This is a genomic window from Pedobacter sp. Leaf176, assembly GCF_001424305.1.
Classification (GTDB): Bacteria; Bacteroidota; Bacteroidia; order Sphingobacteriales; family Sphingobacteriaceae; genus Pedobacter.
The window spans coordinates 461,371-519,041 of record NZ_LMPD01000006.1 but is presented as its reverse complement, the minus strand read 5'-3'; the positions used below and the strand labels follow the sequence as shown (position 1 = coordinate 519,041).

At 39.1% G+C, this 57,671-nt stretch carries 41 protein-coding genes and 1 tRNA gene (2 of these 42 only partly in view); 27 read left to right on the top strand and 15 right to left on the bottom strand.

Features of this window, described 5'->3' with window-relative positions; translation table 11 throughout:
* The 16 genes from ASF92_RS18230 to ligD all read left to right on the top strand — a co-directional run.
* Positions 1-637, top strand: partial view of a TonB-dependent receptor gene (locus ASF92_RS18230; protein WP_056096646.1) — the final stretch only. The gene continues 2,462 nt to the left of window position 1, outside the view; 637 of the gene's 3,099 nt are visible here — the last part of the coding sequence; its start codon lies beyond the left edge, outside the window; the stop codon is at positions 635-637.
* Between the two features lie 10 nt (positions 638-647).
* The gene (locus ASF92_RS18225) at positions 648-2,369 is read left to right on the top strand and encodes a RagB/SusD family nutrient uptake outer membrane protein (protein WP_056096642.1); all 1,722 of its coding nucleotides are present in this window, start codon (positions 648-650) and stop codon (positions 2,367-2,369) included.
* 100 nt (positions 2,370-2,469) lie between these two features.
* On the top strand, positions 2,470-4,299 hold the full coding sequence (locus ASF92_RS18220; protein WP_056096639.1) for a glycoside hydrolase family 2 protein: 1,830 nt from the start codon (positions 2,470-2,472) through the stop codon (positions 4,297-4,299).
* A 1-nt stretch (position 4,300) separates the two neighbouring features.
* Entirely contained in the window at positions 4,301-5,386 is a 1,086-nt protein-coding gene (locus ASF92_RS18215) for an endo-1,4-beta-xylanase (RefSeq protein WP_056096636.1), read from the top strand.
* Between the two features lie 7 nt (positions 5,387-5,393).
* Positions 5,394-7,616: a glycoside hydrolase family 3 N-terminal domain-containing protein gene (locus tag ASF92_RS18210; protein WP_056097152.1), complete on the top strand. Its 2,223-nt coding sequence runs from the start codon at positions 5,394-5,396 to the stop codon at positions 7,614-7,616.
* Positions 7,617-7,660: 44 nt separating this feature from the next.
* Positions 7,661-10,315, top strand: coding sequence for a glycoside hydrolase family 2 TIM barrel-domain containing protein (locus ASF92_RS18205; protein WP_231729861.1), 2,655 nt, complete (start codon positions 7,661-7,663; stop codon positions 10,313-10,315).
* 14 nt (positions 10,316-10,329) lie between these two features.
* Entirely contained in the window at positions 10,330-11,505 is a 1,176-nt protein-coding gene (locus ASF92_RS18200) for a DUF5009 domain-containing protein (protein ID WP_056096631.1), read from the top strand.
* A 6-nt stretch (positions 11,506-11,511) separates the two neighbouring features.
* A complete protein-coding gene (locus ASF92_RS18195; RefSeq protein WP_056096628.1) occupies positions 11,512-13,980 on the top strand; it encodes a glycoside hydrolase family 2 TIM barrel-domain containing protein in 2,469 nt (822 codons plus the stop codon).
* A gap of 1 nt (position 13,981) precedes the next feature.
* Positions 13,982-15,169 carry an alginate lyase family protein gene (locus ASF92_RS18190; RefSeq protein ID WP_082489612.1) on the top strand — a complete coding sequence of 396 codons (1,188 nt, stop codon included), beginning with the start codon at positions 13,982-13,984 and terminating at the stop codon, positions 15,167-15,169.
* 1 nt (position 15,170) lies between these two features.
* Positions 15,171-16,346 carry a glycoside hydrolase family 88 protein gene (locus ASF92_RS18185; protein WP_056096625.1) on the top strand — a complete coding sequence of 392 codons (1,176 nt, stop codon included), beginning with the start codon at positions 15,171-15,173 and terminating at the stop codon, positions 16,344-16,346.
* Between the two features lie 4 nt (positions 16,347-16,350).
* Positions 16,351-17,472, top strand: a complete 1,122-nt coding sequence (locus tag ASF92_RS18180; RefSeq protein WP_056096620.1) for a glycoside hydrolase family 18 protein — start codon at positions 16,351-16,353, stop codon at positions 17,470-17,472.
* Between the two features lie 62 nt (positions 17,473-17,534).
* Positions 17,535-19,013 (top strand): glycoside hydrolase family 30 beta sandwich domain-containing protein, encoded by a 1,479-nt coding sequence (locus ASF92_RS18175; RefSeq protein WP_056096616.1) that lies wholly within the window; start codon positions 17,535-17,537, stop codon positions 19,011-19,013.
* Positions 19,014-19,020: 7 nt separating this feature from the next.
* Positions 19,021-19,842, top strand: coding sequence for an SDR family oxidoreductase (locus ASF92_RS18170; RefSeq protein WP_056096614.1), 822 nt, complete (start codon positions 19,021-19,023; stop codon positions 19,840-19,842).
* A 3-nt stretch (positions 19,843-19,845) separates the two neighbouring features.
* Positions 19,846-21,021: a mannonate dehydratase gene (gene uxuA, locus ASF92_RS18165; protein ID WP_056096611.1), complete on the top strand. Its 1,176-nt coding sequence runs from the start codon at positions 19,846-19,848 to the stop codon at positions 21,019-21,021.
* Positions 21,022-21,260: 239 nt separating this feature from the next.
* Positions 21,261-21,494: a hypothetical protein gene (locus ASF92_RS18160; protein ID WP_056096608.1), complete on the top strand. Its 234-nt coding sequence runs from the start codon at positions 21,261-21,263 to the stop codon at positions 21,492-21,494.
* 222 nt (positions 21,495-21,716) lie between these two features.
* Positions 21,717-24,428, top strand: coding sequence for a DNA ligase D (gene ligD, locus ASF92_RS18155; protein WP_056096605.1), 2,712 nt, complete (start codon positions 21,717-21,719; stop codon positions 24,426-24,428).
* A 55-nt stretch (positions 24,429-24,483) separates the two neighbouring features.
* Here the strand turns inward: ligD and ASF92_RS18150 are convergent, their stop codons facing one another.
* Positions 24,484-25,071, bottom strand: a complete 588-nt coding sequence (locus tag ASF92_RS18150; RefSeq protein WP_056096603.1) for a DUF4142 domain-containing protein — start codon at positions 25,069-25,071, stop codon at positions 24,484-24,486.
* 153 nt (positions 25,072-25,224) lie between these two features.
* Here ASF92_RS18150 and ASF92_RS18145 point away from each other — a divergent pair, with 153 nt between their 5' ends.
* Positions 25,225-26,061, top strand: a complete 837-nt coding sequence (locus ASF92_RS18145; protein ID WP_056096600.1) for an aldo/keto reductase — start codon at positions 25,225-25,227, stop codon at positions 26,059-26,061.
* A gap of 317 nt (positions 26,062-26,378) precedes the next feature.
* On the opposite strand, the gene ASF92_RS18140 is transcribed toward ASF92_RS18145, so the two are convergent.
* The 3 genes from ASF92_RS18140 to ASF92_RS18130 are packed head-to-tail and all read right to left on the bottom strand — an operon-like array spanning position 26,379 to position 30,260.
* Complete coding sequence (locus tag ASF92_RS18140; protein ID WP_056096598.1) at positions 26,379-27,116, bottom strand: MIP/aquaporin family protein; 738 nt, start codon at positions 27,114-27,116, stop codon at positions 26,379-26,381.
* A 39-nt stretch (positions 27,117-27,155) separates the two neighbouring features.
* Positions 27,156-28,646: a glycerol kinase GlpK gene (gene glpK / locus ASF92_RS18135; RefSeq protein WP_056096595.1), complete on the bottom strand. Its 1,491-nt coding sequence runs from the start codon at positions 28,644-28,646 to the stop codon at positions 27,156-27,158.
* Positions 28,647-28,667: 21 nt separating this feature from the next.
* Entirely contained in the window at positions 28,668-30,260 is a 1,593-nt protein-coding gene (locus ASF92_RS18130; protein ID WP_056096592.1) for a glycerol-3-phosphate dehydrogenase/oxidase, read from the bottom strand.
* Positions 30,261-30,410: 150 nt separating this feature from the next.
* Between ASF92_RS18130 and ASF92_RS18125 the strand changes: the two genes are divergently transcribed.
* Entirely contained in the window at positions 30,411-31,175 is a 765-nt protein-coding gene (locus tag ASF92_RS18125; protein ID WP_056096588.1) for a DeoR/GlpR family DNA-binding transcription regulator, read from the top strand.
* A gap of 36 nt (positions 31,176-31,211) precedes the next feature.
* Positions 31,212-31,604: a response regulator transcription factor gene (locus ASF92_RS18120; RefSeq protein ID WP_056096585.1), complete on the top strand. Its 393-nt coding sequence runs from the start codon at positions 31,212-31,214 to the stop codon at positions 31,602-31,604.
* 64 nt (positions 31,605-31,668) lie between these two features.
* Here ASF92_RS18120 and ASF92_RS18115 read toward each other — a convergent pair whose 3' ends face one another.
* The 5 genes from ASF92_RS18115 to pta all read right to left on the bottom strand — a co-directional run bounded on the left by ASF92_RS18115 (position 31,669) and on the right by pta (position 39,140).
* Entirely contained in the window at positions 31,669-32,001 is a 333-nt protein-coding gene (locus tag ASF92_RS18115) for a hypothetical protein (protein WP_056096582.1), read from the bottom strand.
* Between the two features lie 138 nt (positions 32,002-32,139).
* Entirely contained in the window at positions 32,140-34,743 is a 2,604-nt protein-coding gene (locus ASF92_RS18110; protein ID WP_056096580.1) for a c-type cytochrome, read from the bottom strand.
* Positions 34,744-34,876: 133 nt separating this feature from the next.
* Complete coding sequence (locus ASF92_RS18105; protein WP_056096577.1) at positions 34,877-35,743, bottom strand: esterase family protein; 867 nt, start codon at positions 35,741-35,743, stop codon at positions 34,877-34,879.
* 96 nt (positions 35,744-35,839) lie between these two features.
* Positions 35,840-37,048: an acetate/propionate family kinase gene (locus tag ASF92_RS18100; RefSeq protein WP_056096574.1), complete on the bottom strand. Its 1,209-nt coding sequence runs from the start codon at positions 37,046-37,048 to the stop codon at positions 35,840-35,842.
* 1 nt (position 37,049) lies between these two features.
* A complete protein-coding gene (pta, locus tag ASF92_RS18095; protein ID WP_056096572.1) occupies positions 37,050-39,140 on the bottom strand; it encodes a phosphate acetyltransferase in 2,091 nt (696 codons plus the stop codon).
* A gap of 476 nt (positions 39,141-39,616) precedes the next feature.
* Here pta and ASF92_RS18090 point away from each other — a divergent pair, with 476 nt between their 5' ends.
* Positions 39,617-40,105 carry a hypothetical protein gene (locus ASF92_RS18090; protein WP_157263970.1) on the top strand — a complete coding sequence of 163 codons (489 nt, stop codon included), beginning with the start codon at positions 39,617-39,619 and terminating at the stop codon, positions 40,103-40,105.
* A gap of 554 nt (positions 40,106-40,659) precedes the next feature.
* On the opposite strand, the gene ASF92_RS18085 is transcribed toward ASF92_RS18090, so the two are convergent.
* Positions 40,660-41,823, bottom strand: coding sequence for a glycoside hydrolase family 172 protein (locus ASF92_RS18085; RefSeq protein ID WP_056096565.1), 1,164 nt, complete (start codon positions 41,821-41,823; stop codon positions 40,660-40,662).
* A 515-nt stretch (positions 41,824-42,338) separates the two neighbouring features.
* On the opposite strand from ASF92_RS18085, the gene ASF92_RS18080 reads away from it, so the two are divergent.
* Both ASF92_RS18080 and ASF92_RS18075 read left to right on the top strand, forming a co-directional pair.
* Entirely contained in the window at positions 42,339-43,157 is an 819-nt protein-coding gene (locus ASF92_RS18080; protein ID WP_157263968.1) for a hypothetical protein, read from the top strand.
* 433 nt (positions 43,158-43,590) lie between these two features.
* Positions 43,591-44,529 carry a pentapeptide repeat-containing protein gene (locus tag ASF92_RS18075; RefSeq protein WP_056096558.1) on the top strand — a complete coding sequence of 313 codons (939 nt, stop codon included), beginning with the start codon at positions 43,591-43,593 and terminating at the stop codon, positions 44,527-44,529.
* Between the two features lie 235 nt (positions 44,530-44,764).
* Here ASF92_RS18075 and ASF92_RS18070 read toward each other — a convergent pair.
* Positions 44,765-44,838 (bottom strand) — tRNA-Arg (locus ASF92_RS18070).
* A 362-nt stretch (positions 44,839-45,200) separates the two neighbouring features.
* Between ASF92_RS18070 and ASF92_RS18065 the strand changes: the two genes are divergently transcribed.
* The 3 genes from ASF92_RS18065 (at position 45,201) to ASF92_RS18055 (ending at position 48,654) form a co-directional block, all read left to right on the top strand.
* Positions 45,201-47,669, top strand: a complete 2,469-nt coding sequence (locus ASF92_RS18065) for a TonB-dependent receptor (protein ID WP_082489611.1) — start codon at positions 45,201-45,203, stop codon at positions 47,667-47,669.
* Between the two features lie 203 nt (positions 47,670-47,872).
* Positions 47,873-48,310, top strand: coding sequence for a PaaI family thioesterase (locus tag ASF92_RS18060; RefSeq protein ID WP_056096556.1), 438 nt, complete (start codon positions 47,873-47,875; stop codon positions 48,308-48,310).
* A 101-nt stretch (positions 48,311-48,411) separates the two neighbouring features.
* Positions 48,412-48,654, top strand: coding sequence for a hypothetical protein (locus ASF92_RS18055; RefSeq protein ID WP_056096553.1), 243 nt, complete (start codon positions 48,412-48,414; stop codon positions 48,652-48,654).
* Positions 48,655-48,775: 121 nt separating this feature from the next.
* Here ASF92_RS18055 and ASF92_RS18050 read toward each other — a convergent pair whose 3' ends face one another.
* The 3 genes from ASF92_RS18050 to ASF92_RS18040 form a co-directional block, all read right to left on the bottom strand.
* On the bottom strand, positions 48,776-50,047 hold the full coding sequence (locus ASF92_RS18050) for a nucleoside recognition domain-containing protein (RefSeq protein WP_056096551.1): 1,272 nt from the start codon (positions 50,045-50,047) through the stop codon (positions 48,776-48,778).
* Positions 50,048-50,168: 121 nt separating this feature from the next.
* On the bottom strand, positions 50,169-53,027 hold the full coding sequence (locus ASF92_RS18045; RefSeq protein ID WP_056096548.1) for a prolyl oligopeptidase family serine peptidase: 2,859 nt from the start codon (positions 53,025-53,027) through the stop codon (positions 50,169-50,171).
* Positions 53,028-53,187: 160 nt separating this feature from the next.
* On the bottom strand, positions 53,188-55,458 hold the full coding sequence (locus tag ASF92_RS18040; RefSeq protein ID WP_056096545.1) for a glycosyltransferase family 4 protein: 2,271 nt from the start codon (positions 55,456-55,458) through the stop codon (positions 53,188-53,190).
* A gap of 133 nt (positions 55,459-55,591) precedes the next feature.
* On the opposite strand from ASF92_RS18040, the gene ASF92_RS18035 reads away from it, so the two are divergent.
* On the top strand, positions 55,592-56,362 hold the full coding sequence (locus ASF92_RS18035) for a Ku protein (RefSeq protein ID WP_056096542.1): 771 nt from the start codon (positions 55,592-55,594) through the stop codon (positions 56,360-56,362).
* Positions 56,363-56,415: 53 nt separating this feature from the next.
* Here the strand turns inward: ASF92_RS18035 and ASF92_RS18030 are convergent, their stop codons facing one another.
* Positions 56,416-57,534 (bottom strand): alpha/beta hydrolase fold domain-containing protein, encoded by a 1,119-nt coding sequence (locus ASF92_RS18030; RefSeq protein ID WP_056096539.1) that lies wholly within the window; start codon positions 57,532-57,534, stop codon positions 56,416-56,418.
* Between the two features lie 133 nt (positions 57,535-57,667).
* Between ASF92_RS18030 and ASF92_RS18025 the strand changes: the two genes are divergently transcribed.
* Positions 57,668-57,671, top strand: partial view of an STAS/SEC14 domain-containing protein gene (locus tag ASF92_RS18025; protein ID WP_056096537.1) — the start only. It continues 365 nt past the right edge of the window; only the first 4 of its 369 coding nucleotides appear in the window; it begins with the start codon at positions 57,668-57,670; its stop codon lies off the right edge, out of view.

Below are 57,671 nucleotides of genomic sequence, written 5' to 3'. Positions count from 1 at the left end.
GGCGCAGATAAACGCTTCTCCGGTTCAACAATTATCACGGGAAGTAAAACCTGGAGACATTAAATATATTGATCAGAATGGTGATGGCGTGATTAACGATTTAGACCGGGTTAGAACGGATTTCAACTTTGTTCCTAAAGCTTACTTTGGATTTGGGGCATCTGTTGCAGTGAAAAATTTTGATTTAAACTTCTTGTTTCAAGGTACTAACGGTCGTTCAATTACTATTCAGCAATTGGTGAATGGTGGTACAGCGAATAACGGATATTTAAACCAATTCAGTGTCGATAGATGGACACCGGACAACCCGAATGCGGCCTACCCACGTTTATTATTAACCGATCGTGGTAACAATACGGCAAACTCTGATTTCTGGATTCGCTCCGGCGATTACATCCGTTTAAAAAATGTTGAGTTAGGTTATTCATTATCTCCGTCATTTATTAAAAGATTGAAGATATCGCAGCTTCGTTTTTATGTTAGCGGCTTAAATCTTCTAACTTTTGATAGGTTAGGCGATTTGAATATCGACCCTGAGTTACCTGAATCAGGATATGCATCTACAGTTGGTTCGACAAATAGTGCATCCTATCCATATATGAAAATTTATTCATTCGGATTGAACTTGAAATTTTAAAGATAAGACAATGAAAAAAAATATATTTTATTTAATCCTGGCTTTTGTAACCATGCAGGTAGCCGGATGTAAAAAAGATGGCTTTCTTCAAGATGGATCTTTTAGTGGCGGAAACGACATTACACAGGCACAACTTTGGGCCAATCCGGATTATGCCAGAAACTTTTTAAACAATGCCTATTCTGTTTTATCAGATCGGTATAGCGTTGATAATGCAGGTGCCTTATTTGCTTCAGGTACTGATGAGGCTGTAAATTCGAACCAGAATTCATCCATTACCACTTTGACAAACGGAACCTGGAGTGCAGCGAAACCTTTTGATGAGGTTTGGGCGGATATGTACACTGGCATCCGAAAAACTAACGCATTTTTAGAAAATGTTGATGGAAGTGCTGTTATTCCATTGGATGAAGTAGTACCGGCCAATGTTGCAGCCAACCAAACTTATGCCGCTCAGGTAGAACGCTTGAAAGGACAAGCTTACTTTTTACGGGCATTTTTTCAATTTGAATTATTAAAGCGTTATGGCAGTTTTCCTATTGTTACCCGCACATTAACTGTTAACGATAACCTTGATCTGCCACGCAACACGTTTCAGCAATGTGTCGACCAAATTTCGAAAGACTGTGAAGATGCAATTAGCCGCCTACCTTTATCGCCAACAGAATGGAGAGCGGCAGACCGTGGCCGTGCAACGCAAACTGCGGCAATGGCATTGAAAGCCCGGATGTTTTTATATGCGGCAAGCCCACAATACAACACCAATAACGATTTAACAAAATGGCAGGCTGCTGCCGATGCTGCAAAACGCTTAATGGATACCGGAAAGCACAGCATCTACACGTCATATCCGAATATATGGTTGTGGAATAACGGTGCTTTCAATGCGGAAACAATTTTCGCTACTTCAACCCTGAATACAAATAGTATCGAAGTGAATAATGCGCCGATAAGTTATGATGCTGCAAACGGCCGTACAAACCCGACACAAGAAATGGTTGATGCATTTGAAATGCGATCAACCGGTAGAATGATAACTGATGCGGCTTCTGGTTATTTAGCAACAAATCCATACGCAAACCGCGACCCACGTTTAAACTTTGCCATTATGTATAATGGTTCTACCTTTAAAAGTAAAACTGTTGATACTTATGTTGGCGGGAAAGATGGCTTGAACCTTAATGTTAATGCAACGAAAACAGGTTATTATATGCGTAAATATTTGAGTGAGGCAGCAGCATGGGGTCCAACTAGTACAACAGTTCGTCGCCCCTGGATATTTTTTAGATATGCCGAAATTCTATTAAATTATGCTGAAGCTTTAAACGAAGCACAAGGAGCCGCTGCCCAGACTGAAATTTTAAGGGTGCTTAATTTGATTAGAAACAGAACCGGTGTTCAAATGCCGCCATTGCAAACGACAAACGCTGCTGGAAATGGCTACGTTGCACCAAATCAAATTGAGTTAAGAAAACGGATTCGCAACGAGCGCAGAGTAGAATTATGTTTTGAAGAACATCGCTTTTACGATGTTCGACGCTGGAAAGAAGGTGAGCTAACATTTAACAAACCCGTAACCGGGATGAGGATTGTTCAAACAGCACCAACAACCTTTACTTACACACCGTTTACTGTAGAAAACAGGGTTTTTACAGCCAGGAATTATTTATATCCTATTTCGCAAAATGAATTAAACAAAGCGCCGAATTTAGGTCAGAATCCTGGTTATTAATCTTAATCCGGTGACAAAATTAAACGGACGGTTAAAACGCCGTCCGTTAAATAATTGTTAGTTTTGAAATAGCAATTATTTATCATTAAACATTTACATCATGCTGAAATCAACCTTTAAAGTACTTCTAGTTTCTTTATCGCTTCTTACTTCAATCAGTTACGCACAAGTTCGTTCTATACAAAACATTCAGGGCCGAAAAATTCAAAGCCTGAACGGCAAATGGAATTACATTATCGATCCGTATGAAAATGGTTACTATGATTACAGACACGATCCTTTCGATAAATCAAAATCCGGAACCGGCGGCTACTTTGATGATAAAGTTCAGAAAGATAAATCAGAATTAATTGAATACAATTTTGATTATTCGCCACAAATGAATGTTCCGGGTGATTGGAATTCCCAATCAGAAAAGCTCGAACTTTATGAAGGCAATATCTGGTTGCGCAGAAAATTTGATGCAAAACCTGAAAAGGGAAAAAAATACTATGTTTATTTTGGTGCAGTAAATTACGAAGCACATGTTTATTTAAACGGGAAAAAATTAGGTATTCATAAAGGTGGTTTCACACCTTTCCAATTTGATGTTACCAATCTGATTAAAGCGGGAGACAATTCACTAATTTTAAAAGTTGACAACATCAGAAAGCAGGATGAAATACCAACGGTTAACACCGATTGGTGGAATTACGGCGGCATCACACGCGACGTTTTTCTTGCGGAATTTCCGGAGCATTTTATCAGTGATTATAAACTTCAACTGGTTAAAGGGAATAACAATCTGTTAAACTTTTCAGTTAAACTTTCGGATGCAACAGCAAATCAGGAGGTAACTTTAACCATTCCTGAATTAAAACTTGAAAAGAAATATAAAACAGATGCAGAGGGTAAAATCAATGATGAGTTCACCTGGAATAATCTAAGCCTCTGGTCACCGGAAAATCCAAAACTATATGGTGTAACCATCAAAACGGATAAAGAAGACATCAATGATAAAATCGGTTTCAGAACCATCCAGGTAAACGGCGACAGCATTTTGTTGAATGGAAAATCCGTTTTCTTAAGGGGAATTTCCATTCACGATGAAAATCCGCTTTTAGCGGGACGACTACGTTCTGAAGGTGACATGCGCATGATGTTGCAGTGGGCCAAAGATATGAATTGTAATTATGTTCGCCTGGCACACTATCCGCATAATGAAGAAATGATTCGCCTTGCAGATGAAATGGGTTTATTGGTTTGGGCAGAAGTTCCGGTTTACTGGACCATCAGCTGGACAAACCCTGCAACCTATGCCAATGCAAAACAGCAACTTACCGATTTAATCGTTCGCGATAAAAACAGGGCAAGTGTAATCGTTTGGTCAATCGGGAATGAAACACCACTTAGTGATGCCCGGTTAAGCTTTATGAGCAACCTGGCTGAAACCGCCCGCTCTTTAGATGATACCCGCCTAGTTGCTGCAGCTTTAGAAGTTCATCGTGAAGGCAGTTCAATTATTTTAAACGATCCACTGGGTGAAAAGATCGATTTAGTAAGCTTTAACGAATATGCCGGCTGGTATTGGGGTGGAACTCCCTCAGAAATTACCAAATACAGTTTCAATATAAAATACAATAAACCTGTCGTAATCACAGAGTTTGGAGGCGATGCTTTGGGTGGTTTCCATGCCGATGAAAATACCCGTTGGAGCGAAGAATATCAGGAAGCTTTGTACAAAAACCAGATTACCATGCTAAGTAAAATAACTGCTTTGCGTGGTATGACGCCATGGATTTTAACGGACTTCCGATCACCAAGAAGGCAACATCCGATTTATCAGAATTTCTGGAACCGCAAAGGTTTAATAAGCGAAACAGGTAAGAAAAAGAAAGCTTTCTATGTTCTTAAAGACTATTACGAACAGATGCAGCTGAAATATAAATAATATGATGGGATTGACGAAAATTAGTGTGCTTTCGAAACTGATAATACCAATGGCCTTATTAGGTATCTCCTGCGAAAAGCAGAACAATAATGGTATTGAAGAAGCTCCGGTTATTTCAACCGTAGAAACGACTTTGCAGAAAGAAATGCCTTTTAAAATGGGTGCTGCAGTTAACGTATCGCTTTTGAAAAACAACACGAATTATCGCAATCTCGTAGTTAAAGAATTTAACAGTATAACGGCCGAGAATGCCATGAAGTTCGCTTCCGTTCATCCATCAAAAGATACTTATACCTGGAGCGAAGCTGATTACCTTGTGGATTTCGCAATTACTAACGGGAAACGTATTCACGGACATACATTAAACTGGTATAAATCGCTTCCCGATTGGGTTACTAAATTCCAGGGCACAACAGCCGAATGGGAGAACTTATTGAAAACTCATATTCAAACTGTGGTAAGCCATTTTAAAGGAAAGGTAGTTTCGTGGGATGTCGTTAACGAAGCCATAAATGAAGATGGAACTTTTAGAAACAGCATCTGGGTTCAGAAACTGGGCGTAGATTATATTGGTCGTGCTTTTCAATATGCACATGAGGCCGACCCGGGTGCTTTACTTTTTTATAATGATTACGGTCATGAATTCGGGCCGACAAAACGCACGGCAATTATCAATCTGGTTAATAATTTAAAAGGCCAAGGCATTCCCATCAATGGGATCGGCTTACAAATGCACACCAGGGTTACTCAAACGGATTCGAATTTAGCAGCAGCAATTTCAACGGCTGCGGCAACAGGTTTATTGGTTCATATTTCTGAAATTGATATCGCGCTAAATCCCGATAATAATCAATCGCTCACTTATACAACTGATTTAGGAGTGCAACAAGCGGCAAAATATAAAGCAGTTGTGAAAGCTTATAATGCCATTCCGAAAGCACAACAATTTGGCATTACGCAGTGGAATGTAACGGATGGTGATAGCTGGATTCCTTCAAATTACAGTCGCCCGGACTGGCCATTGCCATTCGATGCACAATATCGACGTAAACCGGCATATCAGGGAATTTTAGATGGGGTTAAATAAAAATACAATGAAAAAGCATTTATCATCAGCCTTAATTATTGCATTATCTTTTTCTACTGCTTTTGCGCAGAATAAGAAAATTGAAAAGAAAGTTGATTCGGTTTTAAAACTGATGACTTTAGATGAAAAAATTGGTCAGTTGAATCAATATACAGGCGACAGGGATGCAACCGGTCCGATTACGAACAATCCGAACAAACTTAAAGACATCAGGGATGGTAAACTGGGATCGATGCTTAACGTAAGAGGCGCAAAAGAAACCAGGGCTGTTCAGGAAGTTGCCATGCAGTCTAGAATGAAAATTCCATTGATTTTTGGTCTGGATGTCATACACGGCTACCGTGTTACTTTTCCTATTCCTTTAGCCGAAGCGGCAAGTTGGGATTTACCTGCAATGGAGAATGCAGCCAGAGTTGCTGCAAGGGAAACGGCGGCCTCAGGTATTCACTGGACTTTTGCACCGATGGTTGATATCGCCCGCGACCCACGTTGGGGCAGGGTAATGGAAGGCGCGGGGGAAGATACTTTCCTGGGTTCGCAAATTGCGCGAGCACGCGTCAAAGGTTTTCAAGGGAAGGGATTAGGTAATTTAGATGCGATTATGGCCTGTGCAAAACATTTTGCTGCTTATGGCGCAGCCATTGCTGGTCGTGATTACAATACGGTTGATATGAGTGAACACAGCCTTTGGGAAACCTATTTGCCACCATTCAAAGCAGCTGTAGACGCGGGTGCGGCAACTTTCATGAATTCATTCAACACGCTTAACGGAATTCCGGCTACGGGAAGCAGCTACTTACAACGCGATATTTTAAAAGGCAAATGGAAATATACGGGTTTTGTGGTGAGTGATTGGGGTTCGATTGGTGAAATGGTTGCCCATGGTTATGCAAAAGATAAATCAGAAGCAGCTGAACTGGCCATTAAAGCTGGTAGTGATATGGATATGGAAAGCAGAAGTTATCTGCCTTCGCTGGCAAAATTGGTAGCAGATAAAAAGGTGGATATGGCATTGATTGATGATGCCGTGAAGAGAATTCTACGCAAGAAATTTGAGTTGGGGTTATTTGACGATCCCTATCGTTTTAGCAACGAGGCCCGTCAGGAGAAGGAACTGAATTCTGCTGAAAACAGAGCGGCCTCTTTAAAAATGGCGGAGAAAAGTATGGTGCTCTTGAAAAATGAAAAGCAAACCTTACCGCTATCAAAGGATTTAAAGAAAATTGCTGTTATCGGTCCACTCGCTAAATCTGAAAAAGATATGCAGGGCTTTTGGTCTGTCGCATGGGAAAACGATAAGCTCATTTCACTTTATGAAGGATTGAAAAATAAGGTCGGAAACAAAACAGAGTTGTTATATGCTAAAGGTTGCGGCATTTCAGATTCTTCGAAAACAGGTTTTGCTGAAGCCGTAGCGATTGCCAAACAGTCCGACGTGGTAATTATTGCTGCGGGCGAAGCTTTTGATATGAGTGGCGAGGCTAAAAGCAAAACCAATATCCGCATTCCGGGTGTTCAGGAAGATTTAATTAAAGCCATTCAGGCAACTGGGAAACCCATTGTTGTTCTGCTCATGGCCGGTAGGCCATTAATATTTAACTGGACGGCAGATAACGTTCCTGCAATTATGTACACCTGGTGGCTCGGTAGCGAAGCCGGAAATGCTATGGCAAATGTATTGTTTGGTGATTACAATCCGGCAGGTAAATTACCTATGACTTTCCCCAGGGATGAAGGCCAGATTCCGCTTTACTACAATTACCTTAGCACAGGCCGTCCGTCTAAAAGCGATAAAGACAGAAATTACAAATCGGCTTATCTCGACTTGCCAAATAGCCCCAAATTTGCATTTGGCTATGGTTTAAGCTACACAACTTTTGAATATAGTAGCCTTAATCTTAATAAAACTCAAATGACGATGACCGATAAAATAGCTGTAAATTTTACGCTTAAAAATACCGGTAAATACGATGGGGAAGAAGTGGTTCAACTCTATTTGCAGGATAAATTTGCATCTGTTGTTCGTCCCGTTAAGGAATTGAAGGACTTTCAAAAAGTCATGTTAAAGGCTGGCGAGAACAAACAAATCACTTTTGTAATTGATAAAGAAAAGCTGTCTTTTTATAACCGGCAACTAAATTGGGGTGCCGAAGCAGGTAATTTCAAACTGATGATCGGAACGGCTTCAGATAACATCAAACTCGAAAAGGATTTTACGCTAACTAATTAAATAAAGAACAATCTGAGCAGTCAAAATTTTATAATATCAAATCCGTGATAAAAACTAACCATCCCAAATCATTAAAACAATTACATCTTTTGCTTGTTTCAGCAATGCTTTTTACTTTCAGTTTATCGGTCGAGGCTCAAAATAACATCAGTCTGAACGATGGTTGGGAATTTCAGAAAGACAACGGAGCAAAGGAAAAAGTAAATCTGCCACATACGTGGAATGCGTTTGATGTTTTGGACGATGAACCAGGTTATTATCGCGGATTAGGTATCTATAAGAAAAAATTAAATCTGGATGCGGCTGCAAAAGGAAAGCAAATTTACCTCGTTTTCAATGGTATAGCGCAGGAATCCGAAGTTTTAGTTAATGGAAAACCTGCAGCCAGACACATTGGGAGTTACACTAAATTCATCGTTCCGATTTCCAAATTTTTAAATTATACAAACGATTTAATTGAAGTAAGAGCAAATAATCGTTTTAATGAAGATATCCCGCCACTAACAGCCGATTTTACCTTTTTTGGCGGCATATACCGAAACGTTAGTTTATTAATTACAGAACCAATTCATTTTTCTAAAAATGACAATGCTAGTTCTGGTGTGTACATTACCACGCCCGATGTTTCGGCCGAAAAGGCGAGCGTTCAGATAAGGAGTTTAATAGACAATTCATCTACATCAGCAAAAAAAATACAAATTCATAGTACTTTAATTAATGCTAATGGTAAGGCAGTTGCATCTCAAATCTCTTTTGTTAATGTAGTTTCGGGAGAGCTAAAAACTATAAATCAGAACTTTAATTCAATTAAACATCCCAAACTTTGGTCGCCTGAAAGCCCATATTTATATCGTGTGATTTCGAGGATTATCGACGTCAAAACGAAGACAGTTTTAGATGAAGTATCTAATCCTTTAGGTTTTAGGTGGTTTAAATTCGATGCTGAAAGAGGATTTTTTCTTAATGGTAAACCACTTAAAATTATTGGGGCGAGCCGCCACCAGGATTATGAGCATTTAGGAAATGCGGTACCCGACGCCTTGCAAATTAGAGATATCGAACTACTTAAAGAAATGGGCGGCAACTTTTTAAGGGTTGCACATTATCCGCAGGATCCAATGATATTGGAGGCCTGCGATAGGTTGGGGATCCTGGCTTCAGTCGAAATACCTGTAGTGAACACCATTACCGAATCCGAAGCTTTTACGAACAACTGCCTGAACATGCAAAGGGAAATGATAAGGCAGAACTTCAATCACCCCAGTATTGTCGCCTGGGCCTATATGAATGAGGTTTTGTTGCGGCCTAAGTTTTCGAACGATAAACCACGCCAGCAAATTTATTATGACCACATCCGGGAGTTGGCCCAGAAATTGGATGATTTAACCAGAAAGGAAGATCCTTCAAGGTATACATTGTTGGTTAACCATGGCGCCTGGGACCTTTATAATAAAGTTGGCTTAACTAAAATTCCGATGATAGTTGGTTGGAACTTATATTCCGGCTGGTATTCCGGAATGCCAGCAGATTTTGCTAAATTTTTAGATCGCCATCATAAAGAGTTGCCCAATACGCCTTTTATGGTGACAGAGTATGGTGCCGATGCCGATCCCCGGATTCGTTCTTTCCAACCGGTTCGTTTCGATAAAAGTGTGGAGTATGCTGTTAAATTCCACCAGACTTATTTGAATGCCATGCTCGAAAGGCCTTTCGTTGCTGGTGGAATGGCCTGGAACTTGGCCGATTTTAATTCGGAAACACGTGAGGAAACCATGCCGCACATCAACAATAAGGGATTATTAACGATTGGCAGGCAGCCAAAAGATACATACTACCTGTACAAGGCCTATCTTTCCGATAAGCCCTATTTAAAAATTACCTCAGTTCAGTGGAAACACAGAGTTGGAATAGCCGATTCTTCTACTTCGGTTAGTACACAGAATATTCAGGTTGCTACAAATCAAAAGTCGGCGGAATTATTTCTTAATGGAAAAAGTATGGGAACTAAAGTTGCTGTCGACCACATATGCGATTGGAAAGTGCCTTTCGAAGATGGTACAAACCAATTAAAAGTTCTTTCAGGAGCGCTTATTGATAATGCAGACATCAATTTCCAGGTTGAGCCATTTAAGTTCTCAGATAAGATTCCATTCAACAATATGAACATTCTTTTAGGCTCCAAAAGATATTACATCGATGAAAAGCAGCAACAGTTATGGATTCCGGACCAAGCTTACAAACCGGGCGCCTGGGGCTGGATAGGAGGAGAACCCTACAAAGGAACAAACAACAGAATTCTATACGGAAGTGATAAAAATATCCTTGAAACGGATAACGACCCAGTTTATCAAACCCAGCAAGTTGGCATCCAACAATTTAAATTCGATGTGCCCGATGGTGAGTATGAGCTAACCTTACATTTTGCAGAATTGGTCGGTGGCGATGCAAAGGAAGCTTTGGCTTATAATTTAGATAATAACCACAAAAAGGAAGTTGTAGAACAGCGCATTTTTAATGTATCGATTAATGGCCAGCCATTTATGCAAAAGCTAAACCTCGCTGCAGATTTTGGCTATACAAAAGCGGTGCAAAAGAAAACAAGATTAACGATTACAAATGGAAAAGGCATATCAATCGGTTTTATGCCAATTGAAGGAAAACCCATTTTAAATGCTATTCAATTAAGAAAAATTTATTAAGTATATTTTTAAAAATGAGTCAGTTATCATCACGTATATTATCAATCGATGTATTAAGAGCAATAACCATGTTCCTGATGATTTTTGTTAACGACGTGGCTGGCGTTTCGAATATTCCACACTGGATTGAACATACCCCGGCAGATGTGGATGGAATGGGCTTTTCTGATGTAATTTTTCCTGCTTTTTTGTTTATAGTAGGACTATCATTGCCCTTTGCTATTGATACCAGGTTAGACAAAGGAAAATCTTTTGCTAGTATTTCTAGTTACATATTACTCCGTTCTCTTGCTTTAATCTTAATGGGCTTTTTTCATGTCAATCTTGAGAATTATAATTCAGCAGAGGCTTTTTTGCCATATCCAGTTTACACGATTATACTCACTGTTTCATTTTTCTTGATTTGGCTGGATTATCCTGATACCCTTTCTAAGGGGAAGAAAAAGATTTTGATACTATCTGGTATCATCATATTAGCGTTTCTTGCATTGCTTTATAAAGGCGGCACTCCTGAGCATCGTGAACCATTAAAACCACATTGGTGGGGTATTCTAGGAATCATTGGCTGGGCTTATTTAATTACCGCATTTGTCTACCTGGTTTTAAAAGGGAAGTTTAGTTTACTGGTCCTTGTGTTTTTGTTTTTTTCTGCTATGAATGTATCTGCACACATGGGTTTGCTGAAATTACAAATCCCGTTCGTTGGCAGTGGATCAGCCATAACACTTATGCTAGGCGGTGTTTTAATATCTTCATTATATAAGCTCCTTGTTGCGAGGGGGAAAGACAGATACTTCTGGATAATATTAAATTTATCCGGTGCATTCTCAATCATTTTCGGGTCACTCATCCGGCCGTTGACTGGAGGGATTTCTAAAATCTATGCAACCCCCGCCTGGGTTTTCATTTGCATGGGTATAACCACCCTTGTGTTCGAATTACTCGTTTACCTTATCGATTCTAAACAGAAAAAAGATCTGTTTAAATTGATTAAACCTGCTGGTACAAGCACGCTTACCTGCTACCTGATTCCATATCTGCTGTATTCAATTTTTAGTTTGATTCATTTCCGGTTTCCTCATTTGTTGAATACAGGAATCGGTGGCATATTCCGATCTTTTTTTATCGCCTTCTTAGTTATCGGTATTGTATCTTTTTTAGAGAAAAAGAAGTTGCGTTTAAATATTTAATTCTCAATGATTATGTTTAAGAATAATAAATATATAATTCTAATAATATTACTGTTTATCAGTTTCTTAGCTAATGCACAGCGAAGTGTTAGGTTAAATAATAACTGGGAGTTTTTAAAGCATGATTTGGGTGGTATATGGGAAGCTGTACGCCCTGTGGGTGTCGGCAATCCGGAAGCCGTTCCGCTATGGCAGCAAGTAAATTTGCCACATTGTGTAAATGCAGAAGAGGCGGTGGATCCGGATGTAAATTATTACCAGGGGCCTGCCTGGTACCGCACACAACTCGCCGTTTCTAACCCTTACCAAAAAGGAAGAACTATTTTGCATTTTGAAGGCGCCGGACAAAAAACAGAGGTTTATGTGTATACAACAAAAGTGGGTACGCATCTGGGCGGCTACGATGAATGGACGGTAGACATTACCGATGCGGTTGAAGCATTTAAAAAAACTGATGTATTCAACAAACAGTTCAAAGGAAAAGTGCCGGTTTCAATCCGTACAGATAACTCCAGGGATTTAGAAATGATACCGTCGGATTTATCTGATTTCAATGTTTATGGAGGGATTTACCGTTACCTTAACTTGGTTTATGTGCCAGTGCTTTCTGTTGACAAAGTGTTCGCTAAAGCATCGGTTGATTCCTTAGGAAGACAGGGTGAATTAAATGTAAGGACGAGGTTTTATAATCCACTAAGTATCAGAGATGCAACTGTTCAATTGAAACTGATTGATCCCACAGGTAAAATCGTTTCCAAATCAGAAAAGAAGCTAAGCGCGCTTTCCGGTGATTTAGATTTATGGAAATTCAGTTTAAAAAAGCCATTGCTATGGACAACTGATCATCCGGTTCAATACACTTTAAAATATGAAGTTAATTTCGCAGATGGCAATTTTAAAGGCGAAGAAAAGATTGGTTTCCGAAACATCAACTTTGTTGAAAAGGGGCCTTTTAAATTAAATGGAAAGCGATTGCTGCTCCGAGGAACGCACCGGCACGAAGACCATGCCGGAGTTGCCGCCGCGATGACTGAAGACCTTATCCGCAAGGAAATGATAATGATGAAGAACATGGGCGTAAATTTTATCCGTCTTGGTCACTATCAACAATCAAGAATTGTACTTAATCTTTGTGATAGTCTGGGTATTCTGGTCTGGGAAGAAATTCCATGGTGCCGTGGAGGCCTTGGAGGTGACGTTTATAAAAATCAAGCCAGAGCCATGCTCAAAAATATGATTGAGCAGCACTATAATCATCCTTCTATAATTATCTGGGGATTAGGCAATGAAAATGACTGGCCAGGAGATTTTCCTGAATTTGATAAAGAAAAAATCAGGACGTTTATGAAGGAACTCAATAATATCTCTCATAAACTCGATGCTTCTCGTTATACAGCCATCAGGCGATGCGATTTTTGTAGCGACATTGTCGATGTTTATTCGCCTTCCATCTGGGCTGGATGGTACCGTGGCGCCTATACGGACTACAAACAGGTATCGGAAGATGAATTTAAAAAGGTTAAACGCTTTTTACATGTTGAATGGGGCGGTGATAGTCATGCATTACGCCACTCAGAAAATCCGGATAAAGCTTTAAGTAAAATTAAAACTGGCGGTAGCGCCGATGAAAGAGCGGGGGATGCTTCGCTGTATGGTGGCGCAGCAAGAATATCCAAGGATGGCGACTGGAGTGAATCCTATATTACAAACCTTATCGACTGGCATTTAAAAGAGCAGGAGATTATGCCATGGCTGAGTGGTACCGCATACTGGCCCTTCAAAGATTTTTCAACACCCGTACGTCCGGATAACCCTGTGCCTTATATGAATCAGAAGGGCGTAGTGGAACGCGATTTTACCAAAAAGGAAGCTTATTATGTCTTTCAATCTTATTGGACAGAGCAGCCCATGGTTCATATTTATGGACATAGCTGGCCGGTTCGCTGGGGCGATGAAGGGGAAGAAAAAATGGTTAAAGTGTATTCTAATTGCACGGAAGCCGAAATATTTTTAAACGGTAAATCATTTGGTTTAAAGAAACGAAATAGTCAGGATTATCCCTCAGCTGGTTTGCGCTGGAATCTGCCTTTTGTTAAAGGTGAAAATACGATCAAGGTTATTGCCAGAAAAGGCAAGACATTGGTTACTGACGAAGTAAAGTTCGTTTATCAAACTGAAAAATGGACCAAGCCTTCAAAAATGGAGTTAAAAAAAATAGCGCAACAAGGCGATGTGGCGACGGTCGAAGTAAAGCTCTTCGATAATAATGGTGTGCAATGTCTTGATGCGATAAACTGGATAAACTTTGGTTTAACCGGTGATGGAAAATTAATCGACAATCTGGGGACCTCATCGGGTTCAAGGAAAGTTCAGGCTTATAATGGAAGAGCAATAATTAACATTAATTTAAATAAAGGCAAAAGTGTGGTTTCTGTTAAATCAGATGGATTGCCTAGCGTCTTTACAGAATTATAATATGAAAAAAATAACATCATTTGCTTTGATTACTTTACTTTACTTAACAGCTACTGCATTTAAAGATTTTAAATCTATATTAAGAATCCTAGATGCGAAGAAACAAGTGGCTATAGTATTAAAGAAACAGATTTTAATTGACGCAGCCTGGGCAATGAAGCAAAAACCAATCACGGTTACAGCTTCTTTTTCACCCAGGAGTGCAGGCGGAAAACATGATTTCTTCTCAGAAGCAGATTATTTCTGGCCGGATCCAAAAAATCCTGACGGCCCATATATCAATAGGGATGGTTTAACTAACCCAGATAACTTCCTGGATCACAGGAAAGCTATGGTTCGTTTCAGTAAAATTATAGGTAGCCTGGCTTCTGCATACAAAATTACTGGCGATGAAAAATATGTAAAACAAGCCATAGTTCATTTTAAGGCCTGGTTTATTAATCCGGAAACCCTGATGAACCCAAATTTACTTTTTGCGCAAGCTGTTAAAGGCAAGTTTACCGGTCGTAATTACGGTATTATTGATACCATACACCTAATGGAAGTTGCACAGGGTGCTTTGGTTATGGAGGGTGCAAAATCATTTGACAAAAAGACAGTGGAAGGCGTTAAGAAATGGTTTGCAGATTATATTTTATGGCTTAATACCTCAAAACCGGGCATACAGGAGAAGACAGTGAAAAACAACCATGCCACCTGCTGGGCTATGCAGGTGGCATCATTTGCTAAACTTTGCGATGATAACAACATGCTTGACTCTATCAAGAATAATTTAAAAACGAATTTATTGCCAAACCAAATGGCTACAGATGGAAGCTTTCCCTTAGAAATGGCCCGCACAAAACCCTATGGCTATTCTATTTTTAATCTGGATGCGATGACGATGCTATGTCAGATTTTGTCTTCGCCGAAAGATAACCTTTGGAATTTTGAAACACCTGATGGTAAATCAATCAGAAAAGGAATTAATTATCTTTACCCCTATATCGCGGATAAGAGCAAATGGCCTTTAAAACCAGATGTAATGTATTGGGAAAACTGGCCGGTTGCACAGCCGTTTTTGGTATTTGGTGCCAACGCTTATCAGCAACAAAACTGGTTTGAAACCTGGAAAAAATTAGATCACAATCCTCAGGTAGAAGAGGTTATAAGAAATCTGCCGATCCGCAATCCTTTAATCTGGTTATAATATGAAACTAAAAATTCAAATAATACTGTTATTCTCTTTGATAATCAGTACAGTAAATGCGCAAAAGACTAACGTTAAAAAGGCATTTGAGTCAGCAGCAATACAAACAGAAATCCTTATCAAAAACGTAGATTCCTCGCGAAAAGTAAAACCAAATCTGGTATCGCCGAGGACAGTAGAAAAAGGTCAGTTTAAGATGGTTGTTTCCAGAGATTGGACAAGTGGCTTTTTTCCGGCCGAACTATGGTATTTTTATCAATATACCAAAGATAAAAAATGGCTCAATCTGGCGAAAAAATATACTGAAGACATTAAAAAGGAACAATTTAACCGTGGTACCCACGATTTAGGTTTCATGATATACTGTCCTTTCGGAAACGGTTATAAACTTACGAAAGATACCGCTTATCGTGCGGTTATTATCCAGGCTGCTAAATCGCTTTCTACAAGATTTAATAAAACAGCAGGTGTAATCAAATCCTGGGATCATAACGGCGATAAATGGAAATATCCGGTGATTATTGATAACATGATGAATCTGGAACTACTTTTTGAAGCCACAAAATTCACAGGCGATTCATCATTTTACAAAATTGCAGTTACTCATGCTGATAACACAATTAAAAACCACTTCCGGCCTGACTTTAGCTCATATCATGTAATTGATTATGATACAACGACAAATGGACATGTTTTGCAAAAACTTACCGCCCAGGGCTATGCCAATGAATCTGCCTGGGCCCGCGGTCAGGCATGGGCATTATATGGATATACAATGTGTTTTAGGGCAACAAAAAGTAAAGCTTATCTGGCGCAGGCAGATGGCATAGCTAATTTTATTTTAAGTTCGAAAATCACGCCTGCCGATGGTATTCCTTACTGGGATTACAATGATCCTAAAATTCCACATGTTTCCAGAGACGCTTCTGCCGCTGCAATTACCGCATCTGCACTTTATGAGCTTGCCGGATACAGTAAAGACTCAAAAAGATATAAAACTGCCGCAGATAAAATACTCTATTCTTTAAGTACCAAATATGTAAGTAATCCCGGTAAAAATTACGGTTTTATACTGGATCATAGCACAGGACATCGTCCGGCTAACTCCGAAGTCGATGTCCCTATAAATTATGCCGATTACTATTATCTCGAAGCATTATTGAGAAGTAAAAAATAAATTTATGAAGCTTGTAAATTCTTTAAATGCAATCGCCTTATTATGTGTAGCCCTGTTTATGGCTATGTTTCCCAAACAGCTGGAAAAAAAAGTAGTAATAGGTTATGTTGGCGGATATAATGGCCTGGCGGATTTAAGTCATATACAACCAAAAAAACTGACACACATTAATTATGCTTTTGTAAATGTTAAAGATAACCGCGCATTTTTGCAGCGTGAGGCCACAGACACCGTAAATTTAAACAACCTCAACAAGTTAAAAGAGCAAAATCCTGACTTAAAAATACTCATCTCCATAGGGGGTTGGTCATGGAGTGAAAATTTCTCTGATGCTGCACTTTCTGATACAGCCAGAAAATCCTTTGCCACCAGTGCAGTCGCCATCATTGAAAAATATAAAATTGATGGTATAGACATCGACTGGGAATATCCGGGAATTTCCGGCGAAGAGGGTAATGTTTATCGAAATGAAGATAAACAGAATTTCACATTAATGCTCAAAGAGCTCCGTTTGCAACTCGACAACTTACAGAAGCGCACAAAACAAAAGAAACTGTTAACCATTGCAGCGGGCGGTTTTACAGATTTTATAAACCATACAGAGATGGATAAAGTGCAACAGTATTTAGATTATGTAAACTTAATGACATATGATTTTTACAATGGTAGAATAGCTGGCCACCATACCAATCTTTATGCATCTAAAACGGTTCTCTCAAACAGTAGTGCAGATAAAGCCTTTAAAGAATACCTCGCCGCTGGTGTTCCAGCAAAAAAATTGGTTATGGGCATTGCTTTTTACAGCAGGGCTTTTACATTAAAAAATAACGCAACAATTGGTTTAGGTGATTCTGTTTTAACCAGTAAGTTTGGAAAAGGCTATACTTTTATAAAAGATAGTTTAATCAATAAACGTGGTTTTATAGCTTACCGCGATAAAGAAGCTAAGGCGCCATACCTGTACAATGCCACAACTAAAGAATTCCTGACTTATGACGATGAAGCATCCGTTAGAGAGAAATGTAAATATGTTTTGAAGAATGATATGGGTGGCGTAATGTTCTGGGAATATTCATCAGATATGAACGGTTATCTCCTAAATCAAATCAACAAAAGCTTAAAATAGCTTCGGGCTAAATTATATTTTCAATTGTAATCAAAATCCTATACCTTAAACGAGCCAATAGAATGAAAAAAAAACTAAGCTTATTTTTAATTATAGCAACAGCATTTAGTGCAAATGCTCAATTAAAAAAAGGAACAAGAAATATTGCTAAAACGATTCAAAGCTACACGGTAGGCAATAAAAAAGTCTCAGTTTATGTTACTGCTCAAAACTCTGATTATCGCATCCGTAAAACAGAGACCTTAACATTTGCAGAAAACAAACAACCTTTTGAAACGGAACCTTGCGTTTTTATTGATCCAACGGTTAAATATCAGACCATGGTGGGTATTGGCGGCGCTTTGACGGACGCCTCTGCAGAAACATTTGCCAAACTTTCTAAAAAAAATCAAAATGAATTGATGGAGATGTATTATAATCCATCAAGCGGCATTGGTTATACTTTAGCCCGCACAAATATAGCAAGCTGTGATTTTTCAAGCGGAAGTTATACTTACGTTCAGGATAACGATAAGGATTTGAAAACATTCAATGTTGACCATGATAAACAGTTCAAAATTCCCTTAATTAAAGATGCAATTAAAGCTGCCGGAGGCAAATTAACGCTTTTTGTTAGTCCCTGGTCACCTCCCGCATGGATGAAAGATAATAACAGTTTAATTGGTGGAGGCCATTTGCTTCCTGCTTACAGACAAAGCTGGGCCAACCACTATGTGAAATTCATTAAAACCTATGAATCCCTGGGGATGCCAATCTGGGGCTTAAGTGTTCAGAACGAACCCATGGCAAAGCAGCGATGGGAGTCCTGCGTGTACACCGCTGAAGAAGAACGTGATTTTATCAAAAACTTTTTAGGTCCGACGCTGCAAAAATCGGGTTTAGCCTCAAAGAAGCTAATCGCCTGGGATCATAACCGCGATCAGATATTTCAAAGGGCCAGTACAATTTTAAACGACAAAGACGCCGCTAAATATGTATGGGGAATAGGTTTTCACTGGTACGAAACATGGACAGGTAGTGACATGCAATTCGGAAATGTTAAACAAACACATGAAGCCTATCCCGATAAGGCCTTGATTTTCACTGAAGGATGCAAAGAAAAATATGATGTAAACAAATTAGATGACTGGACTTTGGGCGAGCGTTATGGTTACTCTTTAATCAACGATTTTAATAGTGGAACAGCGGCATGGACCGATTGGAATATACTTTTAGATGAAAACGGAGGACCAAATCATGTTGGTAATTTTTGTTTCGCACCAGTACACGCGGATACAAAAAACGATAAACTAATCTATACAAATGCTTTTTATTACATGGGTCATTTCTCAAAGTTCATCCGTCCGGGTGCAAAAAGAATTGGCTCTGCTTCAAGCCGCGATAAATTGCAAACCACCGCCTTTATAAATACAGATGGTAAAGTTGCTGTCGTTGTGATGAACCAATCTGATGATAAGTTGAAATACAGTTTATGGATTAAAGGACAGGCGGCTACAACAACCAGTTTACCACACTCAATAACCACATTAGTAATTGAATAATAAATAAATGAACAAAGAATTTAACCTCTTTTCCTTAAAAGACAAAGTAGTTGTCATAACAGGCGCAACAGGCGTACTGGGTGAAGCTTTTGTAAATGGACTTGCTGGCGCAGGTGCATCAATTGCCATCTTAGGCCGGAATGAAGACATCGCAAAATTTAGAGCCGATGAGGTGAATAATAATGGTGGAAAAGCAATCTACCTGATTGCTGACGTCTTAGATGAAGAAGCATTGCTGCAAGCCAATGACAAAATTATTTCGGAATTTGGAAGAATTGATGCACTTGTAAATGCAGCAGGTGGAAATGTTGCTGAGGCAGTTGTTCAGCCTGACAAAGGAATATTTGATTTAAATGTTTCGGCTTTAAAGCAAGCTTTTGATCTGAATCTTTTCGGAACCATTTTACCTACCCAGATTTTTGGGAAGGAAATTACAAAGCAGGGTGGTAGCATCGTGAACATTTCATCAGTTTCGGCATCTCAGGCAATTACAAGGGTATTAGGCTATTCAATGGCAAAGTCTGCTATTGATAGTTATACCAAATGGATGGCCGTAGAACTTGCTAACCGCTACGGCGATAATGTCAGGATGAATGCCATCGTTCCCGGTTTTTTCATAACAAACCAAAACCGGGCATTACTAACCAATGAAGATGGCAGCTTAACAGCAAGAGGAAATGCGATCATTGCAAAAACACCTTACAATAGATTTGGAAATCCTGAAGAATTAATTGGCGCACTTATATATTTGTTGAGTGATGCCTCAAAATTTGTAAACGGCGAAAATATAACAATTGATGGCGGTTTCTGCGCTTTTTCGGGAGTATAATATATGGATACGAAATTTAAAAAATTAGAACAAACCTGGCGTTGGTACGGACCAAACGACCCGGTAACTTTACAGGATGTGAAACAGGCAGGCGCAACAGGTATTGTAACCGCTTTGCACCACATTCCTCACGGTGAAATATGGCCTTTAGCCGATATTCAGGAGAGAAAAACAATAATCGAAGCTTCAGGCTTAACCTGGTCGGTAGTGGAAAGCGTGCCTGTACATGAAGCCATCAAAACCCGGAGATCAGATGCAGATAAATACATTGAAAATTATAAAGCATCGCTTAAAAATTTAGCTGATTGCGGCATCAGAACCGTTTGCTACAATTTTATGCCGGTGCTGGACTGGACACGTACGCAGTTGGATTTGGAAATGACTGATGGTTCGAAAGCATTATATTTTAACTGGATTGATTTAGCCGTTTTCGACCTGCATATACTGAAAAGAGCAGGTGCTGAGGCTGATTATCCGCAATCGGTGTTACAAAGAGCTGAAGCAAAATTTGCAACTTTAAGCCAGCAGCAACTCAATGATTTACGTATTAATGTATTAATGGGCATACCAAATGAAAAGGAAATTGAACTGGAAACTTTGCGAAGCAGCATTAATGAATATACTGCGATCGGCTTTAACGGCTTAAGAGAAAACCTGGTCTATTTCCTTTCGTCAATTGCTGATGTTTGCGAAACTGAAGGCATAAAAATGACCATCCACCCGGATGATCCACCTTATCCGATTTTAGGTTTGCCAAGAATAGCCAGCACCATAGATGATTTTAACTACATACTTCAAAACGTTGATAAACCTTTTAATGGGGTTTGTTTTTGCACGGGTTCACTTGGGGCAGGTGTTGATAATAATGCGCTGGAGATTTTCAATGTGGTTAAGGACAGGGTCTACTTTGCTCATTTGCGTAATGTAACCAAAGATGAAGATGGTAGTTTCTATGAGGCAGACCATTTAGGCGGCGATGTAAATATGTACGAAATTATGAAAGCATTAACTGAAGAGAATGCTTTAAGGGATAAGTCAATTCCTTTCCGTCCGGATCATGGTCACCAGATGCTGGATGATTTGGCAAAGCAATCAAACCCGGGCTATTCAGCGATAGGGCGTTTACGCGGCTTAGCCGAACTCCGGGGTCTCGAGCTGGGCGTTACCGGCAATTACTAATAAACGTTAGTCTGATAAAGGTTTTGTTATTTTAAATATAGACTTGTCGGAGGTATTATTGTTGAATAATAGTATTTCCGGCAATTTTTTTTAGTCATTTTAACCTTATTTTCCATCTTCATGCTAATTTGCGAATTAAGATAAAACAGGAAGACTTTAATTTTGTTGCTTATATAGTTTCATCAACTGCCATTTACTGTTAACTTAGTGCGCTATTAAGCTTGTTTATACGTGCAATTATGGAAGAGAATACAAATCCGGTTAAGAAAATACTCAAACCATCAATAATACATGATGATTTTCCCGAAGTCAAAAAACCAGAGCACTTAAGAAAATCGGCTTTAGAACCAGATCGCGAATTGCCGGAAAATCCGGAGCGAAATTACCATCACGACGAGTTTATGACCATTCATGGCAGTCATGACGAAATCAAGCATGCCGATGATGATGAGTGGAATGGTGAGGATGCCTGATTAAATTCCTCCGTGTATGTCCACATTGTGTTCTCCATAAGTACATAATTCCCTTCAAACGATTCGGACATCTCACTTTGCATACACGATTCATTATAAATTGATGCTTTTAGGTAATTGGTTTTACCTCTACATCCAGCAGATGCTTTTCAAGCTGAAAGCCCATAGTTTAATTCATCAAAACCTTTGTAAAACCCGATTGTTTTAATGTAAAACTTAATTATGAGCCTTGAAAAATACGTTTCTAAACGCGATTTCTCTAAAACCAAAGAACCTAAATCTGGAAAAAATAAGGATAAAGAAAAACTTTATTTCGTAATCCAGAAGCATGATGCCTCCCGACTTCACTACGATTTCAGATTGGAAATGCGCGGTGTTTTAAAAAGCTGGGCAGTTCCTAAAGGGCCATCAACCGATCCGAAAACCAAGCGGTTGGCCATGATGGTTGAAGACCATCCTTTCGACTATAAAGATTTTGAAGGCATTATTCCAAAAGGGGAATATGGTGGAGGCACCGTGATAGTCTGGGACGAAGGAACGTATGAACCAATCGAAGATATTGTTGGTAAGAAAGCGCAGGAAAAGCATTTAATGCACCAGCTTAAAGAAGGTTCATTGAAAATCAAACTTTACGGCACTAAACTTCAGGGAGAATTTGCTTTGGTGAAAACACACGGCATGGGTGAAAACGGCTGGTTGTTGATAAAGCACAAGGATGACTATGCGTCTACAAAGGATGTGACGAAAGAAGATAAATCTGTATTGTCCGGCAAAACAATAGAAACGATGGCGGAAACTTCTGGTGCAGTCTGGAAAGAAGGACGCGAGCAGAAGATTAAAACTGGTCAAAAAAGTCCTCAGGATAAGTTGGAGAAAAAAATCAAACCTGAGCAAGCCGAAGTGCAACCAGACGTGAAAAATAGCTTAAAAAAAATAAAGAAAACGCCAATTCCTGAGGGCATCAAACCTATGTTGGCTACGCTGGTTGACGAACCTTTCGACGATCCGGACTGGCAATATGAAGTGAAATGGGATGGCTACAGGGCGTTGGCATTTTTAAATAAAAAAGAAGTTAATTTATTTTCGAGAAACAATAAATCTTTTAATGATAAATTCTATCCTATTTATGATTTGCTTAAAGAATGGAATATTAATGCGGTTTTCGACGGTGAAATTCTGGTGTTGAACGAGAAGGGGATATCTAATTTTGGTTCGTTACAAAACTGGCGCAGTGAAGCGGATGGCGAGCTCGTTTTTTATGTTTTCGATTTGCTATGGTACGATGGAAAAAACTTAATGGAATTGCCTTTAAGTCAGCGGCAGGCTATTTTAAGCGATATATTGCCACAAGACGATGACCGTGTTCGTTTAAGCAAAGTTTTCAAAGCAAATGGAGTTGATTTTTTTGATGCTGCAGAAAGAATGGGACTGGAGGGTATTATTGCAAAAAAATCGGATAGCCTCTACAGCGCAGACCATCGATCAAAAGAATGGTTGAAAATAAAGGTACACAAGCGGCAGGAAGTCGTTATTGCAGGGTTTACAAAAAATGAAAATACATCAAAATCCTTTAGTTCTTTATTGTTGGGGGTTTATGAAAAAGATAAGCTCCAGTATGTTGGCAAGGTAGGTACCGGATTTTCGGACAAATTGCAGAAAACAATGATGGATCAATTTAAGCCACTAATTATTGATGAAAGCCCATTTGATTTAATTCCAGATGTGAATAAACCTTCTAGGTTCAGGCCAAATCCACCTAACGCAAAAGCAACCTGGCTAAAGCCGGAATTGGTTTGTGAAGTAACCTTTACAGAAGTGACCGATGATGGTGTATTCAGGCACCCATCGTTTAAGGGCATGCGCGAAGATAAAAAAGCAAAAAGCGTGACCAGGGAAATAGAAGTGTCTACTGAAGAGGTTATGGATACCAAGAGTTCAGAATCAAAAACTGAAGCTAAGCATTCGGATGCAATTTCCCCTCCGGAAAGAAAGAATGTAAAGACATTACTAAACCCCAAAGATGAAACCCAGGTTAGGAAAATTAAAGGGCACGAACTCAAGTTTACAAATTTAAGTAAGATTTACTGGCCTGAAGATAAGGTAACTAAGCGTGATATGTTTAATTATTATTATCAGGTAGCCGAATATATTTTACCCTACCTGAAAGATCGCCCACAATCGCTCAACAGATTCCCTGGCGGCATCCATGGCCAAAGCTTTTACCAGAAAGATGTGAAAGGAAAAGCGCCGGATTGGGTGCAAACATTTCCTTATGAAAATGGCGAAGGTGAAAAAAAAGAATATCTTGTTGGTACAGATGTAGACAGTTTACTATGGATGGCCTCTTTGGGTTGTATAGAGATGAACCCCTGGTTTAGCCGGGTTCAGCATCCTGATAATCCGGATTATTGTGTAGTAGATTTAGATCCGGGTAATAACACGACTTTTGACCAGGTTATAAGTGCAGCATTGGAAGTTAAAAAAGTGCTGGATGCAATTGATGTGCCAAGCTATCCGAAAACATCTGGTTCTACAGGCATACATATTTATATCCCTTTAAACGCTAAATATTCCTATGATCAGAGTCAGCTATTTGCAAAGCTAATTGTAAGTCTGGTTCAACAGCAAATTCCGGATTACACTTCACTAGAAAGAATGGTTTCCGCAAGAAAAGGTAAAATGTATCTGGATTTTTTACAAAACAGACCAGGGGCGACGATCGCGGGTCCATACTCACTACGTCCAAAAATAGGGGCCACGGTTTCCATGCCCTTACATTGGGATGAGGTGAAGCCCGGCCTGGAAATGAAAGACTTTAATATTTTTAATGCTATGGACAGGCTGAAGGTAGAGGGCGATTTATTTAAAGGTGTACTCGGGAAAGGTATTGATTTGAAAAAAGCGATCGCTAAAGCAAAAAGTATCTTCGAATAAAAAAAGTCCTTTCATTAAATGAAAGGACTTACTATTCTTATTTAAATAATGGATACTATTTCATTCCATCTTTAATTTTGTTAATCATATCAAGATGCGCCTGAACAATAGGAGCTGTTTTGGCGGCAAATGCCTTCAATTCTGCGTCTTTTCCGTCTTTAGCTTCATCCTGCATTAATTTTAATGTTTTTTTGTGGCCGTCAACCATTGCATCAACATAGTCTTTATCAAAATCTCTACCGCTTTTTTTGCTCAAGTCATCTGCTTTTTTCTTATGTTCTTCATCTACATCAGCCGGCAAAGTAATGTTTTTTGCAGCTGCAATACTCATCAACTCTTCATTTGCTTTTCCATGATCGTTAACCATCATGGTTGCAAATTCTTTAACAGATGCATTGGTAGACTTTTCAAGGGCCAGTTTACCTAAGGAAACTTCTGCCATACCACCAACGGCTGCTTCCGTAGCAAACTTAGCGTCGCTTTCTTCTACCGCGATACCACCTGTTGCTCCAGCATTTGCTGTGGTATCTTTACTCATATTTAAACTGTCTGCATTTTCTTTTGCGTCTTTCGAGCCGCTGTTGCAGGCTTGCATCGTTAATAGGGCTGTTGCAAGCATGCCTGTGTAAAATAATTTTTTCATATTAATGTTGTTTTTGATTTTACAACAAAGCATCCGGGTTTAAGGTTTTATAAAAATGAAAGTCACGGGTTTATCAATTAGTAATGCTAGCTATATAAATCATTAAACAATAGTTGCTTATTGCCGTTTATCCTTAAATAATTAATCACAAAAATGGAAAACAAATCATTAACTTTCAAAATCGGAGATTTCGAAGTAAACCGCCTGGGTTACGGCGCAATGCAGTTGACAGGAAAAGGCGTTTTTGGAGAAGTGGACGACAGAGAGAATGCAAAGACAGTTTTACAGGCGGCGGTTGCCGGCGGTGTCAATTTTATAGATACAGCAGAAGCTTACGGACCCAAATTTAACGAATCTTTGATTGCAGAGGCGCTTTATCCCTATACATCTGACATATTGATTGCGACAAAAGGAGGTTTTGACCGACCGGGGCCAAATAACTGGATCCCCAATGGTACGCCGGAAAATATCCGTGAAAATATAGAAGGCAGCTTAAAAAGGTTAAAAACGGATTCAATTGGTTTATGGCAGTTGCACCGGATAGATCCGAATGTAGATGTGTCAGAAACTTTAAAACCCGTTGTTGAAGCTGTACAGGAAGGTAAAATACGTTATGTCGGCTTGTCCGAAGTTAGCATTGAGCAGATAGAGCGGGTACAGGAGATTTTACCAATCGCATCTGTACAAAACCTGTACAATATCGGAAACCGGCAGTGGGAAAGTGTACTAGAATATACGGCAGCACAAGGATTGGCATTTATACCTTGGTATCCTCTTGCATCAGGGCCCTCCAAGCTGGAAAGTAAAATCAAATCAATAGCAGAACGGCATAATGCGACTACCGCTCAAATTGCATTGGCTTGGTTATTAAAACGTTCTCCGAATATTTTATTGATACCTGGAACAAAATCTGTTGACCATTTAAAAGAGAATTTGAAAGCGGTAGCAATTAACTTATCAGATGAGGAATTTGAAATGATATCTGCTTAGGTAAGCTTAATAAATTGTAGGAGAGATTTAAAAAATGCAGGATATAAATCCTGCATTAATAACATTCTTTTACACGTATCAAGCTTGAATTCAGGTCCCTACCAATGTTATCGTCTCATTAACAAAAGAAATAGTATAATGTTTGATTAGACGGTACAAGAAAATTTCTGATAAAAAAAAGGATAGACTTTGCAGTCTATCCCATATCTAAACCCAAACATGCGCTCAAACATGAATGAATCATTTAAGAAACAAAGTTATTAAACATTGGTTTTAGTTGCACGTCTTTTAGAGAAATATTTTGATCTTAATTCATGCTAATATTTAAAATTTAAAGCGAGATAAAGTAAAGCGGCCAAAGTTGCACCTAATACCGGTCCAACAATCGGTACCCATGAATAGGCCCAGTCACTGCTTCCTTTACCCTTCATAGGAATAATGGCATGTATGATCCTTGGACCTAAATCCCTTACAGGATTAATTGCATAACCAGTTGTGCCGCCCAAGCCAAGTCCGATTACCCAAACTAAAAATGCAACCGGGATTGCCCCGATTGAACCTAATCCGATGGGTGTTTTTTCAGTGCCCATTTCAGCATTGGTAAAATAAAATATTACAAATATAAGTACGAAAGTTCCGATGATCTCTGAAAACAGGTTGGATTTTAAATTTCTGATGGCCGGCGATGTAGCAAAAGGAGCGGCTTTTAAACCTTTATCTTCTGTCAGATCAAAATGGTCTTTGTAAATTATCCATACTAAAAAAGCGCCTGCCATTGCACCGCATAGTTGTGCAGTTATGTAGTAAGGAACTTTTATCCAGGCAAATTTTTGTGTTATGGCCAAGGCTATCGTTACAGCAGGATTCAGGTGTGCTCCGCTATAAGGGGCTGCGATAACCACACCAATAAAAACAGCCAGTGCCCATGCCGTTGTTATAACCATCCACCCACTATCGTTTCCCTTCGTTCCTTTTAGTACCACATTGGCCACTACACCATTCCCAAGAAGAATTATCAGTGCTGTACCAATAAATTCCGCAACAAATTCTGTCATATTATTTTCTTTAAAGTCTAAAATCAGTAGTATTATTATCTAATCCTGAGAACAAACACGGGCAGCTTTTACAGCCCTGTTCCAGCCTTTTATTCTTTCCCGGTTATCAATACCTTCAGCAGCAGAAAAAGTCTGGTTTATTTTCCATTGGGAACGAATTTCATCAATACTGCCCCAAAAGCCGGTTGCCAAACCAGCCAGGTATGCTGCACCTATGGCGGTTACTTCAGTTACTTCCGGTCTTACAACCTTGCTTTTCAATAGGTCGGCTTGAAATTGCATCAGCAAATTGTTCGCGGTTGCGCCGCCATCTACGCGCAGTTCTGAAATTCTGACTCCGGCATCGGCCTCCATTGCTTTAAGTACATCCATGGTTTGATAAGCAATACTTTCCAAAGCCGCCCTTGCCAGATGTGATTTATTGGTGCCTCTGGTTAATCCTGTTATCGTACCCCGGGCATGCTGATCCCAATGTGGAGCACCCAATCCGGCGAAAGCCGGAACAATATAAACACCCTGTGTATCCGGAACTTTTTTCGCCAGCACTTCCACATCGGCCGATTTTGAAATTAAGCCAAGTTCATCACGAAGCCATTGAACAACAGCACCACCAATGAAAATGCTGCCCTCCAATGCATAATGAACTTCATCTTTAATTTTCCAGGCAATGGTTGTCAAAAGGTTATTTGAAGAAATTTTGACTTCACTGCCAATATTCATCAGCATGAAACAACCCGTACCATAGGTATTTTTTACCATTCCTATTTCGGTACACATCTGTCCAAAAAGTGCAGATTGCTGGTCGCCGGCTATACCTGCGATTGGTATTTTCGCCGCAATGATGTTTCCGGCAGTTTCGCCATAAACCTCACTAGATGATTTTACTTCGGGTAACATTTCTTTAGGTATGCCAAACAATTCAAGCAATTCCTCATCCCATTGCAGGGTATTAATGTTGTATAGCATCGTTCTTGATGCATTTGTCACATCCGTAACGTGATTTTTTCCGGCTGTTAACTTCCAGATGAGCCAACTATCTATGGTGCCGAAGGCTAGTTTTCCTGATTCCGCTTTTGCTCTTGCGCCCTCCACATTGTCTAAAATCCATTTTGCCTTAGTTGCAGAAAAGTATGCGTCGATTATTAAACCGGTTTTTTGCTGAATTTTACCCGCTAGTCCTTTAGCCCTGATTTCGTCGCAATAGTCTGAGGTTCTTCTGTCTTGCCAAACAATTGCATTATAAACCGGAACTCCGGTTTCTTTATCCCATATAACTGTAGTTTCTCTCTGATTGGTAATGCCAATAGAGTCTATATCTCTTGCCGCCAGGCCTGCCTTTACGATTACTTCGGCCATTACTGATAACTGAGTAGACCAGATTTCCATGGGATCGTGTTCAACCCAACCGGCATTCGGGTAAATCTGTGTGAATTCTTTTTGCGCAATGGCTACAATTTCTCCCTGATGGTTAAAAATAATTGCTCTCGAACTTGTGGTTCCCTGATCGAGCGACAAGATATATTTGCTCATAATTTAAAATTTGGTTAGGTATTACTTGGCTAAAGCCATTCTCTCTATTTTGTTATCGGCCCGATAAATATAACCCGAAGCCAATTTATTAAAAATTTCAACTTGGTTATCTTCCCAATCTGTATTTGCGTGTAACGCTTTTGCTAAAATTGCGGCAACCGTTCTGCTCATTTCTATAGCAGCCTGTGCATCTATGAATAAAACCCTTAATCTTCTGCTTAAAATATCTTCAACAGTTTCAGCCATCTCATTTGTGATGGCCCAAACCACCTCAGCCTTTACATAAGGAAAACGGGGATGGAGCTTTGCATTTAGTTCCGGATCTTCTGCAATTAGGGCTTCAATATTCATCCTGTCACTTCCATAGATATCCAGATAACTGCCATCTTTAAAGTCGGTACAACCGTGTATTTTTAATTCCCTTGTTAAACAAGGTTTCGCCTGGAGTTTTGCTTCATTGATGGCTAAATCAACAGTTTCTTCCGCCATGCGGCGATAGGTGGTCCATTTGCCGCCGGTTATCGTTATCAGCCCCCTTGCAGACACAATTAATTTATGATCACGACTGATTTCTTTCGTACTGTTCGTGCCTGCCTGTTTTGGCGCGGCTAATGGCCGTAAGCCGGAAAACACGCTTAAAATATCCCCTTCAGTTGGTTTTAGATTAAAATAGTCTGAGGCAGTATTCAAAATAAAATCCACTTCTTCTTTGAGTGCCTTTGGCTCCAGGCTGTGCTCATTAAGTGGCGTATCTGTCGTGCCAACCAATATGTGTTCATGCCATGGCACAGCAAACAGCACCCTGCCGTCTGACGTTTTTGGAATCATTAATGCCGATTCACTATTCATGAACTTCTTATCAAGGACCACATGAACACCCTGACTCGGCCTAACCATATTTTTAGCATCAGGACTGTTCATTTTTAAAATATCATCTACAAAAACGCCTGTTGCGTTAATTATAACCTTTCCATAGTAAGTATTTTTATTACCCGTGATGACATCTTCAGTAATTATTCCATTCACGGCATCGCCGTTTTTTTGCAAGCCAATAACTTTGGTATAGGTTAATAGGGTAGCGCCCTGTTCTATTGCTGTTTGCGCAATATTTATGGCTAACCTCGCGTCGTCAAACTTGCCATCAAAATATCGTATAGCGCCCTTTAAACCTTTTGTTTTTAGTTCCGGCAACAACACTAAGGTTTCCTTTTTTGATAGATATTTAGATTTTCCAAAACTATATTTACCAGCAAGCCAATCATAAACCGTTAACCCCGTTAAATATTTTATAACTGAAAACCTGCTGTAACATGGTATGATAAATTCTTCTCTGTGAACCAGGTGGGCGGCATTTCTTTGCAAAAGTCCGCGCTCTTCTAATGCATGTTTTACCAGTCCGATATTGCCCTGGGCGAGATAACGCACACCACCATGAACCAGTTTAGTACTCCGGCTCGATGTTCCCTTTGCAAAATCAGATTGTTCAACGAGAAGGGTTTTATAACCTCTGCTCGCTGCATCCAAAGCAATTCCCAGGCCTGTTGCGCCACCGCCAATTATTAAGATGTCATAGATAACGTTTTCATCAAGTACCGGATTCTGGATTCTGTTCATGCGCTAAAAAATAATAAAACGAAACAATACGCAATTATATGAAATAGTTGTCGAAATAATATTGTATTGCTTTAAAAAAATATTAATTTGTTTACCTAAATGATTTCACAAATTGTTTAATTTGCCCCATTACGAAATCGTATTTGCATCATGATGAATTTAGCTGAAAGGCACCAATTAATTATAAGCCGTTTACAGAGAGATCAATATATCAATGTTGTGGATTTGTGTAAGGAATTGAAAGTTTCATCTGTTACCATCAGAAAGGATTTAAAATTACTTGAAGATAAAAATCTACTGTTTAGAACTCATGGCGGAGCAACCATGAATAACCCCTATACAATAGACCGGCCGGTTAATGAGAAGGAAAAAATTCAATCTTCCGAAAAAAATAAAATTGGCGCAGCGGCGGCAGAATTGTTAAAAGACAACGATTCGATTGCCATTGCATCCGGAACAACCGTATTGTATTTTGCAAAGAACATCCAGCCATCTGCTAACCTGACAGTTGTTACATCAGCATTGAATGTAGCATTGGAATTAATGCGGTCGCCTGGCATCGAAGTCATACAACTCGGTGGTATACTAAGAAAGAGCTCGTCGTCGGTAACCGGCAGTTATGCCGAGCAGGTATTAGGCGATTTCTATTTTAATAAGTTGTTTTTAGGTGTAGATGGAATCGATTTAGATTTCGGTTTAACCACCACCAATGCTATGGAAGCGCATTTGAATCGTAAGATGATTCTTGCATCGCAAAAGACTGTTGTGCTTGCTGATTCCTCAAAATTTGGAAAGAGGGGCTTTGGTAAAATATGTGGATTGGAAGAAATCGACCATATCATAACAGACAAAGGAATTTCTGAACAAATTGTAAAACATTTAGAAAGTTTAGGTGTTACTGTAACTATCGTATAATATTACCCGATAAAAACCAAAACAATAATTTGAATTATGTCAAAAAAGAGAATACACATTTTAGAAGATGATCAGGAAATCAGAAACGTGATTGAGATTCTTTTAAAAGAAGAAGGATTCGAACTTCAGTTATCATCATCATTTTCGGAATTGAAAAAGAACATTCAGGATGCAATGCCTGATTTGTTTTTGCTGGACGTGATGTTGCCGGATGGAAATGGTGCAGAAATTTGCGAAGATTTGAAAACGGATATTTTTACCAAGCACATTCCAATCATTGTAATGTCTGCTCAGAATAACAGTGAACAAAAAGCAATTGATGCATTTGCAGATGCCTATATAAGCAAGCCATTTGATATTTACGACGTTCTTGGACAAATAAATGCCTTAATAGACAAAAGCCGGGCAAATAAAGCCGAAAAGGCTTAGCGCTTTGTAGCTAGTGTTAACGAAAAAAGGAGGCAATTGCCTCCTTTTTTCGTTAAAAATGATTTTAAATATCTTCAGCAACAATTCCAGTCAGGTGGTGAAGGTAAACTACAATGTCATCCAGCCGAACTGCTCTTTTTAAGTCGGGAGGAGTTTCCGTGCATTTATGAAAGTTATATTCACTAAAATCCGAAAGCCTTTTAGTTGAAGTAACATAATAATAGGCTCCTGATTTTCCTTCACGCAGGTACCAGTAAAGAATATCTGGCTCATTATGGTTTACATGTTCAATCTTCGTTGCATAAACCTGAAATTTAATTGCATCCGGTTCAGGAATGGATTTCTTACAGGAACTTAGCGATAAGATAATAACGATAAGTGCAGTAAAATTTCTCATATAAATTTGGTGTGGAAACAGGGCACAAAACTAACATAAAAATTTCAATTAAGGAATCTACTTAAGCCATTGTTTGCCAATTAATTAAATTTCCATCATATAGAAGCTGCCGGGTGTTATAAATCCGGCAGCATTTCTCTATTTCTTCTGTTGCGATAAAAACGTAACTAATGATGCAAGTTCTTCATACGACAGTGAATTCGCTAAACCTTGTGGCATCATAGAATTTTCCATTTCCTTGCGCGAGATGACATCGCTTGTCTTAATATTAAACACCTCGCCGGCGATATTACGCATTACAATTTTTGCAGCGGTTTCTTCGGTTATAAAGCCCATATACGTTTTATCACCTTTTGCAGTTATCATAACCGTAGCAAATCCCTGCGATATCGAAGCATCTGGTTTTAAAATGGACTCGGCAATTTGTTCGCGGTTCATAATCGATCCAATCTGACCCATAAATGGTCCTTTCATTTTTTCTGTTCTGCTTAGGCTATGGCAGGCAATGCAACCCTGGTTGTTAAAAATTGTCCTTCCTTTAAGGGGGTCGCCCTGTAATTTATTAATTGCTATTAAAACATCTTCTATAGAGGACTTGCCCACCTGTCCTTTTTTGTTTTTTATCTTTTCGAGGTCTATTTTAGGCTCTTCCGTGGCTGCCAGTTTTTCTTCAACTGCAAATTCGGCTATACCCATTCTATGGCGTGCGTCTAAATCGACAAAAAATTGTTTGCCCTGCGCATCTGCTTTTGTCCATTCGTCTTTAAGTAATCTTTCAATTGCCGCAGAACCTGCCCAGGTTACCGCCTTAAAATATGGCCCATGAGAATCCGGGCGGGTTCCCCACCACCAGCTTGCATCATAAGCTTCTTCTTTTTTGTAAAGACGTGCTAAAGTGGTTAGAATTTGTTTTTTTAATTGGGCATCTTTTGTCGAGGCATAGGTTTTAATCAATCCATCTACCGCTTTTTGGTTGTGCATGTACCGTAAAGCCCAAAGTGCTAAATCAGAATTTGCTGTTCCAACTGCAGCCAGGCAATCATCTGTTGCATTTAAACTCACTAAAGCCCGAACGGCCAGGTGTGGTAACACAATTGCTGAATTTGGGTTTGCATGAGGACCTTCAATATCCTTTACAGGCGCAACAAAAGATGCAGGAACTTTAACCTGCAATAGGGCAGTAGTTGCATCTGTTTTGCCGAGTCTGCCTAAGCCAATAATAGCAGCAGCCTGAATTCGCGGCGATGCATCCTTCAAGGCGGCTAAAAAAGGCTCTGACGGAACTTTTTCCAATAAATATTTTCTATCAGTAAGTGCTTTTAAAGCAAATTCGCGAACCGCATCATCTTTTGTTAAAGCAATCAATTCGCTTAGCCCATTTTCTTTACTTAGCTGGGCATAAGTAAATAGGCCAGCCACCCTTGCATATAATGGTAAATTTTTGTCGGTTGCTATTTTTAAACTCGCTGAAACTGCTTGTTTATTTGAACGGTTCAACAACTCCTGTGAAGCAGCAATACGTGCCACAGCACTATTTGATTTCATTAAATCTGCCAGCTTTTTTACAGACAGTTTTTTTACATCAGGAAAGGCAGTATAAGTCCAGTTGTTGGGTACGGCGCGTATTACATAGCCTTTTGAATCACTTCCTGAATAGCCTGCGCCATCCCAAGCAGATAAATAAAGCCTGCCTGAACCATCTACATCCAGGTCGGTAATTTGAGGGATTTTTAAAAACTCTTCGTCTTTTTGAGTAAAGGTTGCTCCGTCTGCTATTACCCTGTGTATGTAAAGCATACTTCTTCCCCAATCGGCCATCATGGGTACATTATTGTATTTTTCAGGCCAGTTGGGCTCATCCATAAATAAAGCGCCGGTTCCCGAACCACCTCCTAAATCGGCAAGCGCCGGAATAATCTCATCGGTAAAATGCTGGAACAAAACAGGGTATCCATATTCTGCCGTTTGTATATGGTGAGAAAAACGAACGTTCCATCCGCCACCATCATTTGTATTTTCCCGGGTGAAAACGTTCATGTAAGGATCAATCGCTACATCATATACATTTCTTGTACCATGTGTAAATATTTCCATTTCCGTTCCATCTGGACGAACACGTACTACACCACCACCTAACATGGTTAACTTTTTACCACTGCGGTCTATGGCATCATGGAAACCGAAATCGCCTACCGAAATGTAAATCCAGCCATCTATTCCCAGTCTGATGCCATTTGTAGCATGGTCCGTTCCCCGTTCACGAATGTATTTGGCATTGCTGATGTGTTCTATTAAAGGTTTTTCAGGCCCGTCGGCTTTCCCATCACCATCGTTGTCTTCAAAAACAACCAGGTTCATTCCGGTTGCTTCCTTCGTATCTTTTGAAAAGGTGGTATGTAAAACGAATACTTTATTTCCCTGAACAATAATACCCCTTGGGTTATCCACGTCGGCAAATACACTGTGTTCATCCATTTTGCCGTCATTATTTTTATCAATCAGCTTTAAGATGCGGCCTTTTCCGGCCTCCTTACCCAAGGAACCTATCATATCGACACCTACATAAACTTCGCCGGTTGGCGCAACAGCAAGGCAGGCAGGACTGGGGGTTACATCTGGACCAGCAAATGTTGAAATCTTAATTTCTTCGGGATTTGGTTTAGTCGTGTTGGATTTGTTAAAGAAACTTAATAATCCCAATAAAATTGCAGAATAGATTAAGCTTAAGGAAAATTTGATCATTTTGTGTTTTTACGGCTTGTCGTTTACGGTTAAAAATTCTTCTAATTTATATAAATTCACATTTCACATCTAATACTCAATGTCAAATAGAATAAAATGGTCACAATTGGTTAAAATTGACGAATTCGCTCAACTAATGCTGATGGAAGGTATCAGAAACAAAACTTAATACACTCGGTAAAGATTCCCGCCAGTAGGTCCAGTTGTGGCCTCCGTTTCTAACGCGAAATTCGTGCGGTATTTCTTTTTTTCGCATCAGGATGTGTGCAAGTGCATTACCCTCATAAAGGAAATCATCATCGCCACAGTCGATATACCAGTTAACTGCTTTTTTTTGGGCATCAGGCAGATTGGTCAAAAGCGGCAATACGTTTTGTGTGTTATAATAAGTCGTTATATCCGCGTCGGTTAGAGCCGGGTTTGCTTTCTTCAGGGCACTTTGTGCATCAGCTAAGTTTAGAAAGCCAAGATAAGCGCTCAGCGGGCATGCCGATGAGAACAATTCCGGATGGTGCAATGCGTAAACAAAAGTTCCGCCGCCACCCATCGATAAGCCAGCTATTGCACGCGAACGTTTTTCCGTTTTAATTCGATACTTTTTTTCTACATGAGGCATAAGCTCTTTGAAGAAAAAATCCTCATAATTCCAGTCGCCTTTTATATCATTGAAATAGCCCCTTCTACCTGTATTCGCATCGGGCATTACAATTATCATGGCAGTGGAAGTGCCATTTGCAATCGCTTTATCGGTTAGGGTTAATACCTCTCCAAATTGTACCCAGCCGGTCTGGTCATCGCCTGCGCCATGGAGTAAGTAAAGAACAGGATAATTTCGGCCAGATGTTTCATAATCCGGCGGCAGGTAAATTGCATATTTTCGATCGCCTTTTAAAATCTTACTCGGCAAACTCAGGTTATCATAAACTTTTCCGGTTTGTGCTAGCAGCATAAACGGCGATAAAAGCAAAAATGCGAAACCTAAACAGATGATTCTTTTCATAGTAATTGGTATGAGGTTAGAAACCCAATATACCCGTAAATCTACTTATAAATTAGAATACACACTAAATGTTATGCAATTGTTACCAGCTGTAAATTAATCAATTTTGGGGGATAAAAGATTAAAACATTGACTCGCAATTTCATATTCTTCGTTTGTAGGGATAACCAAAATACGAACAGGACCTTCTGCCATGCTGATATCGAGGATGGTACCTTTGTAATTGTTATTTTTGCCCAAATCTATATTAATACCCAGGAAGCTCAGTTCCTTAGAAACAGCGGCCCGCATTTCCCTGTCATTTTCGCCAACACCGGCCGTAAATACGATAGCATCAATACCATTTAAAGTGGCTGCATAAGCGCCAATAAATTTCTTAATCCGGTAGGCATACAGGCGTAAAGCCAATTTTGCGGCATCATTCCCTTCACTGGCCATTTTATTAATATCCCGCATATCACTCGAACCGCCTACGCCGAGCAATCCCGATTGTTTATTAAGCAGGTTACTCAATTGATCGGGTTTATAACCTGCATTTTCCATTAAATGAAAAACAACTGAAGGATCAATATCGCCCGACCGGGTACCCATCATCAAACCGCTTAAAGGGCCAAAGCCCATGCTGGTATCTATCGATTTACCGTCTTTAATGGCTGTAATGCTGCAACCGTTACCCAAATGGATGCTGATAATTTTGGAATGTTTATCGCCCAGCCATTCTATGGCCCGCTCGCTAACATATTTGTGGCTGGTACCATGGAAACCATATACGCGAATACCCTCCGCAGTATAATACTGCTCTGGAATGGCATAACGGTAGGCAACTTCGGGTATACTTTGATGAAAGGCGGTGTCGAAAACAGCAATCTGTTTCGCTGATGGAAAGGTTTGTTCGGCCACCTCTATGCAAATATAGTTTACAGGATTGTGTAGAGGTGCCAGAGAAAACAGGTTTTTAATCTGTTGCTTCACCTCATCTGTTATCAGGGCAGCAGACGAGAAATTTTCCCCGCCATGTACCACGCGGTGGCCAACTGCTGCAATATCTTCAATACTTGTAATTACGGCCTGTTCCCCGTTAATAAGCAAATCTAAAACCTGGTTTAAAGCTTCAGCATGGCTGGAGATGAATGCCTCTTTTTCTATGGTTAGTTTTTCTCCGCCCGAAAACACAGAATGTTTAATAAAGGATCCTTCAATGCCAATGCGCTCCACCAGGCCGCTGCAAACCGGTTGCGATACAGGCATTTTAAAAAGCTGGTATTTTATCGAGCTGCTGCCCGAATTGATAACTAAAATGTTCATATTATTTAATGTCCTGACATTGAATGGCTGTAATCACAACGGTATTAAAAATATCGTCGACGGTGCAGCCCCTGCTCAAATCGTTAATTGGTTTATTTAAGCCCTGTAACATTGGGCCAATGGCCAATGCACCGGTTTCCCTTTGCACGGCTTTGTAGGTATTGTTCCCGGTATTTAAATCGGGGAAAATTAACACACTTGCCCTTCCTGCCACTTCCGATCCCGGCAGTTTTTGCTGGCCAACCAAAGGATCAACGGCAGCATCATATTGAATCGGGCCTTCAATTTTCAATTCCGGGTGCCGCGCCTTAACAATGGCCGTGGCTTCGCGTACACGTTCTACATCTTCGCCTTCGCCCGATGTTCCCGAAGAGTAGGAGAGCATGGCAATCCGTGGCTCTATTCCAAATTTGGCACTACTTTCTGCCGACGATATGGCAATTTCGGCCAGCTGCTGTGCTGTAGGGTTAGGGTTTACGGCACAATCGCCGAATATCGCCACCCGCTCCGGTAAACACATAAAAAATATAGATGATACCACCGAAACACCGGGTTTTGTTTTCACAAACTGCAGTGCCGGCCTAATGGTGTGTTGTGTAGTGTGTACAGCACCAGAAACCATACCGTCGGCATCGCCTTTGTACACCATCATGGTGCCAAAATAAGAAACATCCGTCATCATATCCCTGGCCATTTCCATGTTTACATTCTTGTTTTTACGCAGTTCATATAAACTTTCTACATAATTATCGTAATGTTCAGAATGTGCCGGGTTATGGATGTTTATTGTATTGATATCCAGGTTTAAACCCAAACGTTTAATAGAATTTCCAATTTCTGCCGGGTCGCCCAGCAGGGTAATGTTTACTACATCCTGAGTAATAAGTTTCTCTACGGCCTTTAAAATCCGGTCGTCGTTTCCTTCGGGCAATACAATGTGTTTTTTCTCACTCTTCGCCCATTTCACCAGGTTGTACTGGAACATGTGCGGTGTAATGCCTTCGTAACTGAAGGTGATGATTTTATCGTCTAAGGCCTTTAAGTCTACATATTTTTCAAAAAGCTCAATCGCGAGCGTAATCTTCTTTTTATTATCGATGGTAATTTTAGAATGTATGGCACCAATTGTAGTGGTGGTTTCAAAAGTGCCCTTCTGAACGGAAATTATCGGGATTATGGTTTGCAAACCTTCAATAAGCCTTATCATGGGCTCATCGGGTAAGCTGCCGGCCGTTAAAACAATCCCCGCAATTTTTGGGTAATTGGCCGATAAGTTGGCCTGTAATGAACCTATAATGATGTCGCCGCGATCGCCAGGGGTTACAATTAATAAATTATCTTTAATGTGCCTTAAAAAGTTAGGCAACATCATGGCCCCGGTTACAAAGTTATCTACCTGGTTATCCATTAAATCGGCACCAAATAATATTTCAGCATCTAAAGCCGCGGTAATTTCCTTCATCGTGGGGCTTTGCAAGCCACTTTCGATTGGGATAACCGCAATTAACAATTCAGGCGGCAATTGGTTGCTTAGTGCTTGTTTAATCCGTTCGGCTTCATCGGGGTTAACCATATTGGCCACCACCCCTAAAACCTGCACATCGCGTAAAAGGAAATTGCGGTAAATGTTTATGGCCGATTTAAAGAGCTGGCTGGCCGTTTTATTTTTTCCTGATACCACGATTAGCACCGGAGCCCCCAGGTTTTTAGCCATTAAGGCATTCGATTCAAATTCAAAAGCCATACCTTCGCCCAGGAAATCGCTCCCTTCAATAACCGTGAAATCGTAATTATCTTCCAGTTTTTTATATTTACTAATGATGGTATTGATGATATCGCCGCTGTTCTGGTATTCGTGCAGCATATCCTGGCGGGTAAAGGCAAATGCATCTTCATATTTAATCGGCAGGGAAAAATAATCCAGCATGGCTACAACATGTTCATCTTTTTTATTCGGATCATCTTGCGCAATAATCGGCTTAAAATAACCCACCTTCTGCGTTTTGGCCAGTAACATATTAATCATTCCGAAAGCGATTACTGATTTGCCGGTATAGGGTTCTGCTGAAGCGATGAAGATGTTTTTTGTCATACGGATAGTAATTGTTTATAGGTTTAAACCAAGGAGTGGCAAGATAGTTGGAAAAAATTGAATGACCGAAGATAATTATGATTATTTAGAATTATTCCGGATAGAAAGCCAGGCGTGTATAGAAAAGGTTCGTACAATAAACATCCAGGAGATATAGAACAATATCTTTTTTTATAGTCAGTTACTATTTGGATACGAGCTACAAGCTCGCACAAGCCTGGGCTTGGTCCTCCCAGTACGTTTAAGGAAGCCACGGCATAAACGCTCATATAGCCCGCGCAAAGTAAATTATTCCGCGCCTCCTTTCCTTAGTTGATTTGACAACTTCATATAAGTTCCATATTTAACGAGGGGGTACACTACATCATTATATGTTGGATTTATAGGAGGTATGGTTTATATTTAATGAAATTAAGGACATGGCTCAGCTAATTTGTGCACTAATAGTATTGGATAATGTAGACGTACCTCCTGACATGGTACACTTCAGGGAAAACAGGTCATTTGTAATACCTTTAGACCCTGATAGGTATGATGTAAACTGGAGTTCCCTTAGCGTTTTTATTGCTCACGTCTTTGGTTGTAATGACTTATCCACTGCGTTAAATACCGCTTCAGCAGTACAGGACAAATATGATGAGGATAAAGAAGAAGGATTTACCTACGACTTTTCAGCACTAGCTTCGTTAATAAAAGAAATTAATCCAGACAGATTCATACTCGAATATTTCGAAGACTTCGCAGACATTACTGTGCATGAATTATACCTAACCGTGGTCGACGGTAAAGTAGTAAAGCAGGCTACTTGCTATTATGATGAAGAATTTGAACTCAATCCTGAATTTGATGGATACCAAGCGCATCGTGCACTAATCAACCAAGGGGCAATAATTAGTTGGGTTAATCGTGAGAAATATCAAAGTTATGATAATGCAAAAAGAGCATTTGAACAAGGTGAGGTATAATGATATTTACCAGTGCATTCTAAAGGTAAGCTTGTTCACTCAACATTTCAAGAAATTCCACATAACGCTCATATGGCGTTGTGAAGTCCATTTATCGGTTTGTCATTCCCTGAATTGACTTGAAAGCTTGTTTAGCTGAGACTGTCAACTAAAATATCCTTCAGATTGCCCCTAGCTGGGCCGAGTGCATCAAGACTATATTATTTGCGGTGGTGCGAGTTTTAACTCATTCCGATATAAGGCATGATTATTTATTTTAGAATTTACAATCATAAAATAAATAAGCTTTCTAGATATTAGGTACTGTATCGATGGATTTTTTCCGGAGACAAGGGTTTGTTTGGAGTTAATATTTAAGTTATTTGGATACGAACTACAAGCTCTCACCAGCCTGGGGCATGAGTAATGTTTCCTGCGCTATTAAGCTGCTACAAGACCAGGCAGCAGCGTAAAAATATAAGCTCTTTTAAATATAAGGTTCGCCATGTTTAAAATTCTAATTTGAAATGGTCTGAATTTGCGCAAAATTTAGCTTCTTAACCTGTTTTCCAAAGCTAATTTACTTCAAGCTCATCTTTACCGGGGAGTTTAGGAAAGGCCCCATGTGGTTCTCTTTGGTACCAATAGGCTACGGAAATAAGATCAGAGTGCTGTGGCAAGTAGCGGCCACCAGATCGCCATCCAAGATCCTGGATGGTAACTTTCAAATCTTTCGAGAACCGGATGGGATCGAGAACGTGCCACCGGTACATACCAAATCGTTGTTGCGCCTGGTAGAGGCCGTCGGGCTTTATTACCTGGTGAAAACCGGCATAAGGGGTTGAAAAGGTTTCATATTGCCTTGTTTTTTTGTTTTCAAAATTATAGGAGCCGCAGAAATAATCTTCGGTTCCGGTGCCAACGATGGTAGCGAAATCCTTATCGCCATCCATGAAGAACTTGATTTCGCCCTCGCCCCACCACCCATTGTTTCTTACACCTACGCCGAGGAAAGTACCAACATATTGGCCCTGGCCACGAACGCCATCTATAATGGAATACAGCGAACCGGGTTGCGAATTGCTCCTTCTATACTGCGCATGAAAATAGGCCTCATCGTTGGGTACATCAGTAAGAACGTAGTCGATTTGGTAGTATAGGCTCATTGCCTTATCATCCAGGTTCTGCATCGTGATTTTACACGTTTTGCGGAAGGGCATTTTCCAGTAACTGTTAAAGGCACTCCCAGGATTTACCGTCATGGCAAGCGAATTTAATGGCGCATATTCTCCCCATGCCATTCCAAAAAAGGGCCCTACAGGCGATTCTACAGATGGGGTGGTTTCATCATCCCAATAGAACCTGATGATACTGAAATTCCAGTTTCCGGTAGGTGTCATCCAGATGTGTTGTATCGCACCAGAACCATCAATCTCTCCGATGGTAATGGTTTCTCCGGGATTGATAAAGATATAGGGGTTAACTTTCCATCCCATACCAAGATCGCGGGCCGTAGGGCCGGCGTTTGCCACATTTCTTTTTGAATGATCTTTCGGGTCTGCCATGCCCCCTTTTCCTTTTCCACCGGTAAAGTTCTCCGGACTGATAGACCGGGTTTGGGCTGATGAAAGACGCGATAGATTTCCCAGGTTCATATCAAGGCCATTAAATGGTTGTAACTGGGCTTTTGCTGAAGAAACGATCGTTGCCAGCAATAAAAAAGTCATTATTTTTTTCATAAGCAAATGGTGCCTTAAAGTAAAAGTAGCATATACGAAACAAATAATTTAAACTTCTTTCGGTTTTTTTTACAATTCTAAAGCATTAGAATACCTGGCGGGCAAAGGGAATTAGTCCTTATTGTTACCAGGGTTTTATAATTTTATCTGCAAGTAAAATCATTTCATTTTGTGTACCCTGATCGGCTTCGTTGGAAAGTAAAACAGTAGCTGAATTGCTGTAAGCTCGTACCAGCATGAGGGAATAATAATTTGCCTGTTTGGTGTGAATTTTTTATAAATACTTAAAAGTAAGTATTTTATTAGTAAAAGTAAATTTGTTAATTCGTTCATAAAATTTACTATATAAATATAATTTCAAATCTCAAAAAGCTCTCAGATCTCCCTGTTTCCTGCAGCTTTTTTTGTGTTTTAGATTGTATCTAATGGCAATCATTATTAGTTGTTAATTGATCGTTGTATTGATTGCGATTTAAATGAGCAGCTTCTGATAAACTAAAGAAATAAATAAAATTATGGATAAGAGGTTCTTTTTAATGATAGTCGGATTGACTTTTTCAAATCTATCGTTTTCCCAGATTCGTTTTCACCACATTGTCGATGAACAAAAAATTCAGCGAAAATATGGTTTTACATTGCAAAAAATCGTAACTACTCCGCCAAGTCTGTCTACTCCTTATGAAACCAGAATAACCACAAATGTTAGCTTATGTAATATTAAAAGAAAAGGAGTTATCACAGTATCAAGCGGACAAATTAACTTTGATATCTGGCAGATTATTGATGATATAAATTGCGGTGCTAATGGACTTGACAGTACAACATCATTGAAATCAACTCAAATAAGATTTACTGACAATAGGGCTACTCTTGGCCGTCAAACTAAAGTAATGTGGGTGCCGTTCCAGGCAATAAATTTAGGTCTAAATACTTTGCCATTTCGCTATAGACTTCCCATAACGCTGCCTAATGGAACAAAAACAACCGGAATCGGAACTACTTCGTTTCAATTAGCTTTAAATGCAGGTTATACTTGGGGATGGTCAGCAATAAATACAAGATTAATAAATAATTATTCAATAACATTGGGTGGATATTTTGGTCCTTCAACGGCCGATCTTAAAAGTGGAGTTTATAAAGACCCGACAAAGTATGTCGCTGATCAAACAAATGCGACTTTAACTTACGGAGCAAATTTAATACTAGCGAGAAACAATTTGGGGTTAGTCTTCGCTTTTGGAACTGAAAATGCAACAGGAAAGAATGGAGAACAATGGATATATAATGGTAAGCCATACTTAGCATTTGGCATCAATACAAGTTTCGGAAAATAAAATTACCGTTAAATATAATAAGGTGGTGAATTTCAAGATAGTTTTGGAAGTAACTTGTTTTCAGAGAACTTAAGCAGAATACAAAAGTTATTAAAATACCGAATATAGTTAAAGAAAATCAATATTAAAGATTGGGGTAGTAAAGTTGAACTGCAGGAGCAAAGATTGTTGATCGATTTGAAGATGGAACAAAAGTTATAATTCATGTGCATAAATACGGTTACAAGTCTTAATAATCTAAACATCTTTTACTTCAGATTCCAGCGCAACAAAAATGTCCGTTTCATGCCCATATCAGGATTTCAAATAGCAGAGCCTATTAATTTATTACCATCTATAATTTTTAAAAATCAATATTTAAATAGTCAATATCATTTCTACCAATACGGTATAATAACAGATTTTCTTCGGCCGGTCTATTTTAATACGTATTGTGAAGAAACTAAATCAAAAAAAAATCATGCTAAACAAAAAAGAATATACCATCATAGAATCCTTAGATGACGTACCTGATAATTATTTCATTAACAATCAGAGTATCGAAGCCGTAATATTCAAAGACCTGATATTCGATTCATTCAAAATGGATTCAGTTTTGATAAAGAACTGTTATTTTGAAAGCTGCAAATTCATAAATACTTTTTTTGATACATGTGATTTTCAAAGGGTCAATTTTAATTCTTGTTTTTTTGATAACTGTATTTTAAACAACTCTCTACGCTACATTACCGGTACTATAAACGACACTTTTTTTTCTGAAACCGATTTCTCGACCTCTTTTATACAAAATGTAAAATTTATTGACTGCAAATTTGATGATGTTGATTTAAATAGGATAAAGGCAAAATCCATTGATTTTATTAACAGTGATTTTGTGAAAATAAGTTTTAATGAAGCCAATATAGTAAGGGGTAATTTTAAGGACATCATTAACATTAAAAGAAATTTATTCTACAATTCAATTTTAGATGATTGCACATTTGATTGGAATGAAGCTTTTATTATAATGGAATTTAATAACTCAAATAATGATAACTTGTATAAGTATGGGATTGAAGAAATACTGAAAGATAGAAATATTGAACCAAAAAGAGTTGATAAATACGAATTTAAGGGGAAAATAACGGAAGAAATAATGATTAATATAACGACATCAAAAATTGTTATTGCAGAATGCAGCGCATCTAATAAGAACGTTTTCTTTGAAGTTGGATATGCCTTAGGGAGAAATAAAAAAATAATTTTTCTGGTTGATGACGCTAAAAATATACCCTTCGATTTAAAGGATTATAAATTTATCATACACAATAATAGCATCGACTTATTAAAAACTCAACTAGCAAGCAGGCTAGATTTTTTGATGAGTAATTAAAAGAGGGATGATTATATACCAAAAATAATAAGTCGAGCTAGTCAAAGCTTATTTTAAGCATCGGAAGCAAACCATAAATTGCGAGTTTGTAACACTTAATAGGATAAAAAGGCATAATTCGAGTTTATCAAGTTGCCATTCTGAAAATAAATTCACAATTAATGCTCTGACCGCGGCTAAATTAAAACCTAGTAAAGACAAAAAAACCGGAATCGATAGCATCGATTCCGGTTTGTACCCCGGAAGGGACTCGAACCCCTGACCCTCGGTTTAGAAAACCGACGCTCTATCCAGCTGAGCTACCGAGGCCCATTTTTTAATGTCTGCAAATATAGAAGTTCTAAGCAATAAGGAGAAATAAATTTTAAATATTTATTGCCTTTAACCTGCAAATCCTGCAATCTTGATTTAAGTTGTTAAAAACGAATTGATTAAGATTTCTACTGGTTTGCAAGGGCATCTTTTTCTTTTAGAAACCGCTTGGTTATATACATTAAAAATGATGTGCTTGTATCAAGCTGATGATGCAGATTTCTAAATAACCAGCCAATTTATCCCGATCTTCTAAGAAACACAATTGAACTGCACAAAGTATTTAGATTGTATTAATATTATTATTTGATATATATAAAATTAAATTTAGATTTGTCTAAAAATAAGTTTAGATATATATGATTCGTTTTAATAGCCTGGTTTTACTGATTTTGTTTTCAACAGTTTTCAATGTCGTTATGGCCCAGAAAATGACACTAACAGGCAAGGTTACTGTTGGTGCTTTACCCAAAGAGAACGTTAACGTTAAATTATCGGGTTTAAACAGGCTGGTTAAAACCAATTCGAATGGTGAGTATTTTTTTAACCAAATACCTGCAGGCCATTACGATATTGTTTTTTCGGCCATTGGTTATAGCACAAAAAAGCAAAAGATAGCCCTAAAAGATAGCCTACAAACTTTACATGTGGAAATGGAACAACTTGCTTCCAGTTTAAATGATGTGGTTGTAACTGGCGTGAACCGGGCAACCACTTTGAGGAAAAGTCCGGTGCCTATTGCCGTGCTTAGCAAGAAAACAATGGATCAGAATGTAAATACCAATTTAATTGAGGCCATTGTTAAAGGTGTTCCTGGGGTATCGGCTGTAACCACTGGCCCAAATGTATCGAAACCGTTTATCCGTGGATTGGGTTATAACCGGGTTTTAACCTTATACGATGGTTTAAGGCAGGAAGGGCAGCAGTGGGGCGATGAACATGGTATTGAAGTAGATGAGTATGGCATTGGCAGGGTAGAGGTGGTTAAAGGGCCGGCAAGTTTAACTTATGGCTCTGATGCCCTGGCCGGCGTAATTAATATGATTCCATACCAGCCAAATTTTGAAGATGGCATTTTAAAAGGGGATTTAACCAGCAATTACCAAAGCAACAATGGCATGGTGGGCTCATCTTTAGGGCTTGCTTATATTAAAAACGACTGGAAATATACGTTACGGGCAACGGGAAAAGCGGCGCATAATTACCATAACCCGGTTGATGGCTATGTTTTTGGTACAGCTTTCAGGGAATACAACTTATCGGCCAGTGCCCGGATAGATAAAAAATGGGGATACTCCAAAACTGCTGTAACCTATTATGATAATTTAATGGAAATTCCTGATGGGAGCCGCGATTCGGTAAGCAGAAGGTTTACCAGGCAGGTTTTTGATGTTACAGATGATATAAAAAACAGGCCGGTAGTTCCGGAAGGTGAGCTAAGGCGCTATACCATAAACCCCTTGCACCAGCACATTCAGCATTACCGCTTTTACAATACAAGTCAGTTTAAATTTGGCAAAAGCGATTTAAATTTCCTGATTGGTGCACAGCAGAGTGTTCGTCGGGAGTTTAATCATCCGACACGATCTTCACAAGCCGGCCTTTATGTGGTTTTGAACACCTTAAATTATGATGTAAAATACAATTTGCCTGATGTTGCCGGAATAGAAAGTACCTTAGGTATAAATGGTATGATACAGGGAAACCGGAGCAAGGATGCTACTGATTTCCCGATTCCGGATTATAACCTCTTTGATGTTGGCGCCTTTTATTTTGCAAAAAAATCTTTTGGTAAACTGGATGTTTCAGGGGGTATTCGTATAGACAGAAGAAACCTGGAATGGGCTGATTTTTATGTAGCCAATAATGCCGAAACCGGCTTTGGCAGGCGGGTTAACCTTAATTTTCCTGGTGCCGAACTTCAGTTTCCCTCATTTGACAGGAATTATTATGGCCTCTCTGGTAGCCTGGGTTTAACCTACAACTTATCCGAAAAGCTATTGCTTAAAGCGAATATAGCAAGAGGATACCGGGCACCCAATATTACTGAAGTGGGTTCAAATGGATTAGACCCCGGGGCGCATATTGTTTACCTTGGTAACAGAAGCTTTAAACCGGAATTTAATTTGCAGCAGGATATTGGCCTTATTGCCTACCTGGAAAACGCAGATGTTAGCCTTGAAGTATTTAACAATACCATTCAGAATTACATCTATCAATCGAGGTTAACGGATGCTGCGGGAAATCCTGTTGTTATTGTTCCGGGCAACCTAACTTACCAGTACCAGCAATCGAAAGCCCGGTTGTATGGTGTCGAATTTGGTTTAAATGTTCATCCGTCGCAATTAAAATGGCTAAGCTTTAACAACAGCCTGGCGTATGTAGTTGGCTTAAACAAGAACGAAACCTTAGTGGCGAAACATGGCCGTGATGCAAAATATTTACCTTTCATTCCGCCTTTACAAATACGTTCTGAAATTAAGCTTACAGCGCAAAATACACAGGGATTATTCGATAAGCCCTATTTTAAAGTTGATGCGCTTTTTGCTGCGGACCAGAATCGATTTTATGCTTTGGATAATACGGAAAGCTTTACAAATGGTTACGCTTTGTTTAACGCAGGTTTAGGGACTGGTGTGAAGTCAAGATCAGGAAAAACGATGTTTGATGTTTTTATCCAGTGTGATAACATTTTCGATAAGGCTTATCAATCTAACCTGAACAGACTTAAATATTTTGAATATTATGCATCATCTCCGAATGGCCGGTCGGGAATTTATAATATGGGTAGAAACTTTAGCTTCAAAGTTATTGTGCCGATTAATTAAGGTGGTAGGGAGATTGGGAAATGGGAAATGGGAAATGGGAAATGGGAAATGGGGAATAGGGAATAGGGGAATAGGGAATACGGAGATGGGTAAATGGGTAATAGGGAGATAGGGAATTGGAAAAAGGTGTAAGTAAATGTATTTGTGGGTTATATATTTCTTATAAATAGCGCTCCACTTTACATCTTTTCCTATCTTTAAACATGGAATCTCTGAGCGAACAACGTTTAAATATTTTAAGGCAAGCATTAGGTAAGGTAATTGATTCATCGCCATCTAACTACATGAACTGGCTTGCGCCCGTGTTGGAAAAAGCAGAGAACGGTATACTGGTTTGCCGTTACAAAATAAGGAGGGAGATGACCAATCCTTATCAGATTTTGCATGGTGGCGTTACCGCTGGAATAATTGATGACTTGATTGGGGCAACAGTTTATACCATGGGTTTGGAAAGCCGCTTTACTACCGTAAGTAATTACATCGACTATTTCGCACCAGCCAATGAAGGTGATGAAATTATTGCGGAAACTGCAGTTGTTAAAAAAGGTAGAACCATAATTAATTTGCAATGTGAAATATTTTTACCTTCTAAAAACCGTTTAATAGCTAAAGGCTATTCCAACATGTTAAGCGTAGGTTAAGCCAATTTGAGGTTTTTAGAGAAAACTTATTAATTCCTTTAAATTAACGAAACATTCTCATTTTTTGGATGTTATAAATTTAACCAAAAATATAATGAGCCATGTTAACAGATTATTCAACCTTGCAATTTATTGTTAGAGGCAAAATCTTTAAGGGATTTTGTATGCGCATTCATGATGATTTCCATGAAACCTATGCGGTTGTTTTGGATGGGTATCATTCTTTTTGCATCTGGATGGACAATAAAACATCTAAATGGTGTGCATCAAAAAATGCCGTTATCGAAGCAGATGCCATTGACGAAATCATTAACAGAATTTCCCCGACACAGCCTGCAGCTTAAAAGAGTTTGTCCTTTTAAGTTTTTGAACTTCTGCGATGCCATAAACAATGCGGATGACCACCATCATAGTACAGAAACGATTTAAATAATAATATCCCATTTGTATGGGCCTGGATATTTATTATCCGAAGAATAAATAACAAATTCCGATTGCCGTACATACACCAACTAAATCAGCGAGTAACATAGAGCCAATTGCATACCTGGTATTTTTTATCTGCACAGAGCCGAAATAGACTGCTACTACGTAAAATGTAGTGTCTGAGGCACCTTGAAATATTCCGGATAGCCTGCTGGCGAAAGAATCGGCGCCATAGGTTTCCATTGTACTGACCATCATACCGCGGGCAGCACCGCCGCTTAATGGCCTTATGAGTGCAGTTGGTAAACCCTCAACAAACCTGGTATCGGTTCCGAGGTAAACGAAAATACTTTTAATTCCATTTATAACCACATCGAAAGTGCCGCTTGTGCGAAGTAAACTGATCGCCACCAACATGCCCACTAAATATGGAATGATATTGATGGCCGTACTGAAACCATCCTTTGCACCGCCAATAAATGCATCAAAAACATCTATTTTCTTATAGATTGCACCAATCACAATCACCAGGAAAATGAACAGAATTAAACCGTTGCTTAGTAAGCCGGAGAAGGATTGAATGCCATTGGCATCTAAAGATCTAATGTAAAGCACCAAAGCCGCAATAATAACGGAGAGGCCAAGAATCCATCCGATTACAACAGGTTGAAAAAGGTTTATCTTTTGCTTGAAAGATACGATTAACATCGCTGCCATGGTACCAACGAATGTTACGATTAAACAAGGTATAAAAACATCAGTCGGATTGGATGCATTTTGTGAGGCTCTTATTGCGATTACACTTACAGGGATTAAACTCAAGCCCGCTGCATGTAAACATAAAAACATGATTTGGGCATTTGAAGCGGTATCTTTGCTTGGATTGAGCTCTTGTAAACTCTCCATTGCTTTTAAACCGAAGGGCGTTGCCGCATTGTCCAAACCGAGCAGATTGGCAGAAAAATTCATAATCATATGCCCCATAGAAGGATGGCCTTTTGGAATATCCGGAAATAACTTGGAAAAAAAAGGGCCAACAATTCTCGATAACAACCTGATTCCCCCGGCTTTTTCCGCAATACTCATTAAACCCATAAACAAGGCCAATATGCCGATTAACTTTAGGCAAAGTTCTACTGATACCCAGCATGTTTGAATCATCCCATCCAGCTTGAGCGGATTGGCAGCATCATCGGCCTTTCCAATTACCATCCAGTTAAAAATATCCGTTTGTCCGAAAAAGAAACATTTAATACTGGCCACTACAATGGCCACAATAATAAATGCCGACCAGATTCTGCTCAATGCCATTTAGCTAGTTCATTTAGTTTAAGGGTACAAAATACCAAAATATTGACTAATAAATCTTCTTGTTCAAAAGAAAAGCAAGATAACGGTTTGTTATCTTGCTTTTTCCCTTGGTTATAAGTATTTAAGGCTTATCATCCGTTAATTCAAAACCCCAGGTTCTTCCTTTTTCGGTTGCTGGTACGCCGGTGGTCATCCAGGCAGGTGCTTTAGCGCCCTTTAAATAATAATCAAAGAATTGCTGCTCCCGAATTTGGATGTCCTTACGGTTCTGGCGCTGAACCAGGTTATGCGCTTCGCCATTGTAGTTTAACATCCAAACTGGTTTACCCAGGCGACGTAAGCCGGTAAACATCTCAATACCCTGGTACCAGGGCACAGCGCCATCGGCATCATTTGCCATAACCACAACCGGTGTATTCACTTTTGGAAACATAAAAAGAGGGGAATTTTCCACATACAATTCAGGTTTCTCCCAGAGCGTGGCACCAATCCGGCTTTGCGTTTTTTCATATTGAAACTGGCGGTTCATGCCACTTTCCCAGCGAATACCGCCATAAGCAGAGGTCATGTTAACCACCGGCGCACCAGCCCATGCGGCTGCATACATGTCGTTTTGTGTAATTAAATAGGCAACCTGGTAGCCGCCCCAACTTTGGCCCTGAATGCCGATTTTACTTCCATCCACCCAGGTGTTTTTCTTCAGATTTTCTACACCGGAATTGATAAATTCGACCGCTGATTGTCCCGGATGACCAGTTGTATAGCTGATATCAGGTGCAAACACCAAATAGCCATTGCTCACAAAGAATGAAATATTTAATCGTGATGGCGTAGGCGCAGGAGCCTGATAAGCATATAACCCATCGGATAATTTTTCATAGAAATAAACTATCATCGGGTATTTCTTAGATGGATCGAAGTTTTCGGGTTTATATAAAATGCCTTCTGATTGATAACCTTTTGGCGTAGTCCATTTAACCAATTCTGCAGTTCCCCAATTATAGTTTGCCTGTTGTGGGTTGGTTGCTGATAATTTTGTCTCGGATTTAAAGTCTGTGGTTACGTACACATCAGGTGAGGCTACATAATTTCCTTTATCAAAAATATACACATCGGCCTCTTTGGCTTTCAGCAAATTGGAATATTTATTTTTGCCCATTACCACCAAATCAGGGTTTTTAAGTGTGCCTGCATTTTTACGATAGAAGCCGTTCTCTTTGGTTGAATTATTAAACCCATTTAACCAAAGCAATTCATTTGCTTTAACAAATTTAGTGTCGGCTCCACGCTCGAAACGGTTATCCTGCTGCGTCCGCTCATAACGAAGTGTTATTTTGTTATCGCGGCCAAAGTTATTGGTGATGTTTTTTGCAGGGGATTTACCATCGGGCGAAAATGACCAGATGTCGTAACGATCGTAAATCAAAACGGCCTTATCATCTTCTGTCCAGGTAGCAATACCATAAGCTTTTGGAGTATCAGGAACATCATTTTCTTCATCGGCAAACTTAACATTCATGCCATTGTTGAGTTGAGTAACTTTACCGGAGGCTACATGATAAGTAAACCAGTTTGAAGTGTTTTCGTCAAAATAGATTACATAATTTCCAGCTGGAGATGCAGATGCATTTCCATTAAGTTTCTCGATAATCTTTTTACGCTGACCGGTTTTCGTATCAACTAAATAATAATCTCTTAAAGTTGAACCGCTCCATTGTGATTCAATTCTGCGGCCGAAATCAGTAGATGCCAGCACAAAATCTGCATTTCCATCGCTTACCATATTGGCATCAGGTAAACTTAAATCGGTTAAAGGAATAACTTTAGGGTCGCTGCCGTAAACATCTATTACAGATAGAAAGCTTCTTTTGCTATCTCTGTCTGCATTTTTAAGTTGCATTGGTTGTAAATAATCATCCTTATAATTCCAAACATCAACCTTTGCCACCTCAAAATCTATTATTGTTGTGTCTTTTGCTTTCCTAACAGGAGCGATGCCAAAAAATAATTTCTTACCATCTTTACTAAAGGAAACCTTGCCCTCGCCACTTACCGACCATTTCGCTGGTAATCCAGGCATGTCATAATCAACAATAGTTTGAGCGGTATCCAATGTTAAAGAGTTGTAGTAAACGTTGTAATTTTTAATCTCCTTTTTCTCTGGATCTTGTTCGCCAACGAAGGCCAAATGCTCACTTTCATCGTCAAAAGTAAAACCTTTAAAGCTACCTCTTCCTTTAACAAGTGTTTTCAATAGTCCTTTTTCTGTATTTAAAAGGTAAACGCCCTGCGGAGCAGTTTTATCTTTTTTTGAACCGCTACAGGCAAATACAAGTTGCTTGCCATCTTTACTGAAGGCGTAATCGGTAACGTATTTATAAATTTTGTCTACGCCTGTAGCGAGGTTTCTAACAATAAGATCTGTCCCTTCTTCTTTTTTGGGGCCGCCAGCTGGTTCATCATCTGCGAAATCTATTGCAATGTCTTTTTTAAGCGTAGGGGCAAGCGCTTTTTTAGCTGTATCTAATTTATCTAATTGATAGGCTAAATAGCCAAAGCCTGTTTCAGGCATTTTGAAAGATTTTACCCTTGCTATTTTGATTACGTTATTATTAGTCAGGTTGGCTATCCCTAAAGTATCCTTTGGAAGGGCATCGGGCTTAGTTTTTTTTATTTTCGCCTGGCGCAAATCTTTATAAAAAGGTTTTATTAAAAAAGCTGCGAATTTTGAATCGTTACTAAATTGGCCAAGGGCTGCTCGCGGCACGCTGATTTTTGAATTGGTTTTTAAGTTAGTGATGTATAACACTGCATCGCCTTCCTGCTGAACTACACTATACAAAGCCAACTGCCCGTTATTTGATAATTGCTTGGTTCCTACAGCTTCCCATGAATCATAAACTTTATGATCTAATGGTTTTTTTTGTGCATAAGCGAAGCTGACCACAAAAAACAGTAATAATGTTAATCTATTTTGCATTTTAGGAATGAATTAATTTGTTGGTTAAGATTCAATCCCTAAAAGTTGCAAATTTTTGTCTTAATAGGAAGAATGTATATCAAATATTACAGAGTGCAAACTTTTTTTAAACCAAAAAGCCCGATCCCTATTGGAACCGGGCACAATTTCATCAAAAAGTTTATGCGTACTTATCCACCTGAATTAATGGTGAAGAGAAAGACTGAAATTCAATTTCTGCTGTGTTAAGAACGGTAAGGTGTGATATGAAGTATGCCAATGTGCTTTCTGCACCCTGGTTTCTATTCACACTATTAAATTGTAAGCCATCCGCACAACCATTGGTTTCAAAATCATAAAGGGGAATGTGCAGGCTATTCTTTCCTAAGAACCACTCGTAACTTGTCTGCATCAGGTTTAGGTAAGCATCATCTTTAGTAATTTCAAAGGCTTTCGAGTAGAGTAGAACCATAGCCATTGTTTCCAGCGCCTGCTGATCGTACACTGGATTTTTTCCATTTTTTTTCATCCAACCCGCATTTCCTACTGGATTCAAATACCCATTTTCAAAAGAAAAGCTGTTTAAAAATTTGATGCTTTCCATCGCTGTACGGTGAGATTCGCTGTTGCCGGTAACTTCATAATGACATAAAAGTGCTAATGGAAGGATGGCATTATCGTAAGTTAAAATATCTTCATACCAATGCCAGTCCCCGTCCTTATTGTTTGAATATGCATCAGTTAATGATTTCGAAAGCCTGTTTATTTCATTGACCAATAATTCATCTCCAGGATGCGAACGCAGGTAATAAGCTATGCCGATAATTGTATTGGCAATTGCACGCAAGTACTTTAATTTTTTAAAATGCGGAACAGCGTTGCCAAAAAGTTCGCGTCCGAACTCACGATAAGAATTATTAGGGCCGATATTAATCAGATAGCCAAGCGACCAAATGGTTCGTCCGAATGAATCCTCAGAACCAACCTCATCCAGGTAATTTCTGTTAAAACTCAGGAAATTTCTAAAGTTCCCGTCCTCACGTTGCATGTACTGGATAAAGCTCAGATATACCGGCATCAATTTTAAGGCCTTCTTACTTTTATCCTGATCATAAGCCATTAATGAAAGAATTAAAGCCCTTGCATTATCATCAATACAGTAACCTTCTTTCAGATTGGGAATGCCGAATTTTGCGTGTTGAATTATGCCGGTATCATCTGTTAGTAGCTCAATATGACTTAAATTAAGTGCCGGCATACTATCCACATCGATAACAGGAGGAACTTTTCTTGCCGGTTTTTTTCCACTGTCAAGAGCTTCCTGCAATGCAGACATGTAAACATTACCAATTGCAGGCCACCTTAAATCTAACCCGTATTGATAAGCATTATTTTTAAGGCTTTGGTACTTCACCTTGTCTTCCAATAAATTATTGATAATCTTAGCCAGCTGGCTGTCGTTCTTAAAGTCGAAAAGTTCGCCACGGTTTTCCGAAAGTAATTCTTGTGCATGCCAATAAGGTGTAGATACCACAGCTGCACCTGCCCCCACAGCATACGATAATGTACCGCTTGTAATTTGCGCCTCATTCAAATAAGGCGTAATGTATAGGTAACAAGCGGTTAAATATTGGTGGAGTTCTTCTTCAGAAACGAACTTATTAACGAAAGCAATGTTTTTTTCTACACCCAGGTCTTTAGCCAGGGCCTTAAGGCTATCACGATATTCCTCTCCGTTGTGTTTTACCACGCCTGGATGTGTGTTCCCCAAAATGACATACAGTACTTCCGGATGCCTTTTCACTACATCGGGTAAAGCTTTTATAACGGTTTCAAGTCCCTTGTTTCGACTGATAAGTCCGAATGTGAACAATACTTTTTTGTTTCTGAACAAGTCACTTTGAGAAACGGCATTGTTACTGATTGGTTCCAAATCCGGAACACCATGTGCGATTAACTTTATTTGGGATGATGGAATCTGATAGATACTTGTTAAGAACAATACTGCTTTTTTGCTCATAACCACTATTTTGGAAGATTTTGAAGCGATCTCTTTTATAATGGTTTGTTGCATAAAACTTGGGTCTTTCAAAACGGTGTGCAGCACTGTAATAAAAGGTTTCTTTAGTCTGTTTAGTAACGATAATAGAAAAATACCACTATTACCTCCATATATACCAAATTCATGTTCAATGATGCATGTATCTATATTGCTGTTATTTATAAAATCAGCCGCATCTAAATAATCCTGCTGATTTTGCTGACGTATAATAAACTTAACATCTTCAGGATAAGCATGTTCGTTTAAATCTTCTGATTCGTTCATTGCAACAACAAAACTCTGAGCAGCATCATAAGATGAGTTTAAGCTTAATGCATTTACTAAATTCTGATTAAACGTGGCTAGTCCACATTCACGTGGAGGATAAGTTGATATGTAAGCAATTTTCATAGGTATTTAAGAGATTATACATAAATAACATACAATTAATTAAATAGTTTGAGTATGCTTCTAATTAGCGGATATTTAAGCCAAAACAATATTATTTAAAGACTTGTTAGTATTAAGCTTAAAAAAAAGTTTTATGAGATCAATTTGGAAAGGTTCTATAGGGTTCGGGCTGGTAAATATTCCGGTAAAGTTGTTTTCGGGTGTGCAGAACAGTAACCTTGATTTAGATATGCTTGATGAGAGGGACCATGCTAAAATAAAATTCCTTAGGGTGAATGAAAATAGCCATAAAGAAGTACCCTATGAGAAAATTGTTAAGGGCTATTTTATGAAAGATAAGTACATCATTTTAGACAAACATGATTTTGAAGAGGCGGCACCCGAAAAAACAAAGATAATTGAGCTGGAAAACTTTGTGGACATTAAGGACATTAATCCTGTCTATTACGAAACATCTTACTATACAGAACCAGAAAAACAAGGCAGGAAAGCTTACGCCTTACTTTTAAAAGCTTTAGAAAAATCAGGAAAAGCAGGTGTCGCCAGATTTGTACTTAGAAATACTGAAAATCTTTGTGTTATCCATCCTATGGATGGAGTTATGGTGGTAACCAAAATTAGATTTCAGCAGGAGATAAGAGACTTTTCCGAAATAAACAAAGTGGATGACATAACCATCACAAAAAAAGAAATGGATGTAGGCTTAGCGTTAATCAAACAATACACTTCAAAATTTGATTTGAGTGCTTTCAAAGATGATTATAGCGATGAGCTGCTTAAAATAATTAAAGCTAAATCTAAAGGAAAACGTGCTACAGTGAAGAAAATAAAACCGCAAAAAGCAAATAGCGATGATTTATACGAACAACTCATGCAGAGCTTAGGCTCTAAAAAAGGCGCTTAACGGAATTTAATTATTTAAGGGGTTTTAGAGCCCCTTAAATAATTTTAGGTAAGTTATTTAAATGCTGCTTTCAACTGGTCGGCAGCATAAGCCTGTGCTGCTTTTGCTTCTGGAACCAAAATACTCATTCCAAAAAATTCGTGTGTAACACCCTCATAATTTCTACTGTTAACTGTTACGCCTGCGTCAGATAATTTATTCGCAAGCATGACACCATCATCGTGTAGAGGGTCTATCTCAGCCGTAATTACAGTTGTGGGAGGCAAACCTTTTAAGTTTGCATTAACTAATGAAATTTTTGGGTTTTGAGCCTCAATCATGGTTGTCAAATACTTTTCTGTAAACCAACCCATCATCGCTTTATTTAAAGGTTTAGCATCAGTATACAGTTTGTAAGACTCGGTATTCATATTTGATTGTGCTATCGGGTAAACCAACACCTGGTGAACTGGAATCATAATGTGTTTGTCTCTGGCTTCAATTGAAACATTAGCTGCCAAATTACCTCCTGCACTTTCGCCTACGACAGCAATTTTAGCCGGGTCTGCCTTTAGATTTGATGCATTTTTAACTGCCCATTCATATGCGGCAAATGCATCATTATGTGCCGTAGGAAATTTATTTTCAGGGGCTAAACGGTAAGCAACCGAAATAACTACCGCTCCAACCTGTTCTGCTAATCCCTGTGCAGAAGCATTGTAAACATCTAGATTTGCTATAACGAAGCCACCACCGTGGTAATAAACAATAAGAGGAAATGGTCCAGAACCCGTTTTAGGGGTGTAAATTCGTAAATGAATTTTTCCACCGTTCACGTTTATATCCTTGCCCACTGTATCTACTTTGGCTTCGGGAATGGTTATATTGTTCAATTTAACCAAGTCCATAACAGCATCAGTGGGCGTATGATTTTTTCTAGCATCAACTGCGTTAAGTGTTTCTAAAGGTTTATCTCCGTAACTGGTGAGTTTTTCGATCAAGGCCTGCATTTCAGGCCTGATTGTTTTACCCCATTCAGGTGGCGGACCTGCCGGCTTCAAAGACTTTGTTACAGTAGAATCCATATTAAGGGAATCGCTGGTTGCTGTTGTTTTGTTATCGCTATTACACGCAGAAATCCCTGTCGCTAAAAAGCCAAAAGCAACGAACAATTTGTACAAACTGTTTTTCATAAGTTAATTTTTAGTTAAATGAGTAATGTTACTATAACGTAATCAATGAGATACTGTTTTTAGATATTTATAATTGAGTCAATTTTCAAACATCTTTTAGCTATATGATGTTCTGTTTAGTAAAGAATAACATATGC

Excerpts from the sequence above, each read along its gene's own strand:
- ASF92_RS18130 (WP_056096592.1), bottom strand. The coding sequence starts at position 30,260 with ATGAACAGAATCCAGAATCCGGTACTTGATGAAAACGTTATCTATGAC.
- ASF92_RS18085 (WP_056096565.1), bottom strand. The coding sequence starts at position 41,823 with ATGAAAAAAATAATGACTTTTTTATTGCTGGCAACGATCGTTTCTTCA.
- ASF92_RS18185 (WP_056096625.1), top strand. The coding sequence starts at position 15,171 with ATGAAACTAAAAATTCAAATAATACTGTTATTCTCTTTGATAATCAGT.
- ASF92_RS18035 (WP_056096542.1), top strand. The coding sequence starts at position 55,592 with ATGAGATCAATTTGGAAAGGTTCTATAGGGTTCGGGCTGGTAAATATT.
- ASF92_RS18215 (WP_056096636.1), top strand. The coding sequence starts at position 4,301 with ATGATGGGATTGACGAAAATTAGTGTGCTTTCGAAACTGATAATACCA.
- ASF92_RS18170 (WP_056096614.1), top strand. The coding sequence starts at position 19,021 with ATGAACAAAGAATTTAACCTCTTTTCCTTAAAAGACAAAGTAGTTGTC.
- ASF92_RS18050 (WP_056096551.1), bottom strand. The coding sequence starts at position 50,047 with ATGGCATTGAGCAGAATCTGGTCGGCATTTATTATTGTGGCCATTGTA.
- ASF92_RS18140 (WP_056096598.1), bottom strand. The coding sequence starts at position 27,116 with ATGACAGAATTTGTTGCGGAATTTATTGGTACAGCACTGATAATTCTT.
- ASF92_RS18090 (WP_157263970.1), top strand. The coding sequence starts at position 39,617 with ATGGTACACTTCAGGGAAAACAGGTCATTTGTAATACCTTTAGACCCT.
- glpK (WP_056096595.1), bottom strand. The coding sequence starts at position 28,646 with ATGAGCAAATATATCTTGTCGCTCGATCAGGGAACCACAAGTTCGAGA.
- ASF92_RS18110 (WP_056096580.1), bottom strand. The coding sequence starts at position 34,743 with ATGATCAAATTTTCCTTAAGCTTAATCTATTCTGCAATTTTATTGGGA.
- ASF92_RS18225 (WP_056096642.1), top strand. The coding sequence starts at position 648 with ATGAAAAAAAATATATTTTATTTAATCCTGGCTTTTGTAACCATGCAG.
- uxuA (WP_056096611.1), top strand. The coding sequence starts at position 19,846 with ATGGATACGAAATTTAAAAAATTAGAACAAACCTGGCGTTGGTACGGA.
- ASF92_RS18190 (WP_082489612.1), top strand. The coding sequence starts at position 13,982 with ATGAAAAAAATAACATCATTTGCTTTGATTACTTTACTTTACTTAACA.
- ASF92_RS18100 (WP_056096574.1), bottom strand. The coding sequence starts at position 37,048 with ATGAACATTTTAGTTATCAATTCGGGCAGCAGCTCGATAAAATACCAG.
- ASF92_RS18200 (WP_056096631.1), top strand. The coding sequence starts at position 10,330 with ATGAGTCAGTTATCATCACGTATATTATCAATCGATGTATTAAGAGCA.
- ligD (WP_056096605.1), top strand. The coding sequence starts at position 21,717 with ATGAGCCTTGAAAAATACGTTTCTAAACGCGATTTCTCTAAAACCAAA.
- ASF92_RS18175 (WP_056096616.1), top strand. The coding sequence starts at position 17,535 with ATGAAAAAAAAACTAAGCTTATTTTTAATTATAGCAACAGCATTTAGT.
- ASF92_RS18145 (WP_056096600.1), top strand. The coding sequence starts at position 25,225 with ATGGAAAACAAATCATTAACTTTCAAAATCGGAGATTTCGAAGTAAAC.
- ASF92_RS18030 (WP_056096539.1), bottom strand. The coding sequence starts at position 57,534 with ATGAAAAACAGTTTGTACAAATTGTTCGTTGCTTTTGGCTTTTTAGCG.
- ASF92_RS18115 (WP_056096582.1), bottom strand. The coding sequence starts at position 32,001 with ATGAGAAATTTTACTGCACTTATCGTTATTATCTTATCGCTAAGTTCC.
- ASF92_RS18045 (WP_056096548.1), bottom strand. The coding sequence starts at position 53,027 with ATGCAAAATAGATTAACATTATTACTGTTTTTTGTGGTCAGCTTCGCT.
- ASF92_RS18195 (WP_056096628.1), top strand. The coding sequence starts at position 11,512 with ATGATTATGTTTAAGAATAATAAATATATAATTCTAATAATATTACTG.
- ASF92_RS18180 (WP_056096620.1), top strand. The coding sequence starts at position 16,351 with ATGAAGCTTGTAAATTCTTTAAATGCAATCGCCTTATTATGTGTAGCC.
- ASF92_RS18125 (WP_056096588.1), top strand. The coding sequence starts at position 30,411 with ATGATGAATTTAGCTGAAAGGCACCAATTAATTATAAGCCGTTTACAG.
- pta (WP_056096572.1), bottom strand. The coding sequence starts at position 39,140 with ATGACAAAAAACATCTTCATCGCTTCAGCAGAACCCTATACCGGCAAA.
- ASF92_RS18055 (WP_056096553.1), top strand. The coding sequence starts at position 48,412 with ATGTTAACAGATTATTCAACCTTGCAATTTATTGTTAGAGGCAAAATC.
- ASF92_RS18220 (WP_056096639.1), top strand. The coding sequence starts at position 2,470 with ATGCTGAAATCAACCTTTAAAGTACTTCTAGTTTCTTTATCGCTTCTT.
- ASF92_RS18080 (WP_157263968.1), top strand. The coding sequence starts at position 42,339 with ATGGATAAGAGGTTCTTTTTAATGATAGTCGGATTGACTTTTTCAAAT.
- ASF92_RS18065 (WP_082489611.1), top strand. The coding sequence starts at position 45,201 with ATGATTCGTTTTAATAGCCTGGTTTTACTGATTTTGTTTTCAACAGTT.
- ASF92_RS18210 (WP_056097152.1), top strand. The coding sequence starts at position 5,394 with ATGAAAAAGCATTTATCATCAGCCTTAATTATTGCATTATCTTTTTCT.
- ASF92_RS18160 (WP_056096608.1), top strand. The coding sequence starts at position 21,261 with ATGGAAGAGAATACAAATCCGGTTAAGAAAATACTCAAACCATCAATA.
- ASF92_RS18060 (WP_056096556.1), top strand. The coding sequence starts at position 47,873 with ATGGAATCTCTGAGCGAACAACGTTTAAATATTTTAAGGCAAGCATTA.
- ASF92_RS18040 (WP_056096545.1), bottom strand. The coding sequence starts at position 55,458 with ATGAAAATTGCTTACATATCAACTTATCCTCCACGTGAATGTGGACTA.
- ASF92_RS18150 (WP_056096603.1), bottom strand. The coding sequence starts at position 25,071 with ATGAAAAAATTATTTTACACAGGCATGCTTGCAACAGCCCTATTAACG.
- ASF92_RS18105 (WP_056096577.1), bottom strand. The coding sequence starts at position 35,743 with ATGAAAAGAATCATCTGTTTAGGTTTCGCATTTTTGCTTTTATCGCCG.
- ASF92_RS18120 (WP_056096585.1), top strand. The coding sequence starts at position 31,212 with ATGTCAAAAAAGAGAATACACATTTTAGAAGATGATCAGGAAATCAGA.